This window comes from Ancylobacter sp. FA202, assembly GCF_000380205.1.
Lineage (GTDB): Bacteria > Pseudomonadota > Alphaproteobacteria > Rhizobiales > Xanthobacteraceae > Ancylobacter.
In genome coordinates this window covers 2,187,061-2,244,255 of record NZ_KB904818.1, presented here as the reverse complement: position 1 = coordinate 2,244,255, position 57,195 = coordinate 2,187,061, and the positions used below count along the sequence as shown (strand labels likewise).

49 protein-coding genes (2 of these 49 cut by a window edge) are annotated in these 57,195 nt (G+C 68.0%); 29 read left to right on the top strand and 20 right to left on the bottom strand.

Annotation, left to right across the window (positions count from 1 at the left end; genetic code table 11):
- Together A3M1_RS0110215 and A3M1_RS0110210 are read left to right on the top strand one after the other, a co-directional pair.
- On the top strand, positions 1–712 hold the 3' portion of the coding sequence (locus A3M1_RS0110215; RefSeq protein WP_018388869.1) for an amidohydrolase family protein. It extends 173 nt beyond the left edge of the window; 712 of the gene's 885 nt are visible here — the last part of the coding sequence; its start codon lies off the left edge, out of view; the stop codon is at positions 710–712.
- Complete coding sequence (locus tag A3M1_RS0110210) at positions 709–2,313, top strand: gamma-glutamyltransferase family protein (protein WP_018388868.1); 1,605 nt, start codon at positions 709–711, stop codon at positions 2,311–2,313. The genes A3M1_RS0110215 and A3M1_RS0110210 overlap by 4 nt, the downstream gene beginning before the upstream one ends.
- A 21-nt stretch (positions 2,314–2,334) precedes the next feature.
- On the opposite strand, the gene A3M1_RS0110205 is transcribed toward A3M1_RS0110210, so the two are convergent.
- Genes A3M1_RS0110205 through A3M1_RS0110175 form a run of 7 tightly spaced genes read right to left on the bottom strand, consistent with a single transcriptional unit; the run spans position 2,335 to position 10,002 of the window.
- Positions 2,335–2,925: a GAF domain-containing protein gene (locus A3M1_RS0110205; RefSeq protein WP_018388867.1), complete on the bottom strand. Its 591-nt coding sequence runs from the start codon at positions 2,923–2,925 to the stop codon at positions 2,335–2,337.
- Between the two features lie 8 nt (positions 2,926–2,933).
- Positions 2,934–4,436 carry an amidohydrolase family protein gene (locus A3M1_RS0110200; protein ID WP_018388866.1) on the bottom strand — a complete coding sequence of 501 codons (1,503 nt, stop codon included), beginning with the start codon at positions 4,434–4,436 and terminating at the stop codon, positions 2,934–2,936.
- Positions 4,433–5,491, bottom strand: coding sequence for an ABC transporter ATP-binding protein (locus A3M1_RS0110195; RefSeq protein ID WP_018388865.1), 1,059 nt, complete (start codon positions 5,489–5,491; stop codon positions 4,433–4,435). The genes A3M1_RS0110200 and A3M1_RS0110195 overlap by 4 nt, the downstream gene beginning before the upstream one ends.
- Positions 5,488–6,468: an ABC transporter ATP-binding protein gene (locus tag A3M1_RS0110190; RefSeq protein ID WP_018388864.1), complete on the bottom strand. Its 981-nt coding sequence runs from the start codon at positions 6,466–6,468 to the stop codon at positions 5,488–5,490. The genes A3M1_RS0110195 and A3M1_RS0110190 overlap by 4 nt, the downstream gene beginning before the upstream one ends.
- Positions 6,465–7,370, bottom strand: a complete 906-nt coding sequence (locus A3M1_RS0110185; RefSeq protein ID WP_018388863.1) for an ABC transporter permease subunit — start codon at positions 7,368–7,370, stop codon at positions 6,465–6,467. The genes A3M1_RS0110190 and A3M1_RS0110185 overlap by 4 nt, the downstream gene beginning before the upstream one ends.
- 23 nt (positions 7,371–7,393) lie before the next feature.
- Positions 7,394–8,377: an ABC transporter permease gene (locus tag A3M1_RS0110180; RefSeq protein ID WP_018388862.1), complete on the bottom strand. Its 984-nt coding sequence runs from the start codon at positions 8,375–8,377 to the stop codon at positions 7,394–7,396.
- Positions 8,378–8,400: 23 nt separating this feature from the next.
- Positions 8,401–10,002: an ABC transporter substrate-binding protein gene (locus tag A3M1_RS0110175; RefSeq protein ID WP_018388861.1), complete on the bottom strand. Its 1,602-nt coding sequence runs from the start codon at positions 10,000–10,002 to the stop codon at positions 8,401–8,403.
- A gap of 293 nt (positions 10,003–10,295) precedes the next feature.
- Here A3M1_RS0110175 and A3M1_RS0110170 point away from each other — a divergent pair, with 293 nt between their 5' ends.
- The 5 genes from A3M1_RS0110170 to A3M1_RS0110150 all read left to right on the top strand — a co-directional run bounded on the left by A3M1_RS0110170 (position 10,296) and on the right by A3M1_RS0110150 (position 15,208).
- A complete protein-coding gene (locus A3M1_RS0110170) occupies positions 10,296–11,069 on the top strand; it encodes an aspartate/glutamate racemase family protein (protein WP_018388860.1) in 774 nt (257 codons plus the stop codon).
- Between the two features lie 5 nt (positions 11,070–11,074).
- Positions 11,075–11,740: a GntR family transcriptional regulator gene (locus A3M1_RS0110165; RefSeq protein ID WP_018388859.1), complete on the top strand. Its 666-nt coding sequence runs from the start codon at positions 11,075–11,077 to the stop codon at positions 11,738–11,740.
- A gap of 336 nt (positions 11,741–12,076) precedes the next feature.
- Positions 12,077–13,309, top strand: a complete 1,233-nt coding sequence (locus A3M1_RS0110160; RefSeq protein ID WP_018388858.1) for an amidohydrolase family protein — start codon at positions 12,077–12,079, stop codon at positions 13,307–13,309.
- A gap of 10 nt (positions 13,310–13,319) precedes the next feature.
- A complete protein-coding gene (locus tag A3M1_RS0110155; RefSeq protein ID WP_018388857.1) occupies positions 13,320–14,534 on the top strand; it encodes an amidase in 1,215 nt (404 codons plus the stop codon).
- Positions 14,531–15,208, top strand: coding sequence for a TetR family transcriptional regulator (locus A3M1_RS0110150; RefSeq protein WP_018388856.1), 678 nt, complete (start codon positions 14,531–14,533; stop codon positions 15,206–15,208). The genes A3M1_RS0110155 and A3M1_RS0110150 overlap by 4 nt, the downstream gene beginning before the upstream one ends.
- Positions 15,209–15,238: 30 nt before the next feature.
- Here A3M1_RS0110150 and A3M1_RS0110145 read toward each other — a convergent pair whose 3' ends face one another.
- The 6 genes from A3M1_RS0110145 to A3M1_RS0110120 all read right to left on the bottom strand — a co-directional run bounded on the left by A3M1_RS0110145 (position 15,239) and on the right by A3M1_RS0110120 (position 21,377).
- A complete protein-coding gene (locus A3M1_RS0110145; RefSeq protein WP_018388855.1) occupies positions 15,239–16,075 on the bottom strand; it encodes a sugar phosphate isomerase/epimerase in 837 nt (278 codons plus the stop codon).
- The gene (locus A3M1_RS0110140; protein ID WP_026221253.1) at positions 16,072–17,577 is read right to left on the bottom strand and encodes a tripartite tricarboxylate transporter permease; all 1,506 of its coding nucleotides are present in this window, start codon (positions 17,575–17,577) and stop codon (positions 16,072–16,074) included. Before A3M1_RS0110140 ends, A3M1_RS0110145 begins: the two co-directional genes overlap by 4 nt.
- 1 nt (position 17,578) lies before the next feature.
- The gene (locus A3M1_RS0110135) at positions 17,579–18,034 is read right to left on the bottom strand and encodes a tripartite tricarboxylate transporter TctB family protein (protein ID WP_018388853.1); all 456 of its coding nucleotides are present in this window, start codon (positions 18,032–18,034) and stop codon (positions 17,579–17,581) included.
- 10 nt (positions 18,035–18,044) lie between these two features.
- A complete protein-coding gene (locus A3M1_RS0110130) occupies positions 18,045–19,031 on the bottom strand; it encodes a tripartite tricarboxylate transporter substrate binding protein (RefSeq protein ID WP_245261628.1) in 987 nt (328 codons plus the stop codon).
- Between the two features lie 120 nt (positions 19,032–19,151).
- Positions 19,152–20,384 (bottom strand): YncE family protein, encoded by a 1,233-nt coding sequence (locus tag A3M1_RS0110125; RefSeq protein WP_018388851.1) that lies wholly within the window; start codon positions 20,382–20,384, stop codon positions 19,152–19,154.
- A 102-nt stretch (positions 20,385–20,486) separates the two neighbouring features.
- Complete coding sequence (locus A3M1_RS0110120; protein WP_026221252.1) at positions 20,487–21,377, bottom strand: AraC family transcriptional regulator; 891 nt, start codon at positions 21,375–21,377, stop codon at positions 20,487–20,489.
- A gap of 242 nt (positions 21,378–21,619) precedes the next feature.
- Here A3M1_RS0110120 and A3M1_RS0110115 point away from each other — a divergent pair, with 242 nt between their 5' ends.
- The 9 genes from A3M1_RS0110115 to A3M1_RS0110075 all read left to right on the top strand — a co-directional run bounded on the left by A3M1_RS0110115 (position 21,620) and on the right by A3M1_RS0110075 (position 36,396).
- Positions 21,620–23,758 carry a TonB-dependent siderophore receptor gene (locus A3M1_RS0110115; RefSeq protein ID WP_018388849.1) on the top strand — a complete coding sequence of 713 codons (2,139 nt, stop codon included), beginning with the start codon at positions 21,620–21,622 and terminating at the stop codon, positions 23,756–23,758.
- The gene (locus tag A3M1_RS0110110; RefSeq protein ID WP_018388848.1) at positions 23,752–24,579 is read left to right on the top strand and encodes an ATP-binding cassette domain-containing protein; all 828 of its coding nucleotides are present in this window, start codon (positions 23,752–23,754) and stop codon (positions 24,577–24,579) included. Before A3M1_RS0110115 ends, A3M1_RS0110110 begins: the two co-directional genes overlap by 7 nt.
- Entirely contained in the window at positions 24,576–25,499 is a 924-nt protein-coding gene (locus tag A3M1_RS0110105) for an ABC transporter substrate-binding protein (protein ID WP_018388847.1), read from the top strand. Before A3M1_RS0110110 ends, A3M1_RS0110105 begins: the two co-directional genes overlap by 4 nt.
- A complete protein-coding gene (gene fhuB / locus A3M1_RS0110100) occupies positions 25,492–27,480 on the top strand; it encodes a Fe(3+)-hydroxamate ABC transporter permease FhuB (protein WP_018388846.1) in 1,989 nt (662 codons plus the stop codon). The genes A3M1_RS0110105 and fhuB overlap by 8 nt, the downstream gene beginning before the upstream one ends.
- A complete protein-coding gene (locus A3M1_RS0110095) occupies positions 27,473–28,552 on the top strand; it encodes a siderophore-interacting protein (RefSeq protein WP_018388845.1) in 1,080 nt (359 codons plus the stop codon). Before fhuB ends, A3M1_RS0110095 begins: the two co-directional genes overlap by 8 nt.
- 21 nt (positions 28,553–28,573) lie before the next feature.
- On the top strand, positions 28,574–30,313 hold the full coding sequence (locus A3M1_RS0110090; RefSeq protein WP_018388844.1) for an ABC transporter ATP-binding protein: 1,740 nt from the start codon (positions 28,574–28,576) through the stop codon (positions 30,311–30,313).
- Positions 30,314–30,525: 212 nt separating this feature from the next.
- A complete protein-coding gene (locus tag A3M1_RS0110085; RefSeq protein ID WP_018388843.1) occupies positions 30,526–33,654 on the top strand; it encodes a response regulator in 3,129 nt (1,042 codons plus the stop codon).
- Positions 33,651–34,535: a protein-glutamate O-methyltransferase CheR gene (locus tag A3M1_RS0110080; protein ID WP_018388842.1), complete on the top strand. Its 885-nt coding sequence runs from the start codon at positions 33,651–33,653 to the stop codon at positions 34,533–34,535. Before A3M1_RS0110085 ends, A3M1_RS0110080 begins: the two co-directional genes overlap by 4 nt.
- Entirely contained in the window at positions 34,522–36,396 is a 1,875-nt protein-coding gene (locus A3M1_RS0110075) for a response regulator (protein WP_018388841.1), read from the top strand. Before A3M1_RS0110080 ends, A3M1_RS0110075 begins: the two co-directional genes overlap by 14 nt.
- A gap of 11 nt (positions 36,397–36,407) precedes the next feature.
- Here A3M1_RS0110075 and A3M1_RS0110070 read toward each other — a convergent pair whose 3' ends face one another.
- The 4 genes from A3M1_RS0110070 to A3M1_RS0110055 are packed head-to-tail and all read right to left on the bottom strand — an operon-like array spanning position 36,408 to position 40,097.
- On the bottom strand, positions 36,408–37,331 hold the full coding sequence (locus tag A3M1_RS0110070) for an acetamidase/formamidase family protein (RefSeq protein ID WP_018388840.1): 924 nt from the start codon (positions 37,329–37,331) through the stop codon (positions 36,408–36,410).
- A 42-nt stretch (positions 37,332–37,373) separates the two neighbouring features.
- On the bottom strand, positions 37,374–38,240 hold the full coding sequence (locus A3M1_RS0110065; RefSeq protein WP_018388839.1) for an ABC transporter permease: 867 nt from the start codon (positions 38,238–38,240) through the stop codon (positions 37,374–37,376).
- A gap of 10 nt (positions 38,241–38,250) precedes the next feature.
- Complete coding sequence (locus A3M1_RS0110060; protein ID WP_018964133.1) at positions 38,251–39,078, bottom strand: ATP-binding cassette domain-containing protein; 828 nt, start codon at positions 39,076–39,078, stop codon at positions 38,251–38,253.
- Positions 39,075–40,097, bottom strand: coding sequence for an ABC transporter substrate-binding protein (locus A3M1_RS0110055; RefSeq protein ID WP_018388837.1), 1,023 nt, complete (start codon positions 40,095–40,097; stop codon positions 39,075–39,077). Before A3M1_RS0110055 ends, A3M1_RS0110060 begins: the two co-directional genes overlap by 4 nt.
- A 366-nt stretch (positions 40,098–40,463) precedes the next feature.
- Here A3M1_RS0110055 and A3M1_RS0110050 point away from each other — a divergent pair, with 366 nt between their 5' ends.
- The 8 genes from A3M1_RS0110050 (at position 40,464) to A3M1_RS0110015 (ending at position 48,942) form a co-directional block, all read left to right on the top strand.
- Complete coding sequence (locus A3M1_RS0110050; protein WP_018388836.1) at positions 40,464–41,621, top strand: transporter substrate-binding domain-containing protein; 1,158 nt, start codon at positions 40,464–40,466, stop codon at positions 41,619–41,621.
- A gap of 33 nt (positions 41,622–41,654) precedes the next feature.
- Positions 41,655–42,269, top strand: a complete 615-nt coding sequence (locus A3M1_RS0110045; protein ID WP_018388835.1) for an ANTAR domain-containing response regulator — start codon at positions 41,655–41,657, stop codon at positions 42,267–42,269.
- Between the two features lie 230 nt (positions 42,270–42,499).
- Positions 42,500–43,369, top strand: a complete 870-nt coding sequence (locus A3M1_RS0110040) for a nitrilase family protein (protein WP_018388834.1) — start codon at positions 42,500–42,502, stop codon at positions 43,367–43,369.
- 78 nt (positions 43,370–43,447) lie between these two features.
- Positions 43,448–44,584, top strand: a complete 1,137-nt coding sequence (locus tag A3M1_RS0110035; protein WP_018388833.1) for a substrate-binding protein — start codon at positions 43,448–43,450, stop codon at positions 44,582–44,584.
- 262 nt (positions 44,585–44,846) lie between these two features.
- Complete coding sequence (locus tag A3M1_RS0110030; RefSeq protein WP_018388832.1) at positions 44,847–45,683, top strand: branched-chain amino acid ABC transporter permease; 837 nt, start codon at positions 44,847–44,849, stop codon at positions 45,681–45,683.
- Positions 45,676–47,505 (top strand): ATP-binding cassette domain-containing protein, encoded by a 1,830-nt coding sequence (locus A3M1_RS0110025; RefSeq protein WP_018388831.1) that lies wholly within the window; start codon positions 45,676–45,678, stop codon positions 47,503–47,505. Before A3M1_RS0110030 ends, A3M1_RS0110025 begins: the two co-directional genes overlap by 8 nt.
- Positions 47,502–48,200: an ABC transporter ATP-binding protein gene (locus A3M1_RS0110020; RefSeq protein WP_018388830.1), complete on the top strand. Its 699-nt coding sequence runs from the start codon at positions 47,502–47,504 to the stop codon at positions 48,198–48,200. The genes A3M1_RS0110025 and A3M1_RS0110020 overlap by 4 nt, the downstream gene beginning before the upstream one ends.
- 10 nt (positions 48,201–48,210) lie before the next feature.
- Complete coding sequence (locus tag A3M1_RS0110015; RefSeq protein WP_018964134.1) at positions 48,211–48,942, top strand: DUF1028 domain-containing protein; 732 nt, start codon at positions 48,211–48,213, stop codon at positions 48,940–48,942.
- A 77-nt stretch (positions 48,943–49,019) separates the two neighbouring features.
- On the opposite strand, the gene A3M1_RS0110010 is transcribed toward A3M1_RS0110015, so the two are convergent.
- The 3 genes from A3M1_RS0110010 to A3M1_RS0110000 all read right to left on the bottom strand — a co-directional run bounded on the left by A3M1_RS0110010 (position 49,020) and on the right by A3M1_RS0110000 (position 52,180).
- The gene (locus A3M1_RS0110010; RefSeq protein WP_018388828.1) at positions 49,020–49,355 is read right to left on the bottom strand and encodes a hypothetical protein; all 336 of its coding nucleotides are present in this window, start codon (positions 49,353–49,355) and stop codon (positions 49,020–49,022) included.
- A 263-nt stretch (positions 49,356–49,618) separates the two neighbouring features.
- Positions 49,619–51,145, bottom strand: a complete 1,527-nt coding sequence (gene betC, locus A3M1_RS0110005) for a choline-sulfatase (protein WP_018388827.1) — start codon at positions 51,143–51,145, stop codon at positions 49,619–49,621.
- Positions 51,146–51,235: 90 nt separating this feature from the next.
- Positions 51,236–52,180, bottom strand: a complete 945-nt coding sequence (locus A3M1_RS0110000; RefSeq protein WP_018388826.1) for a choline ABC transporter substrate-binding protein — start codon at positions 52,178–52,180, stop codon at positions 51,236–51,238.
- 149 nt (positions 52,181–52,329) lie between these two features.
- Here A3M1_RS0110000 and A3M1_RS0109995 point away from each other — a divergent pair, with 149 nt between their 5' ends.
- The 5 genes from A3M1_RS0109995 to A3M1_RS0109975 all read left to right on the top strand — a co-directional run.
- Positions 52,330–53,259, top strand: a complete 930-nt coding sequence (locus tag A3M1_RS0109995) for a LysR family transcriptional regulator (RefSeq protein WP_018388825.1) — start codon at positions 52,330–52,332, stop codon at positions 53,257–53,259.
- Positions 53,260–53,466: 207 nt separating this feature from the next.
- Positions 53,467–54,615 (top strand): transporter substrate-binding domain-containing protein, encoded by a 1,149-nt coding sequence (locus A3M1_RS0109990; protein ID WP_026221249.1) that lies wholly within the window; start codon positions 53,467–53,469, stop codon positions 54,613–54,615.
- On the top strand, positions 54,615–55,271 hold the full coding sequence (locus tag A3M1_RS0109985; protein WP_018388823.1) for an ANTAR domain-containing response regulator: 657 nt from the start codon (positions 54,615–54,617) through the stop codon (positions 55,269–55,271). The genes A3M1_RS0109990 and A3M1_RS0109985 overlap by 1 nt, the downstream gene beginning before the upstream one ends.
- A gap of 19 nt (positions 55,272–55,290) precedes the next feature.
- The gene (locus A3M1_RS0109980; RefSeq protein WP_018388822.1) at positions 55,291–56,529 is read left to right on the top strand and encodes an urea ABC transporter substrate-binding protein; all 1,239 of its coding nucleotides are present in this window, start codon (positions 55,291–55,293) and stop codon (positions 56,527–56,529) included.
- Between the two features lie 480 nt (positions 56,530–57,009).
- Positions 57,010–57,195, top strand: partial view of a branched-chain amino acid ABC transporter permease gene (locus A3M1_RS0109975; RefSeq protein ID WP_018388821.1) — the start only. 687 nt of this gene lie beyond the right edge of the window; 186 of the gene's 873 nt are visible here — the first part of the coding sequence; the start codon lies at positions 57,010–57,012; its stop codon lies beyond the right edge, outside the window.

Here is a 57,195-nt window from a genome sequence, read left to right as displayed (position 1 = left end):
CGGCCTGACCCGCGCCGTGATTGTGCAGCCCTCGGTCTATGGCTTCGACAACCGCGCGACGCTCGACGCCTTGGCGGTGCTGGGAGCGGAGGCGCGCGGAGTCGCCGTGGTGCCGCCCCAGGTGAGCGACGCAGAACTCGAAAGGCTGACCGGCCTCGGCATACGCGGCATCCGCTTCTTCATGATCGGCGGCGGGGCGCTCGGCTGGGACGATCTGGAGACGCTGGCGGCCAAGACCGCCGCCTATGGCTGGCATGTACAGATGCAGATGGACGGGCGCCTGCTGCACGAGGAGGCGGATCGCCTCGCCCGCCTGCCGGGCCGGCTGGTGATCGACCATAATGGCAAGTTCCTGCAACCCGTCGGCCTCGATCATCCCGGTTTTGGCGCCCTGCGCCGGCTTCTCGACAATGCGCGCACCTATGTGAAAACGTCAGGCGTCTACGAGACCTCGCGCCTCGGCGCACCCGATTACACTGATGTCGCAGCGCTGGCCCGCGCGCTGATCGCCCATGCCCCGGAGCGCTGCCTGTTCGCCACCAATTGGCCCCACCCCTCCAAGCCCGGCACCCCGCCGGACGACGCCGCTCTGGTGGATCTGTTCCGCGACTGGTGCGGCAGCGAGGCGGTGGCCACGAAAATCATGACAGACAATGCGGCGGAGCTGTATGGCTTTGACCGCCCAACAGGTGAGCAGGAACGCCTCCCGTGATCACGACCCAACGTACCGACTTCTTCGGCCCGGCCCGCCCGACCCTGTTCGCCCGCGACGCGGCGATCGCCACTTCGCACCCGCTTTCCACGGCGGTCGGGCTGGAGGTGTTGCAGGCCGGCGGCAACGCCATCGACGCGGCGCTGGCGGCGGTGGCGACACAATGCGTGGTCGAGCCGGCGATGACCGGCATTGGCGGCGACTGCTTCGTGCTCTACGCGCCCAAGGGCCAGCCGACCGTGGCGCTCAATGGCAGCGGCCGCGCGCCGATGGCCGCCAGCGTCGAGGCGCTGAAGGCGGCGGGGCTCACCAGCGAGATTCCCCGCACCAGCCCGCATGCCGTCACCGTGCCGGGCGCGATTTCCGCCTGGACGCGCCTGCACGCCGACTATGCCAGCCTGCCGCTCGACCGGCTGTTCGCCCGCGCCATCGACTATGCCGAGAACGGCTACCCGATCGCCCAGCGCGTCGCCTTCGACTGGGCCGACGATTTCCCCCTGCTGGTGCAGGACGAGAACGCCACCGCCTTCTTCCTCAAGGACGGCAAGCCCTTGGTGGCCGGCGACCGCCACGCCCAGCCGCTGCTCGGCCAGCGCCTGCGCGACATCGCGGCCCGTGGCGCGGCCGCCTTCTATGAGGGCGAGACCGCGCACTCCGTGGTGCGCTATCTCAACAGCCTCGGCGGCCTGCACACGCTGGACGATTTCGCGGCGATGACGAACGGTGCCTTCTACACCACGCCGATCTCCAGCGAGTACCGCGGCTATACCGTGGAAGAGTGCCCGCCCAATGGCCAGGGCCTGGCGGCGCTGATGATCCTCAACATCCTCAGCGAATTCGACCTCGGCGAGGGAATGTCGCTCGCCGACCGGGTACATCTCCACGCCGAGGCCGGCAAGCTCGCCTATTACAACCGCGACGCGCTGCTCGCCGACCCCTCGGCGATGACGGTGCCGGTGGAAACCCTGCTCTCGCGCGAGACCGCCCGCCGTCTGGCGGCGCGGATCGACATGAAGCGCGCCCTGCCGCCGGCGCTGTGGGACGAACCCGAGCACAAGGACACGGTCTATATCAGCGTGGTCGACCGTGACGGCAACATGGTGTCCTTCATCAACTCGCTGTTCCACGGCTATGGCTCGACCCGCGTCGACCCGGCGACCGGCGTGCTGCTGCATTCGCGCGGCGCCTCGTTCCGGCTGATCGAGGGCCACCCCAACGCCATCGCTGGCGGCAAGCGGCCGATGCACACCATCATTCCCGGCATGCTGCGCCGGGATGGCGAGGCCGTGGGCACGTTCGGCGTGATGGGCGGGCAGTACCAGGCCTCCGGCCACGCGGCGCTGCTGTCGGGCCTGCTCGACCGCGGCCTCGACCTGCAGAACGCGGTGGATGCGCCGCGTTCCTTCGCCCATGACGGCGTGCTGGAGATCGAACCCACCTATCCGGAAAGCCTACCCGCCGAGCTGGAAGCGCGCGGCCACAAGGTCACCTCCGCCATCGAGCCCTTCGGCGGGGCGCAGATCATCCTGCGCGACACCGCCAGCGGCTTCCTGATGGCCGGTTCCGATCCGCGCAAGGATGGCTGCGCGCTGGGCTTCTGAGGCCTGATCCCGTGGGGCGCCTCAGGCGCTCCACGGTTCGAGGCTCTCCGCCACCTCGGCGACGCGCCGCGGGCCGCCAAGCCCCATCCACACGGCGGCGGCGCAGGCGGCGAACAGCTTCTGCACAAGCATGTCGGTCTCATCATAGATGTAGCGGGCCTGCGAGGCGGTGTTGAACATGCCGATCACCTCCCCCTTCCACATCACAGGCACATAGATCGAGCAGCCGACCCGCCCGGTCTTGATGATCTGGCGGAAGATCGGGTCAATGTCGGTGTTCGGCACCACCGCCGCCTGCCTTGTCTGCACCGTGTGGCCGGGCCGGCTGTCGGTGACGGAGATGCGCGCCCGGCCGAGGCCGAAATTATCGGCGAACACGATCATGTGGTCGCGGCTCGGCGCGATGAAGAAGCAGGCGGAGACGACGAACTGCGTCTCGCCCGGCTTCAGCGCGCCCGGCTGGTTCACCGCGTCGGGATCGCCGAGCAACCCGCGGGTGGCATTGGTGAAGTGGCGCACGCCTTCCTCGGGGTCGCTCTCGCGCCAGACCGCCTCATTGGCATCGTGCAGCACCGCGATGGCGCGGGCGTGGAAATCGGCGGGACGGGTCATGATGTCACTCAGTGGCTGAGGCGGGCGGGATAGGTGTCGGCGGCGATGTCCATGCACTGGCAGCGGCGATAGATGCGCTCGTAATGCGGGGAGATGCGCTCCACATCGATTTCCGAGGCGGCAAGCTGCGGCGCGATGCGTGTGTGCGCCTCGCGGATTTCCTCGATGATCGCCGCCTCATCGATGCGGGTCAGCCGGCCGTCGCGCTCGATCACCGCGCCATCGACCATGACGAGATCGACCTCCGCCCGGCTCGCCGCATAGACCAGCTGGTTCACCGCATTGTTGAGCGGGGTGAAGGGGATGCGGTCGAGCCGGTAGCCGACGAGATCGGCGACACGTCCCGCCTCCACCGCGCCCAGCTCCTTGTCGCGGCCGAGCGCCCGCGCCCCGCCCATGGTGGCGGCATGGAACGCCTCCTCGGCGCCGACCCAGTCCGTGTGGTCGCCGCGCAGCTTCTGCAGCAGCGCGGCCAGATAAAGCGCGTTCTGCATGTCGGTGCCCTCGATCGAGCCGCAGCCATCGGTGCCAAGGCTGACATTCACCCCGGCCTTCAGCAGTTCGCGCACCGGCGCGAGGCCGGAGCCAACCTTCAGATTGGACGGCGGGTTGTGCTGGATAGACACCCCCGTCTTCGCCAGCAGCTCGATCTCGCGCGGGTTGAGCCAGATGCCGTGGATGAAGGCGGTCTTCGGCTTCATGAAACCGATGCGGTGGAGATATTCGATCATGGTCGAGCCGTAGAACAGATGGCCCGTCACCACCTGCATCCGCGTCTCCTGCACATGGATCATCAGCGGCAGGTCGAAATCATCCGCCATGCGGCGCACGTCGAGCAGGAACTCCTGCGTGCAGCGCTGCGGCGCCGAGGGCGCGGCCATATAGGCGACGCGGTGGGTCGAGGGGTGATGGTCGCGCGCGAGCCCGCGCACGAAGTCGAGCAGTTCGGCGCCGCTATACATGCGGGTGCCGTCGAATTCGGCGAGCAGGTCCTTGGGGAATTCCTCGTCGACGAAGGGCACGGCGCGGAAGAACGGCTTGTCGAACAAGGTGATGCCGACATTGGCGCGGATGCCGATGTCCTCATAGGCCTGGAACACCTGCTCGACATGGTCGGGGCGGATGCGCGGGCTCTGGTTGGTGTCGTCGCACAGCGTGGTGGTGCCGCTCCTCACCGCCTCGATGGCGCCGATCATGGTGCGCAGATACACGTCGCGCGGCGTCAGCTCGATCGGCTTGAGCGGGCGGACATAGTTCATCCAGAGCTCGAGCGGCAAATTGTCCTTGCGGCCCTTGTAGAAGCCTTCATGGCTGTGATGGTGGCCATTGATGAGGCCGGCGGCGATCAACAGCTCGCGCCCATCGATCACCTCGCCAGCGGCCGGCTCGCGCGCGCCAGCGGGGCGGATTTCGGTGATCACGCGGCCGTCGATCTCGATGTCGACCGGCGCCGGCGACGGGGTAGCGGCCTCGCCGAGAAGGGCGCGGCAGTTGAGAATCGTGGTTTTCACGCGGCGTCTCCCGATGTGGCGAGGCAGTTTTCATTGGCGGGCGGGCAGGACGGCAGCCGTCCCTCCTCCACGGCATGGCAGGCGACGAGGGCCGCCTCGACGCGGAGCGGCCGCGGCCGCTCGCGGGCGCAGCGCGCATTGGCCAGCGGGCAGCGGGGGTGAAAGGCGCAGCCCGTCGGCGGGGCGAGCGGGCTCGGCACCTCGCCGGACAGTCGCGCGCGGGCGCGTTTCGGCGCGCGCGGATCGGGCACCGTGTCGAGCAGCAGCCTTGTATAGGGGTGCAGCGGGCGGGCGAGGATCTGGGCCGCATCGCCCTGCTCGACCAGCCGGCCGAGATACATCACCCCCATCGCGTCGGCCATGTGGGCGACGACGGCGAGATTGTGCGAGATCAGCAGATAGGTCAGCCCACGCTCGCGTTGCAGGCGCTTCATCAAATTGAGGATCTGCGCCTGCACCGACACATCGAGCGCCGAGGTCGGCTCGTCGCAGACGATGAAGGCCGGGTTCGCCGCCAGCGCCCGGGCGATGGAGATGCGCTGGCGCTGGCCGCCGGAAAACTGGTGCGGAAACTTGGCGGTGTCGCCCGGCGACAGACCGACCGTCTCCAGAAGCTCCGCCACCCGCGCCGTGAGCGCCGCCCCGCGCGTCATCAGCCCATGGGTGAGGATCGGCTCGGCAATGATCCGGCCGACCCGCCAGCGCGGATTCAGGCTCGCATAGGGATCCTGGAAGATCATCTGCAGATTGCGGCGGTAGGGCATGGCCGCGTGGCGGGTGCGGAATCCCGCAATGTCGACGCCCATGAAGGAGACGCTGCCGCCGCTCGGCGGCTGGATGCCGGCGATGGTGCGGGCGATGGTGGACTTGCCGCAGCCCGATTCCCCCACCAGCGCAAAGGTGGAGCCGCGCGTCACCTCGAATTCCACCTCCTCCACCGCATGCACGGTGCGCCGGCCGGCGCCGGTGACAAGCCGCTTGATGAGGGAAGGCGAGGCATCGAAGCGCACGGTGAGCCGGTCGACCGAGAGGATCGTGTCCTTGCCCCCGCTCATGCCGCGCTCCTCGCCACGGGGTCGGCCAGCCAGCAGGCGACCTCGGAGGCGCCCACCGCGAAGGTCGGTGGGCGCTCGCTGGCGCAGCGCACCAGCGCGTGCGGGCAGCGCGGATGGAAGGCACAGCCCGGCACCGGCGCATCGGGGCGCGGCATCGAGCCGGGAATCTGCGCCAGCTCCACATCCCGCCGGTGCATGTCGGGGATCGAGGCCATCAGCCCGCGCGTATAGGGATGGGCCGCCTCCGCGAGCAGGCGGGCGGTCGGCCCCACCTCGACCAGCCTGCCGGCATACATCACCGCCACCCGGTCGGCGACCTCGGCGATCACGCCCATATCATGCGTCACCAGCATCACGGCGGTGCCGCGCTCGCGGCACATGGCGCGCAGCAGGTCGAGGATCTGCGCCTGGATCGACACGTCCAACGCCGTGGTCGGCTCATCGGCGATGATGAGGCGCGGCTCGCAGCTGAAGGCGAGCGCCAGCACCACGCGCTGGCGCATGCCGCCGGACATTTCGTGTGGGTAGCTCGCCAGCCGCTCGCGCGGGGCGGGAATGCCGACCTCCGCCAGCAGCCGCGCGGCGCGCTCCACCGCTTCCGGCTGTGTCAGGTCCAGATGGGTGCGGATGGTCTCGGTCAGCTGGTCGCCGATGGTCATCAGTGGATCGAGGCTGGTCAGCGGGTCCTGGAATACGGCGGCGATCTCCTTGCCGCGCAGGGCACGCATCGCATCCTCGTCCAGCGTGTCGATCCGGCGCCCGTCGAACAGGATGCGCCCCGCCGCCTGCCGGGCCGGGGGCTCCAGCAGGCCGAGCACGGCGGTGCCGGTGACCGACTTGCCGGCGCCGGATTCGCCGACGACGCCGAGGATTTCGCCGCCGGCGATCTCGAACGACACATCGTCAATCGCGGTCATCGCCCGGCCGCGCCGGGCGATCTCGACCCGGAGGCCCTCGACCTTCAGCAGCGCCGTCATGAGGCGAGCTTCGGGTTGAGCGCGTCGCGCAGCCAGTCGCCGAAGACGTTCACCGACAGCGACAGCAGCACCAGCAGCAGCCCCGGCAAAGCGCTGATCCACCAGTCGCCGGAGAACACGAACTCATTGCCGATCCGCACCAGCGAGCCGAGCGAGGGCTGGGTGGAGGGCAGGCCGACGCCGAGGAAGGAGAGGGTGGATTCAGTGAGGATCGCCAAAGCGAGGTTGATGGTGGCGATCACCAGCACCGGGCCCAGCACATTGGGCAGAATGTGCGAGATGAGGATGCGCGGCGTGCTCACCCCGGTCACCTTCGCCGCCAGCACATAGTCGCGCCCGCGCTCCACCAGCACGAGGCCGCGCACCGTGCGGGCATATTGCACCCAGAACGAGGCGGCGATGGCCGCAATCAGGATCGGCACCGCCAGCTCGGCGTGGAGTTCTTGCGGCATGGCGGTGCGCGCCACCCCGTCGATCAGCAGGGCGATGAGGATGGCGGGAAAGCTCAGCTGCACATCGGCCGCGCGCATGATGAAGGCGTCGAGCACCCCACCGAAATAGCCGGCGATCAGCCCAAGCAGCACGCCGGCAAGGGCGGCGGCGGCGACACTGGCGAGGCCCACCACCAGTGAGGTGCGCAGCCCGTAGAGCATGGCCGAGAGCATGTCGCGGCCCTGCGGGTCGGTGCCGAGCAGATAGACATCGCCGAACATTCCCTCGACGCCGGGCGGCAGGCGGGCATCGGCGGCATTGGCGGCGGCGGGGTCGAAAGCGTCATAGGGCGCCAGGACAGGCGCGCCCATCGCCGCGACCAGCAAAGCGAGGCCGACCAGCGCGGCGAGGATCGCCACCGGCGAGCGGCGGAAGCGATAGGCGAGATCGCCCTGCCACCAGTGGCCCATGCTGCGACGAAGAGCGACGAGGCTCATGCCGTCCTCCTCACGCCGCCACCCGACCGCACGCGCGGGTCGATGGCGAGATAGGCGAGGTCCACCGCCAGATTGATCACGGCGAAGCACAGGGCGATCAGCACGAGATAGGCGGCGAGAAGCGGCACATCGGCGAACTGGATCGCCTGGATCACCAGAAGCCCCAGCCCCGGCCACTGGAACACCGTCTCGACGATGATGGAGAAGGCGAACACATTGCCGAACTGCAGCCCGATCATGGTCACCACAGGCACCAGCGTATTGCGCAGCGCGTGGCGATACTGGATCGCGCGCGGCTTCAGCCCCCGCGCCCGCGCGAAGCGGATGAAGTCGGCGCGCATCACCTCCAGCATCTCCGCCCGCGCCAGCCGCAGGATCAGCGCCAGCTGGAACACGCCCAGCGTGACGGCGGGCAGCACCAGCGCGCGCAGGCCGCTTGTGGTGAGCAGGCCGGTCGTCCAGCCGCCGATCTCCACCACCTGGCCCCGCCCGAAGGAGGGCAGCCAGCCGAGCCAGACCGAGAAGAACAGGATCAGAGCGATGCCGATCAGGAAGGTCGGCAGCGCCACGCCGATCAGCGAGGCCGCCATCAGCGCCTGCGCCGCCCAATGGTCGCGGTGGAGCGCGGTCCACACCCCCAGCGGCACGCCGAGGCCGGTGGCGATCAGCATGGAGATCAGCGCCAGCTCCAGCGTCGCCGGGAAGCGCTCGGCGATCAGCGTCGCCACGGGCTGGCCGAAGCGGTACGACATGCCGAAATCGCCGGTCAGCGCATGGCCGACAAAGCGGGCGAACTGGAGGATGAAGGCATCGTCCAGCCCCAGCGCCGCGCGCATCGCCTCGCGATCGGCGAGGCTGGCGCTCTGGCCGACCATGTTGTTGACGGGATCGCCGACATAGCGGAACAGCGCGAAGCTGACGAAGGCCGCGACGAGCAGCACGAGCACGGTCTGCCCGAACCGTCCGAGAACGAAGCTCATGTCGCGGCCTCCCTTTCAGAACGTCAGTCGACGCTCACCCATTTCAGCTCCAGGCTGTCATCCGAGCGCTGCACCACGTTCACGCCCTTGCGCACGCCCCAGGCGAGGCCGGCCTGATGCACCGGGATGTGGCCATAGTCCGCCTTGTCCAGCATCATCGCCTCGAAGATCATGGCGTTGCGCTTGGCCGGATCGACCTCGACCTCGATTTTCTGGGTCAGCTCGTCGACCTTGGGGTTGGAGTAGTTGCCGACATTGTAGGTGCCGACCTTCTCCACCGGCGTGTTCATCGTGTCCTGCAGCGTCGAATGAGCGTCGTAGCTCAGCGGCTGCCAACCGATCATCGCGAAGGAGGTGTCGCGGGCGAGCACCTTCTCGAAGAACTTCGAGCGGGTCTGGGCATTCAGCGTCACCTTCAGCCCGACGCGGCCGAGCATGCCGACAATGGCCTGGCAGATGCGCTCGTCATTCACATAGCGATCGTTGGAACAGTCCATGGTGAAGGTGAAGCCGTCGGGATAGCCCGCCTCGGCCAGCAGCTTCTTCGACGCTTCCGGGTCATAGGGCGCGGCGCGGTCGTCGAGCTTGGGGTCGTAGCCGTTGATGCCAGGCGCGATCATGGTGCCGGCAATGTGCGAGGTGCCGCCCATGATGCGGTCGCGGATCGCGTTCATGTCGATCGCCTGGTAGATCGCCTGACGGACACGCTTGTCCTTGAGGGGGTTCTTGCCCTTGGCGTCGGAGTTCTGCAGCTCGTCGCGGTGCTGGTCCATGGCGAGCATCATGGTGCGAAGCTCGGAACCCTTGATCACCTTGGTGCCATCGTTGCCGTCGATGCGCGCCACGTCCTGCTGCGGCACCGGATAGACCATGTCGACCTCGCCCGAGAGCAGGGCGGCGACGCGGGTGGCGTCGGACTGGATCGGTGTGAACACGACCTTGGCGACATTGGAGCTTTTCTCGCCCCACCAGTTCGGGTTGGGCACCAGCTCGGTCTTCACCCCGGCCTGACGCGAGGCGATCATGAACGGGCCGGTGCCGTTGGCGTTGGTGGACGCGAAGTTCTCGACCTTCGCCTTCACGCTCGCCGGCGCGGTGGCACCGTTCTTCTCCGCCCAGGCCTTGCTCATGATGTAGGTGGAGGTGATCTGCACCGGCAGGATCGGGTTCGGCTTGGCCATGACGAGATCGACGGTGAGATCGTCGACCTTCTTCACGTCGGTCACCGAGGCGACCGTATAGGCCATGTCGGAGCCGTCCTTCTTCACCCGCTGCAGCGAGAAGACGACATCGTCGGCGGTGAGCGGCGTGCCATCGGCAAACTTGACGCCCTCGCGCAGATGGAAGCGCCACACATTCGGTTCCGGCTGCTCCCATTTCGTCGCCAGCGCCGGCACCAGCTCCAGCTTCTTGCCGCGCCCGACCAGCGGCTCATAAACCTGCCCGAGCCAGGACAGGGTGAAAGTCTCGGCCAGCGCGTGCGGGTCGAGCGAGGCCGGATCGACCCGGTAGGCATAGCGGAAGGTCTTGCCCTCCTGCGCCAGCGCCGGGGCCGGGAACAGCGCCGGCGCGGCGGCGAGGAAGGCAGCGGAAAGCGCGGTGGTCAGCAGAAGGGGCAAGCGCATGACACGGCTCCTGGAAGGACTTTTTGAATTCATTATCGTGATTCAAGTCTGCAACAACTAAGTGGTCACTTAAATACCAAATAGTAGGCACCACGCCGGAAGCGCGGTCAGGGCGATGCCATCAGGCGCGCCATGCTCTGCACGATAACTATGCACTTTCGTTGATTTCGAAGCGCTCATCCGGATTGACTGACGTCGGCGCTCAGGGCAAGACGAAGGATAAGGGGCGCGGCGCACATGCAGGTGGACGCCGCGCCCGGTGATCAACGCGGCTTTTGTCGGGTCATTTTTGAATGCAAAATCTCGTCCCCTACCCCCGGCATCTGATCGGCATGCTCACGCCCTCGTCCAACACCGTGCTGGAGCCCTACACGGCGCGGATGCTGGAACCGCTGTTTCCCGCCGTCTCGGCGCATTTCGGCCGCTTCCGGGTGACGCGCATCGCCCTCGACGACAGCGCCTCCGACCAGTTCCGCCAGGAGCCCATTCTCGCCGCCGCCGAACTGCTGGCGGATGCGCGCACCGATATCATCGCCTGGAACGGCACCTCGGCGAGTTGGCTCGGCTTCGACACCGACGAGCGCCTCTGCGCGGAAATTCACGCCCGCACCGGCGTGCAGGCCACCAGCGCCATCCTCAGCCTCAACCGGCTGATGGCCGAGCGCGGCGTGAAGCGGCTCGGCCTGGTGACGCCCTATACCGGCGATGTCGGGGCGCGCATCGTCGCCAATTACGCCTCGATCGGCGTCGAGGTGGTGGCCGGGTCGCATTGCGGCATGTCCGACAATTTCTCCTTTGCGGAAATCGACGAGGACCGCATCGGGCAGATGTGCACGGACGTCGCCGGCGCGGCGCCTGACGCCATCGCCATTGTCTGCACCAATATGCGCGGCGCGCTCGTGGGGGCGCAGGTCGAGCGCGCGCTGGGCATTCCGGTGTTCGATTCCGTAAGCACCACGCTCTGGGGCTGCCTGCGGGCGATGGGCGTCCCCACCGCCCCGCTCGCCCCTTTCGGCGCGCTCTTCGCCGGCCCGTCCGGGTCCGGCCTGGCGCTGGCCGGGGAGTGAGGGCGATGGCCGCGCCGGCGCCGAACGAGGCAGAGACCGGCACGCTGCACGAGCAGATCGTCAGCAAGCTGCGCGCCGTGCTGCTCAATGGCGAGCTGGCCGATGGCGCGCGCATTCCCGAGGCGCAGCTGTGCCTGCGCTTCGGCATTTCCCGCACCCCGCTGCGCGAGGCGCTGAAGGTGCTCGCCGCCGAGGGCTTCATCGAGCTTCGGCCCAATCGCGGCTCCATCGTCGCGCCGATCGACCCGGTCGAGGTCGGCCATCTGTTCGAGATGAAGGGCGCGCTGGAGCAGATGATCGGCCGCCTCGCCGCGGTGCGGGCAACGCCGGAGGACGCCGAACGGATCGAGCGGGCCCATGCCGCGCTCGGCCGGCCTGCCGACCCGGCGGCCTATACGGCGCTTAACCAGGATTTCCACCGGGCGCTGGCGGTGGCGACGCACAATCCCGTGCTGCTGCAGAGCTATGACAATCTGCAGAAACGAGTGCTGCGGCTGCGCTTTGTCGTGAACGAGAACCCGCAGCGCGTGCTTGAATCCTTCGGCGAGCATGAGGGCATCATGGTCGCCTTCCGCGCCCGCGCCCGTCTCGATCTCGCCGAGCGGCTGGAAGAGCATAACCGGCTCACCGGCGAGGCGGTGATGCGCACGCTCAAGGGCGAGAGCGCCTGAGCTAGCGGCCCCACCCGCGCGGGAGCGGATTACGGGGAGCGAATTCCGGGGGAACGGATTCTAGGCAGCCCCTGCCCGCGGGGCGCGCAAGGGGTCCCGTCCTTTCAGAAATCCCTTCGGCAACAGCGTGTTGCATGGGCAGCGGCTGGCCAATCAATCGGCTTTACCGCGCCCTTCACCTGCCGCAAACTAAGTAAACACTTAATTGAGTTGCTCGCGTGCCCGGTGTGCCCCGGGCGCGACGCGCGGGCGCTGGAGGGCGCGCCGCCCGGCACCGTTCCGGCGCGCCGACTGAACCGCACGCCGCCCGCACCGCCGGCCGGAGGAGGCCCGTCCATGGACCTGATCGTAAGGAATGCCCGCCTTCCCGGCGCCCCCGACCGTACCGTCGATATCGGTATCAACGCCGGACGCATCGCGGTGATCGAGGCCGGCCTCGCCGCCGAGGGCGAAGAACTGGATGTGGACGGTCGGCTCGTCTCGCCCGGCTTCGTCGAGACCCATATCCATCTCGACAAATCCTGCATCCTCGACCGCTGCCAATCGGTGCGCGGCGACCTGCCCGAAGCGATCGGCGAGGTGGCGAAGGCCAAGGCCGGCTTCACCCCGGAGGATGTCTATGCGCGGGCCCGGCGCACGCTGGAAAAATGCCTGATGCAGGGCACCACCCATATGCGGACCCAGCTGGAGGTCGATCCCGGCATCGGCCTGCGCGGGCTGGAGGGCGTGCGGCCGCTGATCGAGGAATATCGCTGGGCGATCGACATCGAGATCTGCGTCTTCCCGCAGGAAGGGCTGCTGAACAATCCCGGCACCGACGAGCTGATGGTGGCGGCGCTGAACAATGGCGCCCGCGTGGTCGGCGCCGCGCCCTATACGGACAGCGACCCGCACGGCCAGATCGACCGCGTCTTCGCGCTGGCCCGCGAATTCGACGCCGATATCGACATGCATCTCGATTTCGGCCCGAGCGCCGACAATCTCGACCTCGACTATGTCTGCACGCTGGCGGATCGCTACCGCTGGGGCGGGCGCACCGCCATCGGCCATGTCACCAAACTGGCGGGGGCGAGCCCGGCCCGGTTCGAGGCGGCGGCGCGACGGATGCGCGACGCCGGGGTGGCGCTGACCGTGCTGCCCTCCACCGACCTGTTCCTCATGGGCCGCGACTGCGACTGCCACCAGCCGCGCGGCGTCACCCACACCCATAAGTTGCTGCATCACGGGGTGAACTGCTCGCTGTCGACCAATAATGTGCTCAATCCGTTCACACCGTTCGGCGACTGCTCCCTCCCCCGCATGGCCAACCTCAACGCCAATATCTGCCATATCGGCGCCGCCGCCGACATTCGCGAGTGCTTCAACATGATAACCGAGCGCTCCGCCCGGCTGATAAACGCTCCCGACTATGGCCTCGCTCCCGGCAAGGCGGCCGATTTCGTCGTGCTCGACTGCGCGCGGACCGAGGAGGCGGTGGCCGAGCTCGCCCCCGTCCTGTTCGCCTATAAGCGCGGCCGACGCACCCTGACGCGGCCCGCAGCAATGCTGCATCGCCCGCAGCCCAACTGAGCACCCCGCAATGCCCCCCGACGCCCAGCCCCCGGCCGAGCCCTTCGGTGCGTTCTGCCATGAGAACCATGTGGCCCGCCCGGCCACCGGCCAAGGGCCGCTGTCCGGGCTCAGTTTCGGGATGAAGGACGTGTTCGACGTCGCCGGCAGCCGCACCGGCTTCGGCCACCCCGCCTGGCTCGCCACCCACCCGCCCGCCACCGTGACGGCGGAGGCGGTGACGGCCCTGCTCGCCGCCGGCGCCGCTCTGCACGGCCGCACGCTGAGCGATGAGCTGTGCTATTCGATCTCCGGCGAGAATTTCCATTACGGCATGCCGATCAACCCCGCTGCGCGCGACCGGCTGCCGGGCGGCTCCTCCAGCGGTTCGGCGGTGGCGGTGGCGGCCGGGCTGGTCGATTTCGCCATTGGCACGGATTGCGGTGGCTCGGTGCGGGTGCCGGCGGCCTATTGCGGGCTGTTCGGCATGCGCCCGACCCATGGTGCCATCGCGCTCTCGGGTGTCGCGCCCTTCGCGCCGCGCTTCGACACGGTTGGCTGGTTCGCCCGCGACGCCGCCCTGCTGAAGAAAGTGGGCGAGGTGCTGCTCGGGCCCGAGTCCGGCGCCGGCTTCTCGCAACTCGTCGTCGCCACCGATGCCTTCGAGCGTTGCGACGCCAATGTCCGCGCCGTGCTCGACGAGGGCGTGACGCGGCTCGCGCGCCTCCTGCCCGCCCGCAGCGAGGCGCCGCTGAGCCCGGCCGGCCTCGACCGCTGGCTGGACATTTTCCGCACCGTGCAAGCCTTTGAAATCTGGCAGTCGCTCGGCGGCTGGATCAAGCGCGAGAGCCCCGGCTTTGGCGCGGGCGTGGGCCAGCGCCTCGCCGCCGCCGCCAAGGTCGGCGGAACGGAGGCGCAGGCCGCCCGGCAGCAGGCCAACGCCATCGCGCAGGAACTCGAAGCGACGCTTGGTGACGCGCTCATCTGCCTGCCGACGACGCCGGGCCTGCCGCCGCTGCGCGCCACCGCCTCGGCCGAAATCGAGACGGCCTATCGGGCGCGCGCCATGCAGCTGCTGTGCCCCGCCGGGCTCGGCGGCCTGCCGCAGATCACCGTGCCGGTGGGAACGGTGGATGGCGTGCCGGTGGGGCTGTCGATCCTGGCGCGACGTGGCCGGGACATGGCATTGCTGGAGGTTGCAGCGCAGGCTTTCGCCGACCTGCCGAGCCCGCCGGAGAGAAGATGAGTTCCGCCCTGCCCGAAGATGCCGCGCCGACGCCTGCCCGCACGCCCGGCAAGCGCAACGCCGCCGCCACCCGCCAGCGCATTCTCGATGTGGCGATGGCGGAATTCGCCGAACATGGCTTCAGCGGCAGTCGCATCGAGCGCATCGCCGCCGGCGCCAGCGCCAATGTCGGCATGATCTACCATTACTTCGGCAATAAGGACGATTTGTACCTCGCGGCGCTGGAGGCATCCTACAAGATCATCCGCGACCGCGAGCAGACGCTCGACATTGCACATGTGGACCCCCGTCAGGCGCTGAAGGCCCTTGTCGAACTGACCTTCGACTTCCTCAGCACCGATCCGCATTTCGTGCGGCTGATCATGAACGAGAACCTGATGATGGGCCGCACCGCCCAGCGCTCGGCCACCATCCCGCATATGACGCGCCCGCTGCTGGAGCAGTTGCGCAGCCTGCTGGCGCGCGGCCAGAAGGAGAAGATCTTCCACCGGGAGGTGGACGCCGAGGACCTCTATATCTCGATCCTCGGCCTCTGCTTCATCCATGTGTCGAACCGCTACACGCTCGGCAGCATGTTCCAGCACGATTTCGCCGCCCCCGACTGGCTGGCCCGGCGCAAGGCGATCGTGGTCGATGTGGTGACGCGCTCCATCGTCGCCACCCCGGACAAGTGACTTCCGGAGAAACGACGCCCTCCGGCCTCGTTACACAGCTTCGCGCGCCACTGCCTTTTCCGCGATGTCGGCAATGATCTCGCGCCCCTTGAGCATGTCGTCGATGCCGAGATAGTCCTGCATGTAGTGGCCGCGATAGCCGCGCCGCTCCAGCTCGCGGAAGATGTCGGCAAAGTCCACATTTCCGGTGCCGGGATAGAGATGCTCCTCGATCTCGCCGCGATTATCCGCAAGCCGTACCTCGCCGCAGCGGCTGAGATCCATCACATCGAGAAAGCCGCGAATACCGCACTCCAGCATGTGGGCATGGTTGGTGGTGAAGGCCCAGCGCAGCGCCGGCGAGGTCAGCCGCTCGAAGTAATACAGCGCCTCCTCCGGGTCGTGGACGAGATATTTCACCTCGGCGCCGGCCGGCTCGGGGTTCATGTTCTCCAGCAGGATCGTCATGCCCTCGTCTTCGGCGATCTTGCTCATGCGGGCGAGGCGGGCGACGGCGACGTCCATCCGCTCGCGCTTGTCGGCGGTGAAGTGATAGCCGCCATGCATGATGACCCAGCCAGCGCCGATCGCCTTTGCGGCCCGCAGATAGGCGGTCAGATAAGCATCCGTCGCCTCGCTGAGAAAGGGCGACTCCTCCGCCACATTGACCGCCGACAGCGTGTGCAGGCCGAGCGTGAGGCCGGCTTGCGCGATCTTTTCCCGGGCGCGGGCGAGGCGGGGATTGGCAGGGTCGAGCAGCGCCGGGTCCGGGTCGAGGCAGATGTTGAGGTAGCGCACGCCATTGGCGATCGCCCAGTCGAGGCCGGGCTCCAGCCCGATCCGCCGGTTGAGGTCGATGCCGATGCGGGAGCGGAAATCGTTGTTCATGGAGCTTCTCCTGCGCTGACCGGGCGCGGACGGGACGCGAGCAGCCCGGCGATCACCGGGATGGCGATGAACAGCACCGCCGCAAGCATGAGCGCCGCCGCGATCGGGCGGTTGATGAAGATGAAGGCGGTGCCATGCGACATGGTCAAGGACTGGCGCAGCGAACTCTCGAACATCGGGCCGAGCACGAGGCCAAGCACCATGGGCGCGGCCGGCCAGTCGAACCGCTTCATGGCCCAGCCAATGGCCCCGAAGCCCACCACCAGCCAGCAATCCTCCAGGCTGTTGGCCTGCGAGAACACGCCGACCAGGCAGATAGCAAGGATCGGCGGGTAGAGCCATTTATACGGCACTTTCAGCAGCCGGGCGAAGACGCCGGCGAGTGGCAGGTTCATGATCAGCAGCAGCAGGTTGCCGATATACATGCTGGCGATCACTGCCCAAACCAGCGTGGCGTTCTGGGTGAACAGCTCCGGCCCCGGCCGCAGCCCGAACATGATCAACGCGCCGAGAATGATGGCCGTGGTGCCGGAGCCGGGAACGCCGAGCGCCAGCATCGGCACCAGCGCGCCGGCAGCGGCGGCGTTGTTGGAGGATTCCGGCCCGGCCACGCCCTCAATGGCCCCCTTGCCGAACTCCTCGGGATGGCGGGAGAGCTTCTTCTCCATGATGTAGGCGATGAAGCTGGCAATGGTGGCCCCGGTGCCGGGCAGGACGCCGATCAGGAAGCCGACAAAAGAGCCGCGCAGGATCGGCATGCGGCTGCGCCGCCAGTCCTCCCGCGTCGGCAGCACGTTCTTCACCTCCGCCACCGGCCGGGCGGACGCGGCGGTGCAGCTCGCCAGCACCTCGCCGACGCCGAACAGGGCGACGGTGAGCACGATGAACTCGATGCCGTCGAGCAGCCAGACCATGCCGAAATCGAAGCGCGAGACGCCGCTCTGCGGGTCGATGCCGATGGTGGCCAGCAACAGCCCGGCGACGCCGGCGGCCACCCCCTTCAGCACCGAACGGCCGCTGACCGCCGCCAGCGCCACAAGGCCGAGCACCACAAGGGCGAAATATTCCGGCGGGCCGAAGGCGAGCGCCGCCTGCGCCAGAGGCGGCGCCAGCAAAGTGAGGCCCAGCGTCGAGATCGTGCCGGCGATGAACGAGCCGATGGCGGCGATGCCCAGCGCGGCCCCGGCCCGGCCCTTGATCGCCATCTGGTAGCCGTCGATGCTGGTCATAACCGTCGAGGATTCGCCGGGCACGCTGATCAGCACCGAGGTGATGGTGCCGCCATACTGGGCGCCATAATAGATGCCGGCGAACATGATCAGCGAGGCCGTGGGGTCGCTGCCGAAGGTGAGCGGCAGCAGAAGCGCGATCGCCGCCGAGGGGCCGATGCCCGGCAGCACCCCGACCAATTGGCCGAGAAACACGCCGAGGAAGCACATCATCAGGTTGTTCGGGGTCAGCGCGGTGCTGAACCCGCCGCCGAGATCCATCAAGGCTTCCATGTCAGAAATCCCAGGTCACGAGCGGAAGGGGAATGCTGAGCCAGTGCACGAAGACCAGCGCCAGGCTGGCCGTCACCAGCCCCGCGACCACTGCCGAGCGCAGGAGTGGCAGCCGCTCGATATAGAGATAGATGAACATCATCAGGCCGAAGACCGGCAGCAGGAAGCCGATGAAGCCGAGGCTCGCCACCACCACGACGAGCGCCGCCAGAACCAGCAGCGACTTGGTCAGGGGCTCGCGCTCCTCCTCCGCCTCGGCCTCGCCAAACCACAGCGAGGCCGCCACGGCGACCGAAAGCAGGAAGAGCAGGGTGCCATAGACCAGCGGCAGAAAGCCTGAGTCCGGCGCGAAGCCGGACCACAGGGGATAGTCGAACGAGCCGACCATCCAGTACAGGCCGAGCAAAGCCCAGCCGATGGCGAAACCCATGTCGCCGGTCAGGAATCGGTGCTTCATCGCCCGCTCCTCAGGCCGGCTTGGCCAGCAGACCGCGATAGAGCTTTTCCTGCGCCGCGAGGAAGGCGACGAAATCGGCCCCGACGATGGGCGCCTCGGTGGCGACATTGTCGGCGATATACTTCTTCATCGTCGGCGAGGCGGCGACCTTCTCCATCACCCCCTGCCAATAGAGCTGGGCAGCGGGGTCGACATCTTTAGGCACCGCGATGCCGCGCCACATCTGGAAGTTCGGCACGTCGAGCCCGACCTCCTTCAGGGTGGGAACCTCGGGCATGGCGGCGAAGCGGGTATCGCGGAACACGCCGAGCGCGCGCACCTTGCCGGAGGCCAGCTGTCCCATGAATTCCAGCGGATTGCCGATCGTGCCGTCGACATGACCGCCGAGCAGAGCGGTGAGCGATTCACCGCCACTGTTGAAGTTGACCGGGTTGATGTCCTTGCCCAGCGCCCGCGAGAACACGGTGATCGCCATGATGTCGGTGGTGCCACCGGTGGAAAAGTTGAACGTCTTGGTCGGCTTGGCCTTGATGTCGGCGATCAGTTCCTGGGCGGTCTTGTATTTGGAATCGCCATTCACGAAGAGCAGGAAGTCGTCGAGCATGAAGTTCATGATCGGCTGGACCTCCGACAGCGTGCGCGCCGCCGGGTTCAGGATCGGCGTGATCTGCGTCGTGCCGTTGATCAGGATGATGGTGTTGGGGTCCTTGCGCCGGCTCGCCGCGACATAGCCGATGCCGACCGCCCCGCCGCCGCCCGGCCGGTTGTTCAGCACCAGCGACTGCGGGATCAGCTTCTCCTCGACAATGATCTTGCCGACGACCCGGGCCAGAAGATCCGACCCGCCGCCGGCGGCGAACGGGATTACCAGCTCGACATCGCGGGTCGGCACCCAGCCGCTCTGGGCATTGGCGGCGCGCAGGAAGCCGCCGCCGGAAGACAGGAGGCATGCCGAAGCGGCCGCCCCGAGCATAAAATCTCGGCGTGAAACAGTCATGGGGTCCCCTCCCAGGGCGCGTTTTATTTCTGCGTCACTTTGGACGCATTTGAATTATGAATTCAGTTTGCCACTTTCTTTGGGGAAAGCAAACTGAATCTTCAGTATTCGCCCGGGGAGCTAAACCTCAACTACTTCAAGGAAATAGGACTCGTTTCCAACAGCCCTGACCCGTGCCATCATGGCCAGGGTCATGGCATCGAGCAGCCAGAGAACGCTGCTTTCCGGCGCCCCGCGCGGCCCGCCCGCCACCAGCACAAGGGCGCCGTCCGCCGTCACCGCCACGCCGCGCGGGCAGGCGGCGGCGCCGTCCACGCCCTCCAGCGTGGCACGCCGCACCTCGCGCCACAGGCCATCCGCGCCGCGCTCCAGCCGCGAGAGCGTGCCGGTGCGGAATCCGGCGGCGAAGACGCTCTGCCCGTCCGCGGCGAAGGCGACGCCCATCGGCCGGCTGGGCCGCCCGCTATCGCTGCCGACCTCGACATGGAAGGGGGCCGCCGCCTCCCCGCGCCGCAGGGCGGAGAGGTCGAGGAAGCTGACGCTGTTGCCTTCCGCGCCCGTGCGCGGGCATTCCCGGTTGGCCACCACCGCCTGCGTGCCATCGGGGCTGGCCGCTATGCCGAAAGGTCCGCTCGGCAGCGCCACCCGCGCCAGTGGCGGATGCCGCCCGCCCGCGAGCACATCGGCCAGCGCAAACACGCTCACCGTGCCGCTGCCTCCGTCGGCGGTCAGCACGAGGTCCGGCGCGCCGCGCGCGATGGCGATGCCGGCCGGGTTGGGAAAGCCGCCAAAGCCGGCGTCCGGCGAGGAGTGCGGGCAGGGGCTCCCCGCGTGCGGCATCTCGAAATTGTGCCGCAGCGCCGACGCTTCGAGGTCGATGACGCTGATCTGGTAGCCGCCATCCTCCAGCCCCGCGCCCTCGCCGGCCGCCACCAGCACATGGCGGCCATCCGGGGCAACGACGCAGCCCACCGGGCCGAACGTGCCGGTCGGCAGCAGGAGAGCGGGCGCCGTCGCCCGCCCCTCAAGCGTCGCCCGCAGCTCGAACAGCGCCACCGCGCCGGCATGGCCGTGCGGGCATCCGTCCATCGCCTGCGGCGCAGTGGCCCCGGCATGGTTGACCACGAGCAGGCGATTGAGCGCCGGCACCGCCGCCACGCTCACCGGCAGGCCGACCGCCGGCACGCACGTGCCGTCCTCCCCCACCCGATCGGGGGTAACGCGGGGCCGCGCCAGCACGGCCCGGTCGGTGTCGTGATTTGCGGGGTCGAGCGCCGCGTCGATGTCGACCACGGCGAGGCACGCATCCCAGCGGCCACTCACAAGGGCAAAGCGTCGCGCGCGCGCATCCATGGTCACACCCCAGCCCCTTGGCCCAGCCGCCAGCCGCCAGCGCGCACCTTGCCCCGTCCCCCGGGGATGGGCAATCAGGCCGGCAATCGAGGGAGCGCGGCGTCAGCTTCCATGAGCGCGCCGCCAGGCGGCGGGGGTGGCACCGGTGAGGCGGCGGAAGCTGCGGGTCAGATGCGCCTGATCGGTAAAGCCGGAGGCGGAGGCGATCTGTGTGAGCGGCAGGTCGGAGTTGGCGAGCAGCGCCTGCACTTTCCGCAGCCGCGCCTTCATGTGCCACTGATAGGGCGGCACCCCGGTCGCCGCCTTGAAAGCGTGGCTGAAATAGGATTGCGACAGGCCGGTCAGTTCCGCCAGTTCATGCAGCCGGATATTGCGCGAGCAATTGGCCTCGATGAAATCGGTCACGCGCCGGAGCTGGCGCGGCGACAGCGTGGCGCGCGGGGCCTGCGCGCCCGGCGTGGCGCGGCCGAGCCGCAGCAGGTCGATGAACAGCGCCAGCGTCAGCCCGTCGCCATAGAGATCATGATGGCGGTCCGGGCCGGTGCATTCCTCGGCGATCAGCTGCGCCAGGGTGAACAGGCGCGGATCGAGGAAGTCGAGCCGTGGCGTCGACAGCCGGTCGTCGGCGAGATCCTCGCCCAGCCGCTCGCTGAGCGTGGGCGCATGGAAATGCAGATCAAGGTGGCGCACCCGCACCGGCTCGTCGATATGCGACCAGATCGGCATGTCGGCGGGCACGAAGCTCATCCGGTGCGGCGCGCGCTGCACCGTGCGGGGGCTGCCATCGGCCGAGAGCTGCACATCCGAGCGCGCGCCCTCGCGCTCCAGCACCACAAACAGCCGGGCGTCGCGCGAGACATAGTGGCCACGCGCCCCCGCCGCGCAGGCGACATGCCAGACATCGGCGATGATACCGTTCCAGCGCCGCCAGTGCAGGTCATCCAGAAGGGTGATGCCCTCCACCGACGAGGTCATGCGGGGTTGGAATGTCATCCTGCGTGCCGTTCGCCAATATCAATGCGGGATTTCATAGATTAGAATCACTATGAACTAGCATCTCGCCTTATTCTGGCGCCAAATCCATTCAATCAACGCGCAATAGAAAACACGATCGTCCAAAACACAAGAGGATGCGACAAGAACGGCTGGATGTTCATTGCTATGAAGCGGTGTTTCCTGGGGCCGGAGGGAAACGCTTCTTTATAACTCATCTCAACTGTTTCAGAACGGGTAGCATGATGCGCGAACGGCTGGGCCTCTCGATGGTATCGCTGCTGATGGGCGGCGCGGCGATGATTGTTCCGGCCAGCCTGGCGCGGGCGCAGGAACGCGCGGCGGCGATCGAGCTCGAACAGATCGACATCGAGGGCCGCCGGACCACCGAAGAGGTCGATGGCTATGTCGCCCGCAGCAGCACCGCCGGCACCAAGACCAACACGCCGCTGATCGAGGTGCCGCAGTCGATTTCCGTCGTCACCCGCGACCAGATGGACGCTCGCGCCGTGCAGAATGTCGGTCAGGCGCTCGACTACACCGCCGGCGTCGTCTCCCAGCCCTTCGGCACCGACCCTCGCTTCGACAGCCCGATCATCCGCGGCTTCTCCGCCGACAACAGTATGTATCTCAACGGCCTGAAGCTGATGCGCGAGGCCGGCACTACGGCCCTCGATCCCTATGGCATGGAGCGGATCGACGTACTGCGCGGCCCCGCCTCGGTGCTCTACGGACAGGGCAATCCCGGCGGCCTCATCGATTTCATCAGCAAGCGCCCGACCTTTACCAATTTCGGCGAGGTGCAGGTGGAAGCCGGCAGCTTCGACCGCTACACCGGCCGCTTCGACATTGGCGGCGTGATCCCGGACCATTCCGATTTCGCCTACCGGCTCACCGGCCTCGTTCGCGAGGGCGACACCCAGACCGATCATGTCGACGACAACCGCCTGTTCTTCGCCCCGGCGCTGACCTGGCAGCCCTCCACCGACACCTCGCTCACCGTGCTGGCCAACATCCAGTACGACCAGTCCGGCACCCCGGTCGGGCTGCCGGTGCAGTACACGGTGGATGCCGATGGCGGCCTGCGGCTGCCGCGCAGCCTGTTCCTCGGCGATCCCGACTATGACAACTCCAACCGCACCTTCGGCAGCGTCGGCTACGAGTTCAAGCACCGCTTCAACGAGGCCTGGGAGTTTCGCCAGAACGCCCGCTACGCCGTGCTCGACTGGGATTACAACAGCCTCTACTACAGCGCGCTCAGCACGACGAACCCGTTGATCGCCAATCGCGGTTCGTCGGACAATTCCGAGGCCCAGCAGACCTTCAACCTCGACAGCCAGCTGCACGGGACGTTCGAGACCGGCCCGCTCAGTCATAAGGTGCTGATCGGTGTCGACTATCGGCGCTACAGCGAGTCCAACGTCACCGAATTCGGCACGGCCTCGCCGATCAACATCCTGTTCCCGGTCTACAACCAGCCGGTCAGCGGCGCGCCCTGGTACACGGCCGACGTGAACGGCACTATCTCCCAGACCGGCATTTACGCGCAGGACCAGATCCGCCTGCAGAACTGGCTGCTCACGGTCGGCCTGCGCCATGACTGGGCGGCCACCGATTCCACCAGCCTGACCAATTTCGGCGATACCGCGCAGGACCAGGACGACAGCGCCTTCACCGGCCGCGTCGGGCTGACCTATCTGTTCGACAATGGCATCGCCCCCTATTTCAACTACTCCACCTCCTTCGAGCCGGTCATCGGCAACATGCCGACCCAGCTCGGCGGGGCGGCGTTCCAGCCGATGCAGGGTGAGCAGGTGGAAGTGGGCGTGAAGTACCAGCCGGTGGGCTGGAACGGCTTCTTCACCCTCGCCGCCTATGACATCACCCAGTCCAATGTGGTGTCGACGGAGCTGATCGACGGCGTCAGCTACGAGACCCAGCTGGGCGAGGTCCAGGTGAAGGGCTTCGAGTTCACCGCCGTGGCCGGGCTGGCGGACGGGCTCAATTTGATCGCCAACTACACCTATATGAACGCCGAGATCACCCAGGGCGAATATGCCGGCAACCGCCCGGCCAACGTGCCCGAGAACATGGCCAATGTCTGGCTCGATTACACCATTCCCTCCGGCACCCTCGCCGGCTTCGGCTTTGGCGGCGGGGTGCGCTTCGTCGGCGACCGCTACGCGCTGGACGACAACAGCATCTTCCTGTCCTCCAACACCCTGTTCGACGCCGCCATCCATTATGAGAAGGGCCCCTTCAAGGCCCAGCTCAATGTGAACAACATCGCCGACGAGACCTATGTCGCCAGCTGCGGCTTCTTCGGCTGCTACTATGGCGATGGCCGCACCGTGGTCGGAACCCTCTCCTACAAATGGTAGAGCGGGCGCACCCAGCGCCGGCCGGCGCGCTCTGGTCGCTGCGCGAGGCGGCCTTCACGGTCGGCGAGCGGGCGATCCTTGCCCCGCTGACACTCGACCTCCCGGCCGGGCGCGTCTATGGGCTGATCGGGCCGAACGGTTCCGGCAAGAGCACGCTGCTGAAGATGATGGCGCGCCAGCTCGCCCCAACGGGCGGCGCGGTCAACTTCGACGGCCGCCCGCTCGGCGTGTGGGCCGGGCGCGCCTTTGCCCGCGAAGTCGCCTATATGCCGCAGTTCATGCCGGCCTCCGACGGGATGAGCGTGCGCGAGCTGGTCAACCTCGGCCGCTACCCCTGGCACGGCGCGCTCGGCCGCTTCAGCCCGGAGGACGAGGCGCGGGTGGAAGCGGCGATCCAGCGCACCGGGCTCGCCGCCTTTCGCGAGCGCGCGGTGGACAGCCTCTCCGGCGGCGAGCGCCAGCGCGCCTGGCTGGCGCTGATGCTGGCGCAGGGGGCGCGCTGCCTGCTGCTCGACGAGCCGACCTCGGCGCTCGACATCGCCCACCAGATGGAGGTGCTCGCCATTCTGCGCGAGCTGGGCGGCGAGGCCACCGGCGGGCCGGGGCCGCAGGGCGCCATGACCGTCATTGTCATCCTGCACGACATCAACCTCGCCGCGCGCACCTGCGACGCGCTGCTGGCGCTGCGCGGCGGCCGGCTCATCGCCCACGGGCCGTGCCAGGAGATCATGGAGCCGGAGCGGCTGCGCGCGATCTATGGGCTCGACATGGGCGTCATGGCGCACCCGGTCAGCGGCACGCCGATGAGTTACGTGCTGTGAGGTCCGGCACCGCGAGCGGAAAGCCGGGCCTCAGCCGCCGCGCCCTGCTGGCCGCGACGCTGTCTCTGGCCGCGCCGGTCGCGCGTGCCGAGAGCCCCGCGCTGCGGGTGGCGACGATCGACTGGGCGCTGCTGGAAACGCTGCTCGGCATGGGGATCACGCCGGTGGCGGCGGCCGAGCTGGTGCTGTTCCGCGCGGTGGCGGTGGAGCCGCCGGTGCCGGCCTCGGTGATCGATATCGGCCTGCGCGGCGCGCCGAATTTCGAGGCGCTGAAGCTCACGCGCCCCAGTCTCATCTTCAGCTCGAACTACTACACCGAGATGGAGCCGCAGCTGCGCCTCATCGCCCCGGTCGAGACCCTCTCGATCTACCGCACCGGCGACCCACCCTTCGCGCGCGCCGAGGCGGCGGCGGAGCGGATCGGGGTCGTGACCGGGCGGGAGGAGGCCGCCGGCGCGCTGATCGCCCGCGTCAACGCCCAGATCGCCGCCGAGCGTGGGGACCTCGCACGCCATGCCGGCCGGCCGGTGCTGGTGCTTAATCTCGGCGATTCCAGACATTTCCGCGTCTTCGGCGCCGATAGCCTGTTCGGCGAGGTGCTGGTCCGCCTCGGCCTAACTAATGCCTGGGGTGAACGCACCTCCTACGCCGCCTCCGCCCCGATCGGGCTGGAGGCGCTGGCGCGCTTTCCCGAGGCCTTCCTCGTCATCCTGCGCCCGGTGCCGCCGGATGCGGCGCGGGTGCTGTCCACCAGCGCGCTGTGGAACGCGCTGCCCAATGTCCGCGACGGTCGCCTCGCCGTGCTCGACAGCGTCGACCCGTTCGGCGGCCTGCCGACCGCCGCGCGCTTCGCCCGGCTACTGAGCGCGGCCTTGCGGGCCGAGGGCGACGCCGCCCGGCAAGGGGGGCGTCTTGGCTGAGCTGACACTCCCCCGCCCCGCTGGCCTGCGCCCGGTCCATGTCGGGCTGGCGCTCGCCGTGCTCGGCGCCGTCCTGTTCGCGCTGGTTCTGGCCCGCCAGCCGGCGCTGGAGGGCCAGGACGCCACGTCGTTGGAACAGCTGCTGCTCTGGCACAGCCTGCTGCCGCGTGCGGCGACGGCGCTGCTGGCGGGGGCGGCGCTGGGGCTTTCCGGCGCCCTGCTGCAGCGCGTGCTGCGCAACCCGATCGCCGATCCCTCGACGCTGGGTATCGCCGCCGGCGCCCAGCTGGCGCTGACGCTCGCCCTGGCCTTCGCCCCGGCACTGCTGGCCGCCTCCCGCGAGGGCACCGCCTTTGCCGGCGGCATCCTTGCCGTGGCGCTGGTTCTGGCGATGAGCTGGCGGCGCGGCTTCGAGCCGGTCACGGTCGTCGTCGCCGGCATGACGCTCTCGCTCATGGCGGGAGCGATGAGCGCGGCGCTGATCCTGGCGCGCGGCGACTATGTGTTCTCGCTGTTCATCTGGGGCGCCGGCGCGCTGCACCAGCAGAACTGGCAGCCGGCGCTGCTCATCGGCACGCGGTTGGCGCTCGGCGCCGGCGCCGCCCTGCTGCTGCTGCGCCCGCTGGAGCTGATGATTCTTGACGATGCCGCCGCCCGCAGCCTCGGCATGGCGGTGCAGGGCATGCGGCTCGTCCTCATCGCGCTCGCCGTCTGGCTGGCGGCCAGCGTCGTCTCGCAGGTGGGGGTGATCGGCTTTGTCGGTCTCGCCGCCCCCGCCTTCGCCCGCCTCGCCGGCGCGCGCCGACCCGGCGCGCTGCTGCTCGCCGCGCCATTGATCGGGGCGCTGATGCTGTGGATCACCGACAGCCTGGTGCAGCTCACCGCCAGCGGCGGCGGCGATCTCATTCCCACCGGCGCGGCGGTCGGCCTGCTCGGCGGGCCGCTGCTGCTCTGGCTGCTGCCGCGGCTGCCGGCCTCCGCGCCGCAACCGCCTATGGCCACCGGCCACGCACGGCGCCTGCGCCGGCCCGGCCGGGCCCTGGCCCTGCTGGCGGCCGGGGCGGTGGTGATCGGCGCGCTCGCGCTGCTGGCGGGGCGCGACCTCGATGGCTGGGCGCTCGCCACCGGCCCGCTTCTGGCCGAGCTGGCGGTGTTCCGCATCCCCCGCATCGTCGCGGCGGCGGCGGCGGGTGGGCTGCTTGGGGCGGCAGGGGCGATCATGCAGCGGCTCACCGGCAATCCCCTGGCCGGGCCGGAAGTGCTGGGCGTGAGCGCCGGCGCCGGGGTCGGCCTCGCACTCGCGCTCACCCTCTCGCCCGCGCCAAGCGCCGCCCTGCTGCTCGCCGCCAGCGCCGGCGGGGCGCTCGGGGCCCTCGCTCTGGTGCTGCTGATGGCGGCATGGACCGGTTTCGCGGCGGAACGGCTGCTGCTCGCCGGCATCGCCCTCGGCTGCACCGGGTTCGCGCTGCTCTCCGCCGTCTTCGCCGCCGGCGGGCCCGGCAGCTTCCGGCTGCTGGCCTGGATGTCCGGCTCCACCGACCGGGTCGGCACCCATGAGGCCTGGATGCTCGCGGCCTGCGCGCTGGTGCTGCTGCTGCCCGTCGCCGGTCTCGGCCGCTGGCTGGAGATCCTGCCGCTCGGCGCGGGGGTGAGCGCCGCGCTCGGCGTGCCGGTCGGCGCCAGCCAGCTCGCCCTCACTCTGTTGGCGGCGCTGATGACCGGGGTGGCGGCGTTCTTCGTCGGCCCGCTGAGCCTCGTCGGCCTGATCGGCCCGCATCTGGCGCGCCTCACCGGCTTCGCCTCGGGGCGGGCCTTCGTCTACGCCTCGGCGCTGATCGGCGCGGGGGTGCTGCTGCTCGCCGATTGGCTGGCCCGCACGCTGGCCTTTCCCTATCAGCTGCCGACCGGCCTGCTCGCGGCGCTGGTCGGAGGGCCCTACCTCATCTGGCTTCTGCAACGGGGAGGACGCCGGCATGGCTGACCCATTCACCGCTTTTGCTCACATACCCTGCGCCGCGCCGGCGGAACTGCTGGCCCTTCTGTGCGACCGGATGGAACCGGAGGCGACCCGCCACCGCTTGTCCGGCGCCGCCCGGCTGGAGAACTGGTGCGGCGAGGTCGATCTGGCGGTCGAGGCGCCCGGCCGTCTCTCCCTGCGCGCCCGCAGCGACCGCGAGGACCGGCTGGCGGTGCTGAAGATGCAGCTGGCCGAACATATCCACGCGGCGGCGGCCGGCACGGTTGCCGCCTTCGCCTGGGAAGGCCATGGCGCGGGCAACCCCTGCCTGCCCTATTTCCGCGAGATGCGGGTCGCCGGAACCCGGCAACTGACCCCCCTGATGCGCCGCGTGGTGCTGGCAGGCGACGCCGCGCATTTCGCCGCCGGCGGGCTGCATGTGCGGGTGCTCATTCCCCCGGCCGGCCGTGATCCGGTCTGGCCCCATGCCGCGCCGGACGGGCGCACGATCTGGCCCGGCGGCGCGGATGCGCTCACCCCCCGCGTCTACACGGTGCGGGAGGTGGATCTGGCCCGCGGCGAGATCGCCCTCGACGTGATGCAGCACCCCGGCCTCGCCACGCCGGGGGCGGACTGGTCCCGTCATGCCCGTGCCGGCGATCGGGTCGGCCTGCTCGGCCCCGGCGGCGCCGGCCTGCCGCCCGCCCGCTGGTACCTGCTGGCGGGCGACGAGACCGCGCTGCCGGCCATCGCCCGCATGGTGGCGACGCTGCCCGCCGATGTCGAGGCGGTGATCCGGCTGGAAGTGGCGGATCACCGCGAGCAGCAGCCCCTGCCTTCCCTCGCCCGGCTCGACGTGCAATGGCTGCACCGCAACGGTGCCGCCCCCGGCACGGGCGATCGGCTGGAACGGGCGGTGCGCGCGCTCGCCTTTCCGCCGGACGCGGAGAACGTTCATGTGTGGGCGGGCTGCGAGCAGAAGACCGCGCGGGCGCTTCGCCGGCTCATCACCGGCGAGCGCGGCCTCGCCAAACGCCGATGCGCCATCGCCGCCTATTGGCGGCTTGGCCATCCGGGTATCGATCTGGCCGATTGAGGCCGCTATAAGCGATCCATCATGCAGCTCATCCGGCCCTTCCTGACCTATTACGCTCCCTATAAGGGGCTGTTTATGCTCGATTTTTCCTGCGCGGTGCTGTCCGGCCTGCTGGAGCTGGGCTTCCCGCTGGCGGTGAAGCTGTTCATCGACCACCTGCTGCCGGGGCAGGACTGGCACCTCATCGTCTGGGCCGCGGTGGGCCTGCTGGTGATCTACCTGCTGAACGCGGCGCTGATGGCCATCGTCACCTATTGGGGCCACATGCTCGGCATCAATATCGAGACCGAGATGCGCCGGCGCGCCTTCGACCATGTGCAGAAGCTGTCCTTCTCCTATTTCGACAACAACAAGACCGGCCACCTCGTCGCCCGCCTGACCAAGGACCTGGAGGAGATCGGCGAGGTCGCCCATCACGGCCCCGAGGACGTGTTCATCGCGGTGATGACCTTCGTCGGCGCCTTCCTGGTGATGCTGAGCGTGAACGTCCACCTTGCGCTTCTCACCGCCATCATCGTGCCCGCCAGCGCGCTGATCACGACCCGCTACGGGCGGCGGATGACGGCGAATTTCCGCGCGCTATTCGGCCGGGTGGGTGCCTTCAACGCCCGCATCGAGGAGAATATCGGCGGCATCCGCGTGGTGCAGTCCTTCGCCAATGAGGCGCATGAGAGCCGGCTGTTCGCGGTGGAGAATGCGCATTACCGCAGCACCAAGCTGGAGGCTTACCGGCTGCTGGCGGCCAATGCCTCGCTGTCCTATCTCGGCATGCGGCTCACCCAGGTCATCATCATGCTGGCCGGCACCTGGTTCGTGCTGCGCGGCGAACTCAGCAATGGCGGCTTTGTCGGCTTCCTCCTGCTGGTCGGGGTGTTCTTCCGGCCGCTTGAGAAGATCGCGGCAGTCATGGAAGTCTACCCCAAGGGCATTGCCGGGCTGCGCTCCTATCTCGACTTCCTTGCCACCAAGCCCGATGTCGCCGACCGCCCCGGCGCGATCGAGCTGGCGGGCGTCAAGGGCGCCATCCGCTATGAGGGCGTGCGCTTCGCCTATGGCAAGGCCGCGCCGGTGCTGAACGGGATCGACCTCGACATTCGCGCCGGCGAGAGCGTTGCCTTTGTCGGCCCATCGGGGGCCGGCAAGACCACGCTGTGCTCGCTGCTGCCGCGCTTCTACGACGTCACCGGCGGGGGCATCAGCATAGATGGGCACGATATACGCGATGTGCGCCTCGACTCGCTGCGGCGGAACATCGGCATCGTCCAGCAGGACGTGTTCCTGTTCGGCGGCACGATCCGCGAGAACATCGCCTATGGCCGGCTCGACGCCAGCGAGGCCGCGATCCTCGAGGCGGCCCGCCGGGCGCAGCTCGACGGGCTGCTCGCGGAGCTGCCGCTCGGGCTCGACACGGTGATCGGCGAGCGCGGGGTGAAGCTGTCGGGCGGGCAGAAGCAGCGGCTCGCCATCGCCCGCATGTTCCTGAAAGACCCGCCCATCCTCATTCTCGACGAGGCGACCTCGGCGCTCGACAGCGAGACCGAATGGGAAATCCAGCGGGCGCTGGCGGCGCTCTCGGTCGGGCGCACCACGCTGATCATCGCCCACCGGCTCTCCACCATCCGCACCGCCGACCGCATCGTCGTCGTCACCCGCGAAGGCATCGCCGAGCAGGGCAATCATGCCGAGCTGGTGGCGCGCGGCGGCATCTATGCCCGCATGGTGCGGACCCAGTTCGCCGAGGCGGACCGCATCCCGGCGTAAGGGGGCGGGCCACGCTCCGGCGGGCCGCATTTTCTTTCGCAACGGCCGGAACCTTCCGGCTGCAGAGGTGTTTATGGGCGCCGGGCGAATGCGTCCTGCGCGGAATGAGCGGCGCGGCGGACGCGCCAGCACGTGACGCGGCGGACAGCACGGCATCTGGCGGGTCGGCGGCACGCAGCCTCGCAGCGTGTTTTCAGGGGAGTGAGGGCAGCGTGCAGTTCAGGGCGCTCGGGGAGAAGCCGGTCCTTCTCTATGTCCTTCTCGCCGCGCTCACCGCGCTGGTGTTTCTGGCGGACCTTTCGTTTCCCCTCGGCGTCGCCGTGTGGGTTATCTATTTCATCCCGGTGGTGCTCGCCTTTCTCGCCTGGCGCACCTCTGTGCCGCTCGTCACCGCCGCCGCCGTCACCTGTGTGATCGTCGCGGGCTTTCTCGTCGACCGCCCCGGCATCGACCCCAGCATCGCCCTGCTCAACCGCTCCATGGGCACGGCAACGGTGTGGATCCTGGCGGCGACGGGCTTCTTCTTCATCCGCAACAAGCTGGCGGTGCGGCGCGAGGAATGGATCCGCACGGCGCAGGTGGACCTGTCGCGCCGCATGATGGGCGATCTTTCCAGCCAGGAGCTGGGCGCGCGCGTCCTCGCCTTCCTGGCCGAGCGGCTCGGCGCGCAGGCGGCTCTTTTCTATGTCCGCGACCAGGACGCCTTTGCCCGCGCCGCCAGCTATGGCGTGCCCGCCGAGGCGCCGGTGCCGGCCCGGATCAGCCGCGGCGATGGGCTGGTCGGCCAGGTGATCGCCGATAATCGCAGCTTCACCGTCGACAACGTTCCCGAGGGCTATCTCTATTTCGGCTCCTCGCTCGGCAAGGCGAAGCCGAACTGGCTGCTGCTGACCCCCACCCGCGAGGATGATGCCGTCAACGGCGTGCTGGAGCTCGGCTTCCCCCGCAAGCCGGGCGCCGAGGCGCTGGAATTCCTGGAGCGCACCACCGGCGCGGTCGGCGTGGCGCTGCGCTCGGCGCAGTACCGCACCCGGCTGGAGGAACTGCTGGAGGAAACCCGCCGGCAGGCGGAAGAGCTGCGCGCGCATGGCGAGGAACTGACCGCCGCCAATGAGGAACTGCACGAACAGAGCCAGGCGCTTCAGGATTCGCAGCGCCGGCTGGAGCGCCAGCAGGCGGAACTGGAGGAATCCAACGCCCAGCTGGAGGAGCAGACGCAGCTGCTGGAAGCCCAGCGCGACGATCTTGCCCGCACCCAGGGGGCGCTGAAGGAGCGGGCCAACGACCTCGCCACCGCCAGCCGCTACAAGTCCGAATTCCTCGCAAACATGTCGCACGAGCTGCGCACGCCGCTCAACGCGCTGCTCATCATGGCGCGGCTGCTGGGCGAGAACCGGCACGGCAATTTGACCGAGGACCAGGTGGGCTTTGCCCAGATGATCGAAACCTCGGGCAATGACCTGCTCACCCTGATCAACGACATTCTCGACCTGTCGAAGATCGAGGCCGGCAAGTTGGAGCTGAAGCCGCAGCAGGTGGACATCGCGGCGCTGGCGGAAAAGCTGATCCGCAGCTTCGAGCCGCAGGCGGCGCAGAAGGGTGTCGGCCTGCGGGCAGAGGTGGCGCCGCACGTGCCGCAGCTCGTGGAAAGCGACCCGCAGCGCCTCGAACAGGTGCTGAAGAACTTCCTCTCCAACGCTGTCAAGTTCACCGCGCAGGGCGAGGTGGTTCTCGCCATCGACACCGACCCGGACGACCATATCGTGTTCGCGGTCCGCGATTCCGGCATCGGCATCGCCGAGGAACAGCAGGAGGCGATCTTCGAGGCCTTCCGCCAGGCCGACGGCACCATCGACCGCCGCTATGGCGGCACCGGGCTCGGGCTCTCGATATCCCGCGAGCTGACCGCTCTGCTCGGCGGCGAAATCCAGCTGGAGAGCCAGCTGGGCGAGGGCAGCACCTTCAGCCTGGTGGTGCCGACCCGCTTCCGCGGCATCGTCGTCGACAGCGCCAGCCCGGCCCCGCCCACCCGCTCGGGCCGGCGCAGCCCGGCCGCCCGCAGGCAGGCCCCGCGGCCCGCGCCGACCGACGAGGGCGCCACCCTTTCGCCCCGCGCGCCCGCCGGCATCGACGACGACCGCGCCCGGCTCACCGCCGGTTCCCGGGTCATCCTGGTGGTGGAGGACGATCTCGCCTTCGCCCGCATCCTGCTCGATCTCGCCCATGAGCTCGGTTTCCAGTGCATCGTCACCGCGACCGCCGATGACGGGGTGATCGCCGCGCGGCAATATCTGCCGCACGCGGTGGTGCTCGACATGGGTCTGCCCGACCATTCCGGCCTCACCGTGCTCGACCGGCTGAAGCACGATGCCCGCACCCGCCACATCGCCGTTCATGTGGTCTCCGCCAGCGATTACGAGCAGACCGCCCTCGCCTATGGCGCGGTCAGCTACATGATGAAGCCGGTCAAGCGCGACGAGCTGGTGCAGGCGCTGGAGCGGCTCGAATTCCGCATGGCGCGCCAGCTGCGCCGCATCCTCATCGTCGAGGACGACCCCGCCCAGCTGCGCGGCCTCAGCGAGCTCCTCTCGGCCAAGGAGGTCGAGACGATCGGCGCCGCCACCGCCGCCGAGGCGCTGGCCCGGCTGGAGAGCGAGACCTTCGACTGCATGGTGCTCGACATGACGCTGCCGGACGCCACCGGCTTCGATCTGCTGAGCCGGCTCGCCGACAATGAGGCGGCGGCGTTCCCGCCCGTCATCGTCTACACCGCGCGCGAGCTGACCGATGCCGAGGAGCTTCGGCTGCGCCGCTACTCCAAGTCGATCATCATCAAGGGCGCGAAATCCCCCGAAAGGCTGATCGACGAGGTGACGCTGTTCCTGCACCAGGTGGTGTCCGACCTGCCGGTGCAGCAGCAGAAGCTGCTCGCCACCTCGCTCAACCGCGATGCGCGTCTCGAAGGCCGCCACATCCTCGTGGTGGAGGACGATGTGCGCAACGTCTTCGCCCTCACCTCCATCTTCGAGCCGCACGGTGCCCGGGTGCAGATCGCCCGCAATGGCCGCGAGGCGTTGGAATTCCTGGAGAAGGCGGAGGGCGGTCCGCCGATCGACCTGGTGCTGATGGATGTGATGATGCCGGAAATGGACGGCCTCACCGCCACGCGCGAGATCCGCCGGCGGCCGGGCTGGGAGACGCTACCGGTCATCATGCTCACCGCCAAGGCGATGGCGGACGACCAGGAACAGTGCCTGGCGGCGGGCGCCAATGACTATCTCGCCAAGCCGCTTGATGTCGACAAGCTGCTCTCCCTCGCCCGGGTGTGGATGTCGCGATGACGGGCCTCGCCAGCGTGAGCGGCCACACCAGCGTCAGCGAGAAGATCGAGCTCGACCTGCTGGTCGAGGCGATCCATCGCCGCTATCACTATGATTTCCGCTCCTATTCGCGTTCTTCGCTGAGCCGCCGGGCCGAGCTGCTGCGCCAGCGCCTGCACTGCGACACGCTCTCGCATGTGCAGGCCCGCCTGCTGCGCGAGCCCGAGCTGCTGCCGCTCATGATCGAGTGCCTCACCGTGCAGGTGAGCGAAATGTTCCGCGATCCCGCCTATTTCCGCGCCCTGCGCGAGCAGGTGATCCCGCATCTGCGCACCTTCCCCTCGCTCAAAGTGTGGGTGGCCGGGTGCAGCGCCGGCGAGGAGCTGTATTCGCTGGCGATCCTGTTCCGCGAGGAAGGGCTGGAAGCGCGCACCCTGTTCTACGCCACCGACACCAACCCGGTGGCGCTGGCCCGGGCCGAGCTCGGCATTTACGATCTCGACCGCATCCCCCTGTTCACCGAGAACCACCGCAAGGCCGGCGGGCATTCCTCGCTGTCGGACTACTACACCGCCGCCTATGGCGGCGCGGTGTTCGACAAGTCGCTGCGCGCGCGCACCGTGTTCGCCGAGCACAGCCTCGCCTCCGACCAGGTGTTTTCCGAGATGCACCTGATCTCCTGCCGCAACGTGCTGATCTATTTCGATTCGAACCTGCAGGACCGGGCGCTGGGACTGTTCCGGGACTCGCTCACGCGCGGCGGCTTTCTCGGGCTCGGCATGAATGAGAGCCTGCGCTTTTCCGAGCACGCCGACGCCTTCGCCTCCTTCGCCCCCGATGAGCGCATCTATCGCCGGCTGGCGATGGTGGCGCAGATGGAGACCCGCCATGGCGTCGCCTGAGCCGGTGAAGTTCCTCCTGGTCGACGACATCGAAGAGAATCTGCGCGCGCTGGAGGCGCTGCTGCGCCGCGACGGGCTGGCGCTGTACAAGGCCCGCTCCGGCATCGAGGCGCTGGAGCTGCTGCTGGAGCATGATTTCGCCCTCGCGCTGCTCGACGTGCAGATGCCCGACATGGACGGCTTCGAGCTGGCCGAGATGATGCGCGGCACCGGGCGCACCCGCCGCGTGCCGATCATCTTCGTCACCGCCGCCGCCACCGATGAAGGCCGCCGCTTCAAGGGCTACGAGGCCGGCGCGGTCGATTTCATCTACAAGCCGATCGACCCGCTCATCCTGAAGAGCAAGGCGGAGGTGTTCTTCTCCATCGCCCGCCAGCATGAGCAGCTGGCCCAGCAGAAGGACGCGCTCGCCAAAGCGGCGGCCGAGCTGAGCGGGGCGCTCGACCGGCTGCAGGCCCACACCGACAATTCGCCGCTCGCCATCGTCGAGTTCGACCCGGACATGCGGCTGCTCGGCTGGTCCAAGGGCGCCGAGCGCATGTTCGGCTGGACCGCGCCGGAGATGATCGGCCATCCGCTCGCCGATCTCGGCTGGATGCCGGACAGCTGCATCGCCGACATGGTCACGCTGTTCTCCGCCTCGATGGCGGACACCTCGCACCAGCGCGGGCACGACACGGTGCGCTGCCGCGCCCGCGATGGCAGCATGCTGGACTGCGAATGGTACAGCTCGGTGCTGCGCCGCCCGGACGGCACCCCGGTATCGCTGAGCGTGCAGATCCTCGACATCACCGATCGCCGCCGCGCCGAGGAAACGCAGCTTCTGCTCATCGGCGAGCTGAACCACCGGGTAAAGAACACGCTGGCCAGTGTGCAGGCCATCGCCACCCAGACCCTGCGCTACACCCGCAATCCCGACCAGTTCTCCGCCACCTTTTCCGGCCGCATCCAGGCGCTGGCGCGCGCCCATGGCATGCTGAGCGACCGCACCTGGCAGGGCGCCGACCTGATGGACCTGGTGCAGGACCAATTGCGGCTCGGCACCATCGACCCTTCGCGTCTCAAGGCCAGCGGCCCGCGCGTGCAGCTGCAGCCGCAGCCGGCGCTGCGGCTCGCACTGATCCTGCACGAGCTGGCGACCAACGCGCTGAAATACGGTGCCTTCTCGCAGTCTTCGGGCGAGGTCGCGCTCGAATGGTCGGTAGAGGGCGAGCAGCTGCGGCTGCGCTGGCAGGAAAGCGGCGGCCCGCCGGTGCAGGCGCCGGTCAAACGCGGCTTCGGCTCCACCCTCATCGAGAGCAGCATGAAGTCGGACGGCGGCACGGCCGGCGTGTCCTACCGCAATGACGGCGTGGTGTGGGATCTGGCGATGCGGCTCGACTGCGCACTGGAGCCGATGGCGGAAATCGCCGGGCGCGCCCCGGTCCAGACGGCGCCCGTTCCGGCGCGCGAGGCGCAGGCGCTCGACGGCTGCCGCATCCTTGTCGTCGAGGACGAGGCACTCGTCGCGCTCGAACTCATCGCGGTGCTCGAAGATGCCGGCGCCACGGTGTGCGGACCGGCACGCACCGTCGAGGAGGCGCTTGATATGATCGAGGCCGACAGCTTCCAGGCCGCCCTACTCGACGGCAATCTGCACGGCAAGCCGGTGGACGTTCTCGCCGCCGCGCTGACCCGGCGCGGGACGCCCTTCGCCTTCGTCAGCGGCTATGGCCGCGAAAGCCTTCCGGCGGCCTTCGCGCACGCCCCGGTCATCAGCAAGCCCTTCACCCCGCAGCAGCTCGTCGAGGTCGCTGGCGGGCTGGCGCGGCGCACGGAGAATGTCGTGGCCTTCCCCGCCGCCGCCCAGACGTCGCGCTGAGCGGTTGGCCCTTAGCCGGCGAACTGCGCCAGCACGCTTTTGTCGACCTTGCAGATATAGGTGTATTTCGGGTTCACCACCTGGGTGCAGCGCGCCTCGGCGATCTGGCCGAGCAGCATATAGCCCTCCGCCGCCGGGATGCCGTAGTCGTCCTCCAGCCAGTAGATCATCTCCTGGAAGGCGATCCGCATCGCATCCTCCAGCGGGCGGGCGCAGCCGAGCGTGCAGATATGGGTCGGCGTCTCGATGCGGGGATGGGCGAGCCGGGCCGGCGCCTCTTCCAGCGTCACCCGCACGGTGAGCGTGGCGGCGATCTCGATCGCGCCCATGCCATTGGCCTCGCCATCGCCCTGCAGCGCGTGGCAATCGCCGAGGAAGAGATGGGCGCCGTCATGGTTCACCCGGAACATCACGGTGTTGCCGGGGGTGATTTCCTGCACGTCGAGATTGCCGCCATGGGTGCCGTTGTCGACGGTGAGCACGCCGCCATGCACCGGGGCGACGCCGGCGACGCCGATCATCGGGCGCACCGGCAGCTTCACCTTGTCGCTCCAGTGGACAACGCCGTCCTTCACCTCGACGACATGGGTACGCATGCCGAACTCCTTCTGCCGCACCCAGTCCGGAAACATGCCGATGCCCGGCCACAGCGCGGTGAAGCCGAGCGTGTCGAGCTCCATGCCGAGGATTTCCAGCTTCAGCATGTCGCCCGCCTTCGCGCCCTTCACCTCGATCGGCCCGGTGGCGCCGTTGACGAAGGGCAGCGAGACATCCGCCTCGGTCAGCTGCTGGCCGAGATGGCGGATGGTGCCGTCATTGGCGTTGATGGCGCACTCCACCACGAAGGTCTCGCCGGGCGAGACGGCGGCGACGAAGGCGTCGTTGGCCGACAGGGCGTATTTGATGTTGCCGGCCTTGCTGACACGCTGGGTCATGGTCACTCCTTTGGGCACTGACGCGGCGGATCGAAGGGCGGTTCAGCCGAGGCGGCGCCAGGGCATGAGCAGCCTTTCCACCTTGCCGACGATGAAGGTGAGGATGAGGGCCAGCGCGATGGTGGCGACCAGCGCGGCGAACACCTTGGGGATGATGTAGAGCGAGCCGGCCTTGAAGATGGCGTGGCCGAGCCCTTCCGAGGACGACATGAACTCGCCGACGATGGCGCCGATCAGCGCGAAGCCGACGGTGAGCTTGAAGCCGGCGAAGATATCCGTCAGCGAGGCCGGCACCACCAGCTTGCGGAAGATCTGGAACTTCGAGGCGCCGAGCGTCCGCATCAAATTGATCTGGTCCGCATCGACCCCGACCGCGCCCTTGTAGGATGTGACCAGCGCGACGATTACCACGGAGAGCGTCGACATGGCGATCTTCGAGGTCAGGCCGGTGCCGAACCAGATGATGATGATCGGCGCCAGCGCGATGATCGGGATCGAGCCGAGCGCGATGACGAAGGGCTCGATCACCCGCGAGACGAAGCGCGAATACCACAGCGACAGGCCGATCAGCGTGCCGATGACATTGCCGACCAGGAAGCCGAGCAGCGTCTCCACCCCGGTGACATAGGTGTCGCGCCACAGGCTGCCATCGCTCGCCATGGTGACGAGAAAGCCGGCAATGGCCGAGGGCGAGCCGAACATGAACGCCGCCTGCTTGTCGAAGGCGGTCATGTACTCCCAGAAGGCGATGAAGGCCGCCAGCAGCGCGACCTGGCTTGCCAGCACCAGCAGGCCGGCGCGCAGGCGGGCGCGCCGGTGCGCGGCGAGGCGCCGGGCGGCGGCATCCTGGGCGGCCGCGTCGATGCCAGCGTCGGCGGCGGCGCGGGGCGGGAGGGGGGAACCGTTCATGGCGTTCCTCCTAGTTCCGCGTCACGTCGAGATCGGCCCAGATGCGCCTGACGTAATCGACGAAGCCGGCGCTCTCGCGGGCGGCGATCATGTCGGTGCGCTCGGTGCCGAGCGCGATGTCGTACACTGCCTTCACCCGGGTCGGGCGCTTGCTCAGCACGATCACCCGGTCGGCGATGGAGACCGCCTCCTCGATGTCATGGGTGATGAGCAGCACCGAGCGCCGGCTCTCGCGCACCAGCTTGGCGGTGTCGCTCTCGATCAGCAGCTTGGTCTGGAAGTCGAGCGCGGCGAAGGGCTCATCGAGCAGCAGCACGTCCGGTTCGTTCACCAGCGTGCGGGCGAGCGCCACGCGCTGTCGCATGCCGCCGGACAGCGTTGTGGGGTAATGGTCGGCAAAGCCGTGCAGGCCGAGCTGGTCGAGCATGACATGGGCACGCTCCTCCGCCTCGGAAAGGCTTACCCCGCGTATCTCCAGCCCCAGCATCACGTTGCGCAGCGCCGTGCGCCAGGGCAGCAGCAGGTCCTTCTGCAGCATATAGCCGACGCCGGCGGGCTGGCCCGACATTTCCCGGCCGAACCAGCTGACGCGGCCGGAATCGGGGGCGATGAGGCCGCACAGCGTGTTGAGCAGCGTGGTCTTGCCGCAGCCCGAAGGCCCGACAATGGCGACGATCTCGCCCTCGTTCAGCGTCAGAGAAAGGTCGCCGATGACGGGCACCACCCGCCCGTCGGCATCGAAGCTCTTGGCTACATGCGCGACCACGAGGGGCGGCGCGCCGGCTTGCACCGGTGCGCGCGCCCCTGCCGCGATGGCGGGGGGAACCACCGCGCTCACCCGAGCTGCTTGACGGCCTTGTCGGCGAAGGAGTTGTCGATGATCTGGTCGAAGCTCACCGTGCCCTTGATGTTGCCGAGGTAGAGCTGCATGTCCATCAGGTTCTTCCACTGGTCGGGCTTGGTGACGACCGACTGCGCCGGGATGAGATATTTCAGCTCGGCGTCGATCGCCTTGTCCACCACCTCGCCCGGCAGATCGGGGAATTCGAGCCGCGCCACCTTCTTGGCGAAGGCCGGGTCGGCATAGGTCTTGCGCGAGGCTTCCTCGAACGCCGTCACCAGCGCCTGCACCATTTCCGGGTCCTTGGCGATGGTGGTGGGCAGCACCATGATGCCGGTGTTGCAGAACGGGCCGATATAGTTCGAAAAGTCGAACACGACCTTGGAGCCCTGCGCCTCGGCGGCGGCGACGCTCGGCTGGTAGGCCACCGCCATGTCGGCCTGGCCCGCCAGCATGGCGCCTATCTCGGTGCCGGGGCTCACCGGAACGATGGTCACATCGGTGCCGAGCTTCAGCCCGGCCTGCTCGACCATGCGCTTGGTGACGGAATAATTGGTGTTCGGCTCCGGCGAGGTGACGACCTTCTTGCCCTTCAGGTCCTTCGGGTCGGTGAAGGGCTCCATGGTCTTCGACACGCCGAAATAATGCGCCCGCTGCACGACCGTGCCGACGACGACGCCGGGGCCGCCATTCTCGCGCGAGATCTGCGCCATGGTGGCGTCGCCAATGGCGAAATCGGCCGAACCGCCCAGCACGGCGGCGAAGGTCTGGGTGTCGCCGCCGGCTGCGGAAACCTTCATGTCGAGCCCGTGCTTGGCGAAGATGCCGTCATGCATGCCGACATAGAGGTTGATGTAACCGAGATTGTGCACCGCCTCGCTGAAATTCACCGTCTTCAACGGCGCCGCCGTGGCTCGGGTGGCGATATAGGGCATGGCGACGAGGCCGCCGGCCGCGGCCATGGTGGTCTTGAGGAAATTGCGACGATCGACGCCGTTGGGGAAGATGTTCGACATGTGCGCTCTCCGGTTCCCGAAATAGTCGAGAGATTGGCACCATGAGAAATCTCCCTCCGTGGCAAGACAAGGTGAAATAGAGCGCAGCTGTCGGTAGGTTTCGGCCGCTGGGCGCACGACATCTTCATAATGACGCTTTTGACACCTCGCCTGGGCAATCCTTGACAGCGGCGTGCTCACCACGCCGGCTTGGCGCTGAGGTTTTGCGCGCCCCGAACCGCTTAATGGCAGAATTGCCAGAATGGCCGCCCGATATATCAGCATCCTGCCCGGCCGCGCGCCGCGCGGACTTGACCTGCCGCCCGCGCGCGCGCCAAAACGGGCCAGCCCGGCGTTGCCGGGAAAACAGGGCACAGGGCAGGGCCGGTGACGAGTTTCGGCAGCGCAGAGAACGGTTCCGGCGCCTCCGGCACACCCTGGCGGGTCGGCGTGCTGTTCTCCCGCAAGGGGCATATGCGCGAGCCGGAAACCGAGCATTTCCGCGGCACCGCGCTCGCCATCGAGGAGATCAACCTCGCCGGCGGCGTGCTCGGCCGGCCGATCGAGCCGGTGTGCTACGACCCGGAATCCAGCCCCGAGCTGTACCGCCGCTCTGCCGAGCGGCTGCTGACCGAGGACGGCATCAGCACCATTTTCGGCTGCTGCACCTCCTCCTGCCGCAAGGCCATCCTCGCCACGGTGGAACGGCGCAACGCGCTGCTCTGGTACCCCTCGCTCTATGAGGGCTTCGAATATTCGCCGAACGTGATCTACACCGGCGCGGCGCCGAACCAAAACAGCCTGCAGCTCGCCCGCCATCTGCTGTCCCGCTTCGGGCCGCGCTTCTATCTCGTCGGCTCGGACTACATCTACCCCCGCGAATCCAACCGCATCATGCGCGATCTCGTCTCGCGCGAGGGCGGCGAGGTGGTGGCGGAAACCTATGTGCCGGAGCAGCCGCACGAGGACCAGATCCGCCGCGTGGTGGAAGATATCCGCCGCCGCGCGCCCTCGGTGGTGTTCTCCACCGTGGTCGGCCAGGGCGCGCATCTGCTCTACCGGCTGTTCCGCGAGGCGGGGCTGGACCCGCGCACCCTGCCGATCGCCAGCCTCACCATGTCCGAGGGCGAGATCCGCGCCATCGGGCCGGAACTGTGCGTCGGCCACATCACCTCGGCGCCCTATTTCTCCACCGTCGACACCCCGGCCAATCGCCGCTTCGTCGCCGCCTACCGCGCCCGCTTCGGCCGGGACGCGGCGGTAACGATGTATGCGGAGGCCGCCTATTTCCAGATCCACCTGTTCGCCGACGCGCTGAAGCGGGCGAAGTCGCTCGACACCCAGCGCCTGGTCGACGCCGCGCTCGGCACCGAATATGACGCGCCGCAGGGCCGCATCCGCATCGACCCCGACAACAACCACACCTATCTCCTGCCGCGCATCGGCATGGTGAACGAGCATGGCGAATTCGACGTGGTGTGGGAGGCCAAGGCGCCGGTGAAGCCCGACCCCTATCTCGTCGACCACATCTATGACCATGCGTGAGCCGGCCCGCCCGACGGCGCGGAGGCGGCCGGCATGAGCGCCTCGCAGCTCATCCAGAACCTGCGCAACACCCGCGTCGCCGTGGTGCATCCGCGTGACCAGGATGGCGACGACCTGGTGCGCCAGCTCCAGCGCATCGGCTGCCAGGTGCAGGTGGTGTGGCCCCCGCCCTCGCAGCTGCCGCTCCCCCTCGACGCGGTGTTCTTCCTGCTCGACCGCGACACCAAGAGTTCGATGCCGTGGCGGATGGCGGACCTCGCCATCGCCCATATCGCCATCGTCGACTATGAGAACCCGACCGTGCTGAAGGCGCTCTTGGATTCCAGCGCCCATGGCGTGCTGGTGCGCCCGATCCGCGCCTCCGGCGTGCTCTCCAGCCTCGTCCTCGCCCTGTCGCAGCGCGGCTATGAGGGGCGGCTGCTGGCCAAGATCACCAAGCTGGAAGACACGCTGCGCACCCGCCGCGACGTCGAGAAGGCGACGCGGCTTCTGATGGGCCTGCGCAATCTTTCCGAGGACGACGCCTACCAGTTCCTGCGCAAGCAGGCGACCGCCAAGCGGGTGCCGATCGGCACCATCGCCGGCTCGATCATCAATGCCCATGCCATGCTGGCGGAGCTCGACCGCGACGGCGAGACGGACAAGTAAGCCCTCCTGCCTAACTCCTAGGCAAATGTGGCTGTGCCCTTAAGGCGTGCATTGGCGCTTGACAGGACCCCGGCGCTGCGCTTCCATAGGTCCAACGCTTCGTGAGCGTGGCGGCAGCGTTGCCGCTCAACATCCAGGCTATGCAGCCCTCGATGGTGCCGAAAGGCACTGCCGGGGGCTTTTTGTTTTCACGCCGCGGGCCGCCGCGGCGATCGCAGAGGTGTGCCTTCATGCCGGTCTCCAGCCTTGTCCGCGTCGCCTGCATCCAGATGGAGCCGCGCTTCGGCGACACCAGCGCCAATGTCGCCCATTCGCTCGACCTCATCGCCCGCGCGGCCGACGACGGCGCCAAGCTGGTCGTGCTGCCGGAACTCGCCAATACCGGCTACGTGTTCGAGACCCGCGAGGAAGCCTTCGCGCTGGCCGAGACCATTCCCGACGGGCCGACCTGCCTCGCCTGGGCGAAGATCGCCAATGAGCGCGGCCTGCACATCGTCGCCGGCATCACCGAGCGCGAGGGAACCGCGCTCTACAACAGCGCTGTGGTGATCGGCCCCGACGGCCATATGGGCACCTATCGGAAGATGCATCTGTGGGGCAACGAGAACCTGTTCTTCGAGCCCGGCAATAACGGCTTCCCGGTGTTCCAGACCCCGCTCGGGCGGATCGGCGTCGCCATCTGCTATGATGGCTGGTTCCCCGAGACCTACCGGCTGCAGGCGCTGCAGGGCGCGGACATTGTCTGCGTGCCGACCAACTGGGTGCCGATCCCCGGCCAGATGGAAGGCCGCGAGGCGATGGCCAACATCCTCGCCATGGCCGCCGCCCATTCCAACTCGCTCTACATTGCCTGCGCCGACCGCATCGGCACCGAGCGTGGCCAGCCCTTCGAGGGCCAGAGCCTCATCCTCAGCTACACCGGCTGGCCCGCCGCCGGCCCGGCGAGCCGCACCGGCGAGGAGATCGTCTCGGCCGAGATCGACCTCGGCGCCGCCCGCCGCGCCCGCAACTGGAACGACTTCAACCAGGTGCTGCGCGACCGGCGCACCGATGTCTATGCCGAGATGCTCGGCTCCGACATTTCCCGGGGCTGGTACTGACCGGCCCCCGCTCCGCCCTCCACCCCAACAAGAACCGCAACCTTCCGGAGAAAGCCTATGTCACGTAGCTCCCTGCTGATGGCCGGCGTGTTCGCCGCCGGCCTGCTTGCCGGCCCGGCGCTCGCCGCCGACGACACCATCACCATCGGCATTCCCGTCGGCCTTTCCGGCGCCAATTCGGTGGTCGCCCCCTCCGTCGTCCAGTCCGCCGAGCTGGCGGTCGAGGAGATCAACGCCAAGGGCGGTATCCTCGGCAAGAAGGTGGTGCTTGAAGTCGCCGACGACGCCTCCGGCGCGGCCGGCGCGCAGAAGGCCTTCGATTCGCTGATCTTCCAGAAGAAGGTCGACGCGCTGATCTCGATGGAGACCTCGGCCGCCCGCAATGCCGGCCTGCCGATCGTCAATCGCGGCAAGGTGCCCTACATCTACACCTCGTTCTATGAGGGCCGCTCCTGCAGCCCGTATATGTTCGTGAACGCTTGGGTGCCCGACCAGCAGGTCGCCCCCATTGTCGACTTCTTCAACAAGGAAGGCGCCAAGACCTATTTCCTGATCGGCTCGGACTACGCCTTCGGGCGCGGCATGCTGGCCTTCACCAAGGAATATATCGAGAAGACCGGCGGCAAGATCGTCGGCGACGAATACGCCCCGATGGACGCCACCGACTGGACCGCCATCCTCTCCAAGGTGAAGGCCGCCAACCCCGACGCCATCATCACCTCCACCGCCGGCGGCGCGCCGAACGTGACCCTGACCAAGCAGCTGCGCGCGGCGGGCATCAAGTCGCTCTATGGCAACCTCGCCGTGGATGAAGGCACCGCCAAGTCGATGGGCCCGGATGCCGAGGGCATCTACATCGCCGGCTCCTACTTCACCAATATCGACACCCCCGCCAACAAGGCCTTCCTCGCCGCGATGGAGAAGAAGTTCGGCAAGGACCTGAAGACCCCGAACGACCTCTCCGTGCCGGAATATGAAGCCGTCTACGCCTACAAGGCCGCCGTGGAGAAGGCCGGCACGACCGACGCCGCCAAGGTGATCCCGGCGCTGGCCGAAGTCGCGGTGGAAGGCCCGCGCGGCACTATCATCATGAACAAGCAGCGCCACGCGCCGCTCACCATGTATCTCGGCCAGGTGAAGGCCGACGGCTCGGTCGGCATCATGTCGACCTTCAAGGACGTCGATCCCGGCGAGCAGTGCCCGAAGCTGAAGTGAGCCCATCCACGTGAACCACCCGCCTCTCGCCATGCGGACGAGGCGGGTGCGACGTGCGGGGTGAGGGCCCCCGGCTTCCGTGCCTGGCCCGCCGGGGGCCCTCACCCCCTCCCTCTCCCTGCGGGGGAGAGGTTGCTCGCGGCACCGATGGCGCGATCCTTGCGGCCCGCCTTGCGACGTCATCCTGCGGCGCCCGACAAAGCCGGGCTTTGCGGGACGACGTGGCTCTCGACCCAACGTGCCTCCAACCAAGGACTTTCGCATGATCGGCCAGACGCTGGACATCGTGACCACCGCCGCCATTCTCTATGCGGTGGCGACCGGGCTGCTGCTCGTGTTCGGCGTCATGAAGATCATCAATTTCGCCCATGGGGGGCTGATGACGCTGGGCGGCTATGCCGCGCTCCTCACCACCCAGGCCGGGCTGAACCCCTGGCTGGCCATTCCCGCCGCCGCGCTGTTCGGCGGCGTGGTCGGCATGGCGATCGAACGCTTTGTCGTCCGCCCGCTTTATAACCGCCCGCTCGACGCCATCCTCGCCACCTGGGGCCTGTCGATCATTATCGGCCAGCTCATCACCATCGCCTTCGGCCGCGGCGTGCAGTTCGCGGAATCGCCGCTGAATGGCACGCTCGACCTGTTCGGCGAGAGCTATTCCGCCTACCGCCTCGCTTTGGTTGGCATCGCCGCCGTGCTCGGCATCGCCCTCACCGCCCTGCTCCAGGGCACGCGGCTGGGGCTGGAGACGCGCGCGGTGATCATGAACGAGGATTTGGCGCGCGGGCTCGGCATCAATAGCGGGCTGGTGCGCTTCCTCACCTTCACCCTCGGCTCGGCGCTGGCCGGCGTGGCGGGCGCGCTCATCACGCCCTTATCGAGCGTCGATCCTTCCATGGGCGTGCCCTGGCTGGTCAACGCCTTCATGCTGGTGCTGGTGTCAGGCGCCTCGCTGGTCAGCCTGCTGTTCGCCTGCCTGGTGCTGGGCGGGGCGCAGGTGCTGGTCGCCACCCATTTCAGCCCGGTTCTCGGAGGTCTCACCATCGCCGTGCTCGCCGCCATCATTCTGCGCATCCGGCCTCAGGGGTTCGCCCGTGACTGAAGCCCGCCGCCTCTCCCTCATCCTCGCCGTTTCCCTGCTCGCGCTGGCGGCGATCTTCGCCGGGCCCACTGTGCTCGACACCTATTCCGTGAACGTGCTCACCCGCTCGCTGCTCTATGCGGCGGTGGCGCTCACCGTCGATCTGCTCTGGGGCTTTCTCGGCATCCTCACCTTCGGCCAGTCGGTATTCTTCGCCTGCGGCGCCTATGCGGCGGGCCTCGTCTTCACCCATATGGATTTTTCCACCTCCAACGCGTTTCTCGCGCTGGGGCTGGGCGTCGGCGGCGCGCTGCTGGTCGCCGCCATTGTCGGATGGCTGGCCTTCTGGCACGGCGCCTCGGCGCTCTATGCCTCTGTCATCACCCTGGTTCTGCCGATCGTGGCGACGCAGCTGCTCTACTCGGGGGGCACCTTCACCGGCTCGTCGAGCGGGCTGTCCGGCTTCATGAGCTTCGATCTGTCGATGGAGGCGTGGTTCTGGCTCTCCGGCAGCTTCCTCGTCGGCGTGACGACGCTGGCCTATATCTTCGTCAAGAGCGACGCCGGCCGCCTGCTGGTGGCGGTGCGCGAGAACGAGCAGCGCTGCAAATATCTCGGCCTCGACACGTCGCGGCTGAAGATCCTCGTTTATCTCGCCTGCGCCGCCATCGCCGCTATCGCCGGCTATATCTATGCCGGCTACGCCATGGTGGTGGCGCCGGAACTCGCCGGCTTCGTCTTCGGCACCGAGCTTGTCATCTGGACCGCACTCGGCGGGCGCGGCACGCTGCTGGGCCCGGTGTTCGGCGCGCTGATCGTCGATTATGAGAGCGCCCAGCTCGCCGGCGATTATCCCTTTGTCTGGCAGCTCATCATCGGCACGCTGTTCGTGCTTGTGATCGTCGCCTTCCCGCGCGGCCTGCTGCCTGTGGTGTTCGACCTGCCCCGCAAGCTGCTCGGCCTCATCCGCCCGCGCGTCGCCACGCCCGCCGCCAGCGTGACGCTCTCCACGCTGGATCCCGCCGACACCCAGGGCGTCGAGCCCGGCGAAGGGGCGGCGCTCAGTGTTGCCGGCGTGGTCAAGCGCTTCGGCAGCCTCACCGTGCTGGAGGGCATCGATTTCGAGGCCCGCGCCGGTGAACTCGTCAGCCTTGTCGGCCCCAATGGCGCAGGCAAGACCACGCTGATGCGCTGCATCGCCGATGGCGCCGAGCGCACGGCCGGCAGCATCGCCGTCAATGGCTACGACATCGGCCGCAAGCCGCCGGAGGCCTGCGTCGCCCTCGGCGTCGGCCGCAAGTTCCAGATGGCGAATGTGTTCGAAACGCTCACCGTCGCGCAATGCCTGCAGATCGCCCGGGTGCGCCATGCCCGCCCCTCGCTGTGGTGCCGCGCGCAGGAGCTGAAGCTGCCGGAAGCGGCGATGCATGTGCTGGCGACGACCGGGCTCGACAAGCAGCTCTCCACCCCGGCGCATCTGCTCTCGCACGGCATGAAGCAGGCGCTGGAACTCTCGATGGTGCTGGCGCTGGAACCGCGCGTGCTGCTGCTGGACGAGCCCACCGCCGGCCTCACCAAGACCGAGCGGATGCAGATCGGCGCCATATTGATCGACCTCGCGAAGAAGCAGGGCCTGTGCGTGCTGCTGGTCGAGCATGATCTCGACTTCGTCCGCGAGATTTCCTCGCGCGTCATCGTGCTGCACCAGGGCCGCATCGTGCTCGACGGCTCGGTGGAAGAAGTGGTCGCGTCCGAGCTGGTAAAGCAGGTCTATGCCGGTTCCGGCCATGCCGGCATCGACCACGAGACGGCCCCCTCCCCCCGCACGGAGCTGCCGGCATGAGCGTCCTCTCGGTCGACAACCTTTCCAGCGGCTATGCCGGCGCCGTGGTGCTGCGCGAGGTGAGCCTCGCCATCGCCCCGGGCGAAATCCTCGCCGTGCTCGGCAAGAACGGCATGGGCAAGTCCACCTTGCTGAAAGCGGTAATGGGCTTCCTGCCGAAAATGACCGGCAGCGTGAGTATTGCTGGCAGCGAGGCGACGCGGCTCTCCCCGCACCGCGTCGCCCGCCTCGGAGTGGGCTATGTCGCGCAGGAAAAGGCGCTGTTCCAGGATATGAGCGTGGAGGAAAACCTGCGCCTCGCCGTGCGCCGGCCGGATTTCGACGCCGCCCTGGCCGAGGTCGAAGCCTCCTTCCCCTTCCTGCTGCAGCGCCTCAAGCAGCGCGCCGGCACGCTGTCCGGCGGCGAGCAGAAAATGCTGCTGATGGCCCGCTCGCTGGCAACCGGGGCGAAGCTCCTGCTGGTCGACGAGATCACCGAGGGGCTGCAACCCTCGGTCATCGACCGGCTCGCCGGGGTCATCCGCAGCGCCCGCGACCGCCACGGCACCACCATGCTGCTGGTCGAGCAGCATCTGCCCTTCGCTTTGGCGGTGGCCGACCGCTGGGCGGTGCTGGACCGCGGCGAGATCGCCGAGATGGGCACCTCCACCGAGCCGGATTCCCGTGCGAGGGTGCTGAAACATCTGAGTGTATGAGGATAAAGGCGTGACCTTCTCCATCGTCGCCCGCTGCCCTTCCTCCGGCCTTTTGGGCGTGGCGGTGGCCACCGCTGTGCCGGCGGTCGGTTCCATGTGCCCGTTCACCCGGGCGAAGGTCGGTGCCGCCTCGACCCAGTCCTGGGTCAACCCTTATCTGGCGCTCGGCGTGCTGGAGGCCATCGCCGGCGGGCAAGGCGCCCAAGCGGCCCTCGAAGCGGCGCTGGCGGAGGATGAGGCGCGCGAACTGCGCCAGATCGGCGTGGTGGATCACGCGGGCGAGGCCAGCGCCTTCACCGGTGCCGACTGCACGCAATGGTGCGGGCAGGAAATCGGCGATGGCTTCGCCGTGCAGGGCAACATGCTCACCGGGCCCGAGGTGATCGACGCCATGGCGAGCACCTTCCGCGCCAGCGAGGGCCAGAAGCTCGACGAGCGGCTGATGCGGGCGATGGAGGCCGGGGACGCGGCCGGCGGCGACAGGCGCGGACGGCAATCGGCCAGCCTGCGGGTGCAGGGCGAGGAAGAGTATTGCGCGCTGGATCTGCGCGTCGACGAGCATCCCCGGCCCGTCACCGAGCTGCGCCGGGTGCTGGAAATCGCCCGGCTGCAACTCGTGCCCTTCGTCGAGGGCATGCCAAAGCGCGGCGTCAAGGCGGGGCCGGCGCCGGAAGCCGTCACCGCCATGCTGGCGCTCGCCCCGCCGGACCGGCCGGGCGGCGGCGGCAGTGGGTCGGACTAAGGGCGCATCCACGAAAAATGGCGGCCCCTTGCGGGACCGCCACTCGTTCAACGCATGCCCTCGGAAGAGGGCCGCACTCAGCGGGTGCTGCGCGCGTTGCCTTCGATCTGGTTGGCGATATAGGGCTCGACGCCCTGGGTGTTCGGGCCATACATGCCGCCGGCACTGCGGCCGTCATACATGTCGCGACCGTCATACATGGTGGCGGCGTTCCGGCCCTCATAGACGCTGCCCTGATGCGACCAGCCATTATGGCGCGGCGCGGCATAGTTCTGCGTCTGGGCCTGGTTGGTGCCCGGCGACCAGCCGGAATTGCCGCCGATGACGGGACGGTTGGTATCGGCAAGCGCGGGGCCGACAAACGCAGCCGCGAGAACAGCACCCAGCATCGGAATGGAAACGGTCTTCTTCATAATCAACATCCTTTGAACAGAGCGACACTTCGGCACGGTAGTCGGCGCACAAGAGCGTCGCGTCTCTTGATTCAACTCTCATTCACCTGACCGAAGCACATCTGCGCAGCCGGTGAATCTGCCGGGACAACGTGCGCCCCGCGCCATTGTTTCCGCTCGACGCGCGGTTCTCGATCGCAATAGCGTGATGCGCCGCACCTCATCTGCGCCGCGGCGCAGCATGCTGGCGGTTTCGAGCCGTGACCGGAAAGAAAGGCGGTAGCCTATTCGCCGCGCGGAAAGCGCTGGCCGTCTTCCAGCACGTTCAGGTCCATATGGTTGCGCATATAGCGCTCGGAGGCCTTTTGCAGCGGCTGGAAATCCCAGGGGTAATAGGCACCGTTGCGCAGCGCCTCATAGACCACGTGGCGCCGCGCCTGGCTGGCGCGCACCTCGGCGTCGAAGCGGGCGAGGTCCCAGCGGGCGTTCATCGCCGCCGTCATGCGCTCCATAACCCCGGCGCAGGCGGGGTCCGCCGCGCGGTTGACCAGTTCCTGCGGGTCCTCGTCAAGGTTGGTGAGGATCGGCGGGTCGAGATCGCACAGGATGAGCTTCCACGGACCGTCGCGCAGCGCGACCAGCGGCGCGTAGGAACCTTCGGCGGCGTATTCCATCGGCACCGGCGACCGTTCGCCCTCGCCCTTGGCCGGGCGGACGAGGCTCTCGCCGTCGGTCCAGGGCATCACGCCGCTCAGATCGAGCCCGACCAGCTCGGCCAGCGTCGGCAGCACGTCGAGGGTCGAGGCCGCACGGTCGATCCGGCCGGCGGGAAGGCCGGGGGCGGCGATCATCAGCGGCACCCGCGCCGAGCCCTCCAGGAAGTTCATCTTGAACCACAGGCCGCGCTCGCCAAGCATGTCGCCATGGTCGGAGACGAAGACGATGATCGTGTCGTCACTTAGCCGGCAACGGTCCAGCACGTCGATGAGTTCGCCGATCTTCTCGTCGAGATAGGAGATGTTGGCGAAATAGGCCCGGCGCGAGCGGCGCACATCCTCGGGTGTCACCCGGCTGGCCGCGTGGTCGCTCGCCAGCATCAGGCGCTGGGCGTGCGGGTCCTGCTGCGCGAAGGGGATGGGCGGCACTACCGGGTCCAGCGCCGGGCAGTCCTCATAGAGGTCCCAGAAGCGCTTGCGGGCGACATAGGGGTCGTGCGGGTGGGTGAAGCTCACGGTGAGGCACCAGGGCCGGGAATCGTGCCCGCGCGCGAGATCGTAGAGCTTGCGGGCGGCGTGATAGGCCACCTCGTCGTCATATTCGAGCTGGTTGGTGATCTCGGCAACCCCTGCGCCCGTCACTGAACCAAGATTGTGATACCACCAGTCGATCCGCTCGCCCGGCTTGGCGTAGTCCGGCGTCCAGCCGAAATCGGCGGGGTAGATGTCGGTGGTCAGCCGCTCCTCATAGCCGTGCAGCTGGTCTGGCCCGACGAAATGCATCTTGCCCGACAGCGCCGTGTGATAGCCGGCGCGGCGCAGATGGTGCGCGAAGGTGGGGATGTCGGAGGTGAATTCGGCGGCATTGTCATAGACCCGCGTGCGGCTCGGCAACTGGCCGGACATGAAGGACGCCCGCGCCGGCGCGCAGAGCGGGCTCGCCGTATAGGTGTTGGCGAAACGCGCGGAACGGGCCGCCAGCGCCTTCAGATGCGGCGCGTGGAGAAAATCCGCAGGCCCGTCCGGGAACAGCGTCCCATTCAGCTGGTCGACCATCAGGATGAGGATGTTCGGGCGGGCAGTCAGGCGGGTCATGGATATGTTCCACGCGGCAGGCGAGGGGCGAGGGCGAGGCGGGCGCGGGCACGGGCCGGCAGCGGGCGCCGCCGGCCTCCCCGCCGGGGGTCACAGGCCGAGCGAGGCCTTCACCGCCGGCAGGCCGGGCTTGCCGTCAAAGGTGGTCACGCCGTCGAGCCAGGGGCCGAGCGCGGCCGGATTGGCCTTGATCCACGCCTTGGCGGCGGCCTCGGGGGTCTGCCCGTCATCGAGGATCTTGCCCATCATGGCGTTCTCGGTCGCCAGGTCGAATTTCAGCTGCTTGAAAAAGGTCGCCGCGTTCGGGCACTCGGCCGACCAGCCGGTGCGGGCGAGGGTCCGCACGCTCGCGCCGCCGAAATCGGCGCCGAAATAGGCGTCACCACCGGAGAGATAGGTGAGGTCGAACGTCTCGTTCATCGGGTGCGGCGCCCAGGCGAGGAAGACGATCCAGTTCTTGCCGTTCTGCGAGCGCTTCACCTGCGCCAGCATCGCCTGCTCGCCCGATTCAACCACCTTCCAGCCCTTCAGGCCGAAATCATTGGCCTCGATCATCTTCAGCATGTTCTGGTTGGCCGGCGCGCCGGGCTCGATGCCGTAGATCTTGCTGTCGAACTTGTCGGCGTTGGCGGCCAGGTCCTTGAAGTCCTTCACCCCGGCCTCGGCCACGTAGTTCGGCACGGCGAGGGTGAACTTGGCGCCTTCGAGATTGGTGGCGAGCACGTCCACCGCCTTCGCCTCGTTCAGCGCATCGATGAACTTCTGCTGCGCCGGCATCCAGTTGCCGAGGAAGACGTCGACATTGCCGTTCTTCATCGATTCATAGCCGATCGGCACCGAGAGCGTCTTCACGTCCTGGGTGTAGCCGAGGCCGCCGAGCAGCACGCCGGCGATGGCATTGGTGGACGTGATGTCGGTCCAGCCGGGGTCCGACATGCGGATGGTCTTGCAGGAAGGCGCGTCGGCCGCCGCAGCGGGGCCGGCCAGGAGGAGCAGCGAAAGGGCCGAAGCGGCCAGCACGGTACGGGTCATCATGAGACACCTCTGGAAGGGGATGAGACGCGCGAAATGTGCAAGGAGCCGCCTTGTGAGACCGGCCGCTTCCTTGCCTCCCGCACATCAGGCGGTTAAATGCTTTAGGCTGTGAAGCCGGATATTTTCGATGAAAGACATAAGCTGGCTCTATGTCTGAACGCGCTCTCGACCTTGGCTGGATCCGCGTGTTCGAGGCGGTCGGGCGGCTCGGCTCGATCACAGGCGCCGCCCGCGCGCTCGGCCTGTCGCAGCCGGCGGTGAGCTATGTGGTGCGCGAGCTGGAAACCCAGCTCGGCACGCCGCTTCTCGTGCGCGGCCATCGCGGCAGCGCGCTCACCCCGGCGGGCGAGGTGCTGCACCGCGCCACCCGGGCGGCGGCCGGCGAAATCGACACCGCCGCCCGCGCGGTGCGGCGCCTCAGCCGGCGGCCGGTGGTGCGGCTGTTCACCGATTACGGTTTCGCCTCGTTCTGGATGATGCCGCGCGTCGCCGCCTTCCGGCAGGTGCACCCGGAGACCGACGTGCACATCATCGCCTCCGCCGGCGCCGATCACGGCCTCGACGGGGCGGAGGATGTCGCCGTGCTGTTCGGCGCCCGACGGGACTTTCCGCCCGAGAGCGTGCAACTGGTCGAGGAGCGGATCTGGCCGGTGTGCAGCCCCGCCTTCGCCGCCCGCCACGGCCTCGGGCAGGACCCGGCGCGCATCGGCAATTTGCCGCTGCTGCATCTGGAAAGCACGCCGCATCCGCGCTGGTTCGGCTGGAGCGACTGGTTCGCCGCCATGGGGCTGGCGCGCGGGCCGGCGGGCAGCGATCTCAGCCTCAACACCTATGGCCTCGTGGTGCAGGCGGCGATGGCCGACCAGGGGGTGGCGCTGGGCTGGGCCGGGCTGATCGACGGGGCGCTGGCCGATGGCACGCTGGTGGCGGTCGGCCCGCCGCTGGCGCGCCGCGAAACCGGCTACTGGCTGGCACCGGGCGTCACCCTGTCCGAGCCGGCACGCGATCTCATCGCCTGGATCCTCGCCGAGGCGCGCGCGGGCTCCACAGGCGTGCCCGCGCGTGAAAAAGGTTCTTGACAAGAAGGTAACTTCACGCGAGCCTAAGAAACGAGCGACGGGCAAAGCTGCCCATTGTCGCGGCACTTTCGGACAACATTTCCAACGACGGCGTGTTCACGCTGATGGTTGGTGGCAACGACGCCCACGGCCTGACGGCCGGCGGGCGTTTTTTGTTTTGGGCTTCGGCCCGGGATCGTTTGGGCTCTAGGCCCGGTGGAGCAAGGCGTGTCGAAACCCGTCCGCATAGGCGTCATGTTCTCGACCACGGGGCCCTACAGCGTGGTCGCGCGCTCGATGCTGAACGGCGCCCTACTGGCGGTGGCGGAACGTCCGGCGCCGGGTCTTGCCATCGAGCCTGTCGTGGTCAATCCCGGCGGCGAACTTGGCCGCTACGCCGCGCTGAGCCGCGACCTGCTGCATGACGGCATCCGCCATGTGGTGGGCTGCTACACCTCGTCCAGCCGCAAGGAAGTGATCCCCTGCTTCGAGAAGCATGACGGGCTGCTCTGGTACCCCTCGCATTATGAGGGCTTCGAGAGCTCCAACAACGTCATCTACACCGGCGCCTCGCCGAACCAGCATGTGCTGCCGCTCGTCGACCACGTGCTGGCGACGCTCGGCTCCTCCGCCTTCTGCGTCGGCTCCAATTATATCTGGGCGTGGGAGAACACCCGCATCTTCCGCGAGGCGATGACGGCGCGCGGCGCCCGCGTATTGGCGGAACGCTATGTACCGGTGGGCGACACCGAGATCGACCAGGTGGTCGAGGCGATCCTGGAGGCGCGGCCCGCCTTCGTGTTCAACAATCTGATCGGCACCAGCAACTACGCCTTCTTCCGCGCTTTCCGCGCCGCCTGCGCCGCGCGCGGCATCGACCAGCGCAAAACCTTCCCGGTGGTCAGCTGCACCCTCTCCGAGCCGGAGCTGGAAGAGATCGGCCAGGAAGCGGTGGACGGGCATCTCTCCTCCTCGGTCTATTTCTCCTCGCTCGCCTCCCCCGCCAACGCCGCCTTCACCCGCTTCTATGGCGAGACCTTCCCGGACGGCCCCACCAGCTCGGCCGATGCGGAAGCCTCCTATATCGCGATGAAGCTGCTGATCTTGTCGCTAGCCGAGGCCGGCACCGACGATGTCGAGGCGGTGAAGGAAGCCGCCACCCGCCAGCACCTGCTCGCCCCGCAGGGCGAGGTGCGGATCGACCCGCAGACCCTGCACGCCTATCTCACGCCACGAATCGGGATTTCAAATGCGCAGGCCCGCTTCGACATTCTCGTCGAAGCGCCCGGCCCGGTGCGCCCGGACCCCTATCTCGTCCAGTCCTCGCCGCGCTATGCGGTCGCTGCCCGCAACTCTTCACTGAGAGTGGTAAAGTGATGGCACCTCGGCTGCTGCAAAACTTCAATGGCGGGCGGGCGCACATCGTCACGTCCAGCCTCACCGCGGTGGAAGCGCTGGAAAAGACGCTCGGCAAGCTCGGCGTCACGGCGCTCTATCCCGAGCTGGTGGACGGCCGGGCGCAGATCGACCTCGCCAGCCTGCAGCCCGAGCGCGACATCCTGTTCATCGACGGCGATCTCGACAACCCGGTGGCGCTCGATATCGACGCCGGCGCGCATCATCCCCCCGTGCCGGTGATCGGCCTGGTCGGGGTGGAAGCGCCGAGCCGGCTGAAGCACCTGATCCAGCTGGGCGCCTCGGCGTTCCTGCGCAAGCCCGTGCAGGGCGGCGCGGTCTACACCGCGCTGTTCCTCGGCATCAACCAGTTCCTGTTGCGCGGCGACCTTCGGGCGCGGCTCGACGACATGGATCGCCGCCGGCGTGGCCGCCGCGCGGTGGTGAAGTCCATCATCGCCCGCATGACGGAAGCGGGCGTCGATGACGACGAGGCCTATGAATGGCTTCGGCGCGAAAGCATGCGCTCGCGGCAGACCCTTGAGGCCTATTGCGAGGCGTTCATGACGGCGAGGGCTGGCCCCCTCGATGAACCGATGCAGCTCCGCCCGGCGGAGCCACGCGCGGAAAGAAGATAACCTTTCACAGGAGAAGAAAATGAACGGGAAGACCATGCGGGGGCTGCGTGCCGCAGCCCTCACGGGGACGCTTTTGCTCAGCGTCGCAAATGCCTTCGCCGCCGATCCGATCAAGCTCGGCGTGCTTGAAGACCAGTCCGGCGACTTCGCCGCCGCGACCATCGGCAAGGTGCACGCCATCCAGCTCGCCGCCGAGGAGATCAACAAGGCCGGCGGCATCGATGGCCGCCCGCTCGAACTGGTGATCTACGACACCCAGTCCGACAATACCCGCTACCAGGAATTCATGCGCCGCGTGCTGCAGCGCGACAAGGTGGACGCGGTGTTCGCCGGCTTCTCCTCCGCCTCGCGCGAGGCCTACCGCCCGATCGTCAACCAGTTCGACGGCCTCGCCTTCTACAACAACCAGTATGAAGGCGGCGTCTGCGACGCCAACATGATCGTCACCGGCGCGGTGCCCGAGCAGCAGTTCTCCACCCTCATCCCGTGGATGATGGAAAAGTACGGCAAGAAGGTCTACACGCTCGCCGCCGACTATAATTTCGGCCAGATCTCGGCCGAATGGGTGCGCAACATCGTCAAGGAGAATGGCGGCGAAATGGTCGGCGAGGATTTCATCCCGCTCGGCGTGTCGCAGTTCTCGCAGAACATCCAGAACATCCAGAAGGCCAAGCCGGACTTCGTGGTGACGCTGCTGGTCGGCACCGCGCAGGCCTCCTATTACGAGCAGGCCGCCTCCGCCAACGTCAACCTGCCGATGGCTTCTTCCGTGAACGTCGGCCAGGGCTATGAGCACAAGCGCTTCAAGCCGCCATCGCTCAAGGACATGTACGTCACCACCAACTACATCGAAGAGATCGACACCCCGGCGTCGAAGGACTTCTTCGCCAAGTTCAAGGCCAAGTTCCCGGACGAGCCCTATGTGAACCAGGAAGCCGAGAACTCCTATCTCGCGGTCTATCTCTACAAGCAGATGGTGGAGCGGGCGAAGTCGACCAAGCGCGACGACCTGCGCAAGGAGATCGCCAAGGGCGATGTCTGCATGGACGCTCCCGAGGGCAAGGTATGCCTCGACCCGAAGAGCCAGCACATGTCGCACACCATCTATCTCGCCAAGGTCGGCGAAGATCACTCCATCACCTTCCCGAAGGTGTGGGAGGGCATCAAGCCGTACTGGCTGGGTGAAGCCGGCTGCGACCTGACCAAGAGCGACCCGAGCGCGCAGTACACGCCCTCCAACCCGCCGCCGAAGAACTGATCGATCCTGACGCTCTCCGCGCCACGTCATCCTGAGGTGCACGGCCGAAGGCCGGGCCTCGAAGGATGGTGAAGCAGAAGACCCTCGGCGGAATAATCCTTCGAGGCTCGCTTCGCTCGCACCTCAGGATGACGGTCCGACAAAACCCAGGCCGCCATCCCTCCACCCCACCCGGCTGCCGCCTTGTTCCCCTCGGCGGCACCCGAAGGCATCGCCCCGGCCCGACCCCCCAGCTTGGCCGGGGCGATCGCCTGATCTGCTCACCTGCCGTCCCCTCATCCCCGCGCTTGACCCGGGGACCCAGCTGTCCCGCTGGGTAAGGGGCCCCGGGATGCCATGAACGGCGTCATCCTGAGATGCCGGCCGACAGGCCGGCCTCGAAGGAGGCTCACCCGGACGACCCTCCCTCACCGCCCGGTTCCCGCGCGGCTCAGGATAAGGTTGTCCCCTCGAAGCGAATGATCAAAGGCCCCACCGCACATGGATGTCGGAACCCTCGCCTTCTCCGCGCTCTACCAGTTCGGCGACGCCTTCGCCTTTCTGGTTCTGTCCGCCTGCGGCCTCGCCGTCATCTTCGGCATGATGGGCGTGATCAATCTGGCGCATGGCGAATTCATCATGTGCGGGGCCTATGTCACCGTCTCCGCCGCCCATGCCGGCGTGCCG

What these genes read in the sequence shown, in the direction of transcription:
- A3M1_RS0110010 (WP_018388828.1), bottom strand. Translation starts at nt 49,355, where the DNA reads ATGAAGAAGACCGTTTCCATTCCGATGCTGGGTGCTGTTCTCGCGGCT.
- A3M1_RS0110180 (WP_018388862.1), bottom strand. Translation starts at nt 8,377, where the DNA reads ATGAGCTTCGTTCTCGGACGGTTCGGGCAGACCGTGCTCGTGCTGCTC.
- A3M1_RS0110020 (WP_018388830.1), top strand. Translation starts at nt 47,502, where the DNA reads ATGAGCGTCCTCTCGGTCGACAACCTTTCCAGCGGCTATGCCGGCGCC.
- A3M1_RS0110155 (WP_018388857.1), top strand. Translation starts at nt 13,320, where the DNA reads ATGCCCCCCGACGCCCAGCCCCCGGCCGAGCCCTTCGGTGCGTTCTGC.
- A3M1_RS0110185 (WP_018388863.1), bottom strand. Translation starts at nt 7,370, where the DNA reads ATGGGCCACTGGTGGCAGGGCGATCTCGCCTATCGCTTCCGCCGCTCG.
- A3M1_RS0110145 (WP_018388855.1), bottom strand. Translation starts at nt 16,075, where the DNA reads ATGAACAACGATTTCCGCTCCCGCATCGGCATCGACCTCAACCGGCGG.
- A3M1_RS0110120 (WP_026221252.1), bottom strand. Translation starts at nt 21,377, where the DNA reads ATGACATTCCAACCCCGCATGACCTCGTCGGTGGAGGGCATCACCCTT.
- A3M1_RS0110175 (WP_018388861.1), bottom strand. Translation starts at nt 10,002, where the DNA reads ATGCGCTTGCCCCTTCTGCTGACCACCGCGCTTTCCGCTGCCTTCCTC.
- A3M1_RS0110090 (WP_018388844.1), top strand. Translation starts at nt 28,574, where the DNA reads ATGCAGCTCATCCGGCCCTTCCTGACCTATTACGCTCCCTATAAGGGG.
- A3M1_RS0110065 (WP_018388839.1), bottom strand. Translation starts at nt 38,240, where the DNA reads ATGAACGGTTCCCCCCTCCCGCCCCGCGCCGCCGCCGACGCTGGCATC.
- A3M1_RS0110030 (WP_018388832.1), top strand. Translation starts at nt 44,847, where the DNA reads ATGATCGGCCAGACGCTGGACATCGTGACCACCGCCGCCATTCTCTAT.
- A3M1_RS0110205 (WP_018388867.1), bottom strand. Translation starts at nt 2,925, where the DNA reads ATGACCCGTCCCGCCGATTTCCACGCCCGCGCCATCGCGGTGCTGCAC.
- betC (WP_018388827.1), bottom strand. Translation starts at nt 51,145, where the DNA reads ATGACCCGCCTGACTGCCCGCCCGAACATCCTCATCCTGATGGTCGAC.
- A3M1_RS0110080 (WP_018388842.1), top strand. Translation starts at nt 33,651, where the DNA reads ATGACGGGCCTCGCCAGCGTGAGCGGCCACACCAGCGTCAGCGAGAAG.
- A3M1_RS0110135 (WP_018388853.1), bottom strand. Translation starts at nt 18,034, where the DNA reads ATGAAGCACCGATTCCTGACCGGCGACATGGGTTTCGCCATCGGCTGG.
- A3M1_RS0110055 (WP_018388837.1), bottom strand. Translation starts at nt 40,097, where the DNA reads ATGTCGAACATCTTCCCCAACGGCGTCGATCGTCGCAATTTCCTCAAG.
- A3M1_RS0110160 (WP_018388858.1), top strand. Translation starts at nt 12,077, where the DNA reads ATGGACCTGATCGTAAGGAATGCCCGCCTTCCCGGCGCCCCCGACCGT.
- A3M1_RS0110115 (WP_018388849.1), top strand. Translation starts at nt 21,620, where the DNA reads ATGATGCGCGAACGGCTGGGCCTCTCGATGGTATCGCTGCTGATGGGC.
- A3M1_RS0110125 (WP_018388851.1), bottom strand. Translation starts at nt 20,384, where the DNA reads ATGGATGCGCGCGCGCGACGCTTTGCCCTTGTGAGTGGCCGCTGGGAT.
- A3M1_RS0110045 (WP_018388835.1), top strand. Translation starts at nt 41,655, where the DNA reads ATGAGCGCCTCGCAGCTCATCCAGAACCTGCGCAACACCCGCGTCGCC.
- A3M1_RS0110095 (WP_018388845.1), top strand. Translation starts at nt 27,473, where the DNA reads ATGGCTGACCCATTCACCGCTTTTGCTCACATACCCTGCGCCGCGCCG.
- A3M1_RS0110150 (WP_018388856.1), top strand. Translation starts at nt 14,531, where the DNA reads ATGAGTTCCGCCCTGCCCGAAGATGCCGCGCCGACGCCTGCCCGCACG.
- A3M1_RS0110110 (WP_018388848.1), top strand. Translation starts at nt 23,752, where the DNA reads ATGGTAGAGCGGGCGCACCCAGCGCCGGCCGGCGCGCTCTGGTCGCTG.
- A3M1_RS0110190 (WP_018388864.1), bottom strand. Translation starts at nt 6,468, where the DNA reads ATGACGGCGCTGCTGAAGGTCGAGGGCCTCCGGGTCGAGATCGCCCGG.
- A3M1_RS0110070 (WP_018388840.1), bottom strand. Translation starts at nt 37,331, where the DNA reads ATGACCCAGCGTGTCAGCAAGGCCGGCAACATCAAATACGCCCTGTCG.
- A3M1_RS0109995 (WP_018388825.1), top strand. Translation starts at nt 52,330, where the DNA reads ATGTCTGAACGCGCTCTCGACCTTGGCTGGATCCGCGTGTTCGAGGCG.
- A3M1_RS0109985 (WP_018388823.1), top strand. Translation starts at nt 54,615, where the DNA reads ATGGCACCTCGGCTGCTGCAAAACTTCAATGGCGGGCGGGCGCACATC.
- A3M1_RS0109980 (WP_018388822.1), top strand. Translation starts at nt 55,291, where the DNA reads ATGAACGGGAAGACCATGCGGGGGCTGCGTGCCGCAGCCCTCACGGGG.
- A3M1_RS0110040 (WP_018388834.1), top strand. Translation starts at nt 42,500, where the DNA reads ATGCCGGTCTCCAGCCTTGTCCGCGTCGCCTGCATCCAGATGGAGCCG.
- A3M1_RS0110195 (WP_018388865.1), bottom strand. Translation starts at nt 5,491, where the DNA reads ATGAGCGGGGGCAAGGACACGATCCTCTCGGTCGACCGGCTCACCGTG.
- A3M1_RS0110140 (WP_026221253.1), bottom strand. Translation starts at nt 17,577, where the DNA reads ATGGAAGCCTTGATGGATCTCGGCGGCGGGTTCAGCACCGCGCTGACC.
- A3M1_RS0110170 (WP_018388860.1), top strand. Translation starts at nt 10,296, where the DNA reads ATGCAAAATCTCGTCCCCTACCCCCGGCATCTGATCGGCATGCTCACG.
- A3M1_RS0110130 (WP_245261628.1), bottom strand. Translation starts at nt 19,031, where the DNA reads ATGACTGTTTCACGCCGAGATTTTATGCTCGGGGCGGCCGCTTCGGCA.
- A3M1_RS0110000 (WP_018388826.1), bottom strand. Translation starts at nt 52,180, where the DNA reads ATGATGACCCGTACCGTGCTGGCCGCTTCGGCCCTTTCGCTGCTCCTC.
- A3M1_RS0110165 (WP_018388859.1), top strand. Translation starts at nt 11,075, where the DNA reads ATGGCCGCGCCGGCGCCGAACGAGGCAGAGACCGGCACGCTGCACGAG.
- A3M1_RS0110075 (WP_018388841.1), top strand. Translation starts at nt 34,522, where the DNA reads ATGGCGTCGCCTGAGCCGGTGAAGTTCCTCCTGGTCGACGACATCGAA.
- A3M1_RS0110035 (WP_018388833.1), top strand. Translation starts at nt 43,448, where the DNA reads ATGGCCGGCGTGTTCGCCGCCGGCCTGCTTGCCGGCCCGGCGCTCGCC.